The organism is Sphingobium sp. DC-2, from assembly GCF_000722555.1.
Taxonomy (GTDB): domain Bacteria; phylum Pseudomonadota; class Alphaproteobacteria; order Sphingomonadales; family Sphingomonadaceae; genus Sphingobium; species Sphingobium quisquiliarum.
Genome location: NZ_JNAC01000024.1, coordinates 56,835 through 114,505, shown reverse-complemented (window position 1 = coordinate 114,505; position 57,671 = coordinate 56,835). Strand labels below are relative to the sequence as shown.

General features: G+C 65.1%; 49 protein-coding genes, 1 other RNA gene and 1 pseudogene (2 of these 51 cut by a window edge). 19 read left to right on the top strand and 32 right to left on the bottom strand.

Annotated features, from left to right (window positions below):
- Together ET21_RS0103585 and ET21_RS28345 are read left to right on the top strand one after the other, a co-directional pair.
- Positions 1-310 carry the final stretch of a YdcF family protein gene (locus ET21_RS0103585; RefSeq protein ID WP_030538616.1) on the top strand. It extends 857 nt beyond the left edge of the window, so only the last 310 of its 1,167 coding nucleotides appear in the window; its start codon lies beyond the left edge, outside the window; it ends in the stop codon at positions 308-310.
- A gap of 14 nt (positions 311-324) precedes the next feature.
- Positions 325-1,302, top strand: a complete 978-nt coding sequence (locus ET21_RS28345) for a nuclease (RefSeq protein ID WP_237751481.1) — start codon at positions 325-327, stop codon at positions 1,300-1,302.
- Between the two features lie 59 nt (positions 1,303-1,361).
- Here the strand turns inward: ET21_RS28345 and ET21_RS0103575 are convergent.
- Positions 1,362-2,597, bottom strand: a pseudogene (locus ET21_RS0103575) (MFS transporter); the annotation flags it as partial.
- Between the two features lie 738 nt (positions 2,598-3,335).
- On the opposite strand from ET21_RS0103575, the gene ET21_RS0103565 reads away from it, so the two are divergent.
- On the top strand, positions 3,336-4,019 hold the full coding sequence (locus ET21_RS0103565) for a response regulator transcription factor (RefSeq protein ID WP_237751480.1): 684 nt from the start codon (positions 3,336-3,338) through the stop codon (positions 4,017-4,019).
- Positions 4,016-5,356, top strand: a complete 1,341-nt coding sequence (locus tag ET21_RS0103560; protein ID WP_051767972.1) for a HAMP domain-containing sensor histidine kinase — start codon at positions 4,016-4,018, stop codon at positions 5,354-5,356. Before ET21_RS0103565 ends, ET21_RS0103560 begins: the two co-directional genes overlap by 4 nt.
- Positions 5,357-5,415: 59 nt before the next feature.
- Here ET21_RS0103560 and ET21_RS0103555 read toward each other — a convergent pair whose 3' ends face one another.
- From ET21_RS0103555 to ET21_RS0103540, 4 genes are all read right to left on the bottom strand, one after another.
- Positions 5,416-7,953, bottom strand: coding sequence for a TonB-dependent receptor (locus tag ET21_RS0103555; protein ID WP_030538611.1), 2,538 nt, complete (start codon positions 7,951-7,953; stop codon positions 5,416-5,418).
- A 429-nt stretch (positions 7,954-8,382) separates the two neighbouring features.
- Positions 8,383-9,069: an RES family NAD+ phosphorylase gene (locus tag ET21_RS0103550; protein ID WP_030538610.1), complete on the bottom strand. Its 687-nt coding sequence runs from the start codon at positions 9,067-9,069 to the stop codon at positions 8,383-8,385.
- Between the two features lie 2 nt (positions 9,070-9,071).
- Positions 9,072-9,458: an antitoxin Xre-like helix-turn-helix domain-containing protein gene (locus ET21_RS0103545; protein ID WP_030538609.1), complete on the bottom strand. Its 387-nt coding sequence runs from the start codon at positions 9,456-9,458 to the stop codon at positions 9,072-9,074.
- A gap of 287 nt (positions 9,459-9,745) precedes the next feature.
- The gene (locus ET21_RS0103540; protein ID WP_030538608.1) at positions 9,746-11,239 is read right to left on the bottom strand and encodes a glycerol-3-phosphate dehydrogenase; all 1,494 of its coding nucleotides are present in this window, start codon (positions 11,237-11,239) and stop codon (positions 9,746-9,748) included.
- A gap of 95 nt (positions 11,240-11,334) precedes the next feature.
- Between ET21_RS0103540 and glpK the strand changes: the two genes are divergently transcribed.
- Together glpK and ET21_RS0103530 are read left to right on the top strand one after the other, a co-directional pair.
- Positions 11,335-12,831 carry a glycerol kinase GlpK gene (gene glpK / locus ET21_RS0103535; RefSeq protein WP_030538607.1) on the top strand — a complete coding sequence of 499 codons (1,497 nt, stop codon included), beginning with the start codon at positions 11,335-11,337 and terminating at the stop codon, positions 12,829-12,831.
- Between the two features lie 52 nt (positions 12,832-12,883).
- Positions 12,884-14,206 carry a lipopolysaccharide biosynthesis protein gene (locus ET21_RS0103530; protein WP_081856583.1) on the top strand — a complete coding sequence of 441 codons (1,323 nt, stop codon included), beginning with the start codon at positions 12,884-12,886 and terminating at the stop codon, positions 14,204-14,206.
- Positions 14,207-14,222: 16 nt separating this feature from the next.
- On the opposite strand, the gene ET21_RS0103525 is transcribed toward ET21_RS0103530, so the two are convergent.
- On the bottom strand, positions 14,223-15,338 hold the full coding sequence (locus ET21_RS0103525) for a glycosyltransferase (protein WP_237751479.1): 1,116 nt from the start codon (positions 15,336-15,338) through the stop codon (positions 14,223-14,225).
- Between the two features lie 138 nt (positions 15,339-15,476).
- Between ET21_RS0103525 and ET21_RS0103520 the strand changes: the two genes are divergently transcribed.
- From ET21_RS0103520 to ET21_RS0103505, 4 genes are read left to right on the top strand one after another with little or no spacing between them, the layout of a single operon-like run.
- Complete coding sequence (locus ET21_RS0103520; RefSeq protein WP_150113406.1) at positions 15,477-16,448, top strand: glycosyltransferase family 2 protein; 972 nt, start codon at positions 15,477-15,479, stop codon at positions 16,446-16,448.
- Entirely contained in the window at positions 16,445-18,055 is a 1,611-nt protein-coding gene (locus ET21_RS0103515; protein WP_030538603.1) for a hypothetical protein, read from the top strand. Before ET21_RS0103520 ends, ET21_RS0103515 begins: the two co-directional genes overlap by 4 nt.
- A complete protein-coding gene (locus ET21_RS0103510; protein ID WP_051767968.1) occupies positions 18,055-19,011 on the top strand; it encodes a lysylphosphatidylglycerol synthase transmembrane domain-containing protein in 957 nt (318 codons plus the stop codon). Before ET21_RS0103515 ends, ET21_RS0103510 begins: the two co-directional genes overlap by 1 nt.
- Positions 18,992-20,644 carry a hypothetical protein gene (locus ET21_RS0103505; RefSeq protein ID WP_030538601.1) on the top strand — a complete coding sequence of 551 codons (1,653 nt, stop codon included), beginning with the start codon at positions 18,992-18,994 and terminating at the stop codon, positions 20,642-20,644. The genes ET21_RS0103510 and ET21_RS0103505 overlap by 20 nt, the downstream gene beginning before the upstream one ends.
- Positions 20,645-20,650: 6 nt before the next feature.
- Here ET21_RS0103505 and ET21_RS0103500 read toward each other — a convergent pair whose 3' ends face one another.
- The 16 genes from ET21_RS0103500 to ET21_RS0103425 all read right to left on the bottom strand — a co-directional run bounded on the left by ET21_RS0103500 (position 20,651) and on the right by ET21_RS0103425 (position 36,896).
- On the bottom strand, positions 20,651-21,856 hold the full coding sequence (locus ET21_RS0103500) for a hypothetical protein (RefSeq protein ID WP_051767966.1): 1,206 nt from the start codon (positions 21,854-21,856) through the stop codon (positions 20,651-20,653).
- 60 nt (positions 21,857-21,916) lie between these two features.
- Positions 21,917-23,353, bottom strand: coding sequence for a glycosyltransferase family 39 protein (locus ET21_RS25550; RefSeq protein ID WP_051767964.1), 1,437 nt, complete (start codon positions 23,351-23,353; stop codon positions 21,917-21,919).
- Between the two features lie 38 nt (positions 23,354-23,391).
- Positions 23,392-24,516 carry a glycosyltransferase family 2 protein gene (locus ET21_RS0103490; protein WP_030538598.1) on the bottom strand — a complete coding sequence of 375 codons (1,125 nt, stop codon included), beginning with the start codon at positions 24,514-24,516 and terminating at the stop codon, positions 23,392-23,394.
- A gap of 72 nt (positions 24,517-24,588) precedes the next feature.
- The gene (locus tag ET21_RS0103485; protein ID WP_030538597.1) at positions 24,589-25,338 is read right to left on the bottom strand and encodes an A24 family peptidase; all 750 of its coding nucleotides are present in this window, start codon (positions 25,336-25,338) and stop codon (positions 24,589-24,591) included.
- Positions 25,335-26,057, bottom strand: coding sequence for a type II secretion system protein N (gene gspN, locus ET21_RS0103480; RefSeq protein ID WP_030538596.1), 723 nt, complete (start codon positions 26,055-26,057; stop codon positions 25,335-25,337). Before gspN ends, ET21_RS0103485 begins: the two co-directional genes overlap by 4 nt.
- Complete coding sequence (gene gspM, locus ET21_RS0103475) at positions 26,054-26,542, bottom strand: type II secretion system protein GspM (protein ID WP_030538595.1); 489 nt, start codon at positions 26,540-26,542, stop codon at positions 26,054-26,056. Before gspM ends, gspN begins: the two co-directional genes overlap by 4 nt.
- Positions 26,539-27,651: a type II secretion system protein GspL gene (gene gspL / locus ET21_RS0103470; protein WP_030538594.1), complete on the bottom strand. Its 1,113-nt coding sequence runs from the start codon at positions 27,649-27,651 to the stop codon at positions 26,539-26,541. The genes gspM and gspL overlap by 4 nt, the downstream gene beginning before the upstream one ends.
- The gene (gspK, locus tag ET21_RS0103465; RefSeq protein WP_030538593.1) at positions 27,648-28,637 is read right to left on the bottom strand and encodes a type II secretion system minor pseudopilin GspK; all 990 of its coding nucleotides are present in this window, start codon (positions 28,635-28,637) and stop codon (positions 27,648-27,650) included. The genes gspL and gspK overlap by 4 nt, the downstream gene beginning before the upstream one ends.
- On the bottom strand, positions 28,630-29,391 hold the full coding sequence (gene gspJ, locus ET21_RS0103460) for a type II secretion system minor pseudopilin GspJ (protein WP_081856582.1): 762 nt from the start codon (positions 29,389-29,391) through the stop codon (positions 28,630-28,632). Before gspJ ends, gspK begins: the two co-directional genes overlap by 8 nt.
- Positions 29,391-29,786, bottom strand: a complete 396-nt coding sequence (gspI, locus tag ET21_RS0103455; protein ID WP_021239986.1) for a type II secretion system minor pseudopilin GspI — start codon at positions 29,784-29,786, stop codon at positions 29,391-29,393. Before gspI ends, gspJ begins: the two co-directional genes overlap by 1 nt.
- A gap of 10 nt (positions 29,787-29,796) precedes the next feature.
- Entirely contained in the window at positions 29,797-30,411 is a 615-nt protein-coding gene (locus tag ET21_RS0103450) for a GspH/FimT family pseudopilin (protein WP_081796318.1), read from the bottom strand.
- Between the two features lie 16 nt (positions 30,412-30,427).
- Positions 30,428-30,988 carry a type II secretion system major pseudopilin GspG gene (gene gspG, locus ET21_RS0103445; RefSeq protein WP_030538589.1) on the bottom strand — a complete coding sequence of 187 codons (561 nt, stop codon included), beginning with the start codon at positions 30,986-30,988 and terminating at the stop codon, positions 30,428-30,430.
- A 9-nt stretch (positions 30,989-30,997) separates the two neighbouring features.
- Positions 30,998-32,215, bottom strand: a complete 1,218-nt coding sequence (gene gspF, locus ET21_RS0103440; RefSeq protein ID WP_021239983.1) for a type II secretion system inner membrane protein GspF — start codon at positions 32,213-32,215, stop codon at positions 30,998-31,000.
- Entirely contained in the window at positions 32,208-33,746 is a 1,539-nt protein-coding gene (gene gspE / locus ET21_RS0103435; protein WP_021239982.1) for a type II secretion system ATPase GspE, read from the bottom strand. The genes gspF and gspE overlap by 8 nt, the downstream gene beginning before the upstream one ends.
- A gap of 121 nt (positions 33,747-33,867) precedes the next feature.
- Positions 33,868-36,063: a type II secretion system secretin GspD gene (gspD, locus tag ET21_RS0103430; RefSeq protein ID WP_030538587.1), complete on the bottom strand. Its 2,196-nt coding sequence runs from the start codon at positions 36,061-36,063 to the stop codon at positions 33,868-33,870.
- On the bottom strand, positions 36,060-36,896 hold the full coding sequence (locus tag ET21_RS0103425; protein WP_030538586.1) for a type II secretion system protein N: 837 nt from the start codon (positions 36,894-36,896) through the stop codon (positions 36,060-36,062). The genes gspD and ET21_RS0103425 overlap by 4 nt, the downstream gene beginning before the upstream one ends.
- 177 nt (positions 36,897-37,073) lie before the next feature.
- Between ET21_RS0103425 and ET21_RS0103420 the strand changes: the two genes are divergently transcribed.
- Complete coding sequence (locus ET21_RS0103420) at positions 37,074-37,721, top strand: 2OG-Fe(II) oxygenase (protein WP_021239979.1); 648 nt, start codon at positions 37,074-37,076, stop codon at positions 37,719-37,721.
- 175 nt (positions 37,722-37,896) lie between these two features.
- On the opposite strand, the gene ET21_RS0103415 is transcribed toward ET21_RS0103420, so the two are convergent.
- From ET21_RS0103415 to ET21_RS0103390, 7 genes are all read right to left on the bottom strand, one after another.
- Complete coding sequence (locus ET21_RS0103415; RefSeq protein WP_030538585.1) at positions 37,897-39,339, bottom strand: CHAD domain-containing protein; 1,443 nt, start codon at positions 39,337-39,339, stop codon at positions 37,897-37,899.
- A gap of 128 nt (positions 39,340-39,467) precedes the next feature.
- Positions 39,468-42,158, bottom strand: a complete 2,691-nt coding sequence (locus ET21_RS0103410; RefSeq protein ID WP_030538584.1) for a TonB-dependent receptor — start codon at positions 42,156-42,158, stop codon at positions 39,468-39,470.
- Positions 42,159-42,250: 92 nt separating this feature from the next.
- On the bottom strand, positions 42,251-43,843 hold the full coding sequence (locus tag ET21_RS0103405; protein WP_030538583.1) for a hypothetical protein: 1,593 nt from the start codon (positions 43,841-43,843) through the stop codon (positions 42,251-42,253).
- Positions 43,844-44,101: 258 nt separating this feature from the next.
- A complete protein-coding gene (locus tag ET21_RS0103400) occupies positions 44,102-44,485 on the bottom strand; it encodes a hypothetical protein (protein ID WP_030538582.1) in 384 nt (127 codons plus the stop codon).
- A 293-nt stretch (positions 44,486-44,778) separates the two neighbouring features.
- Positions 44,779-45,122: a transfer-messenger RNA gene (gene ssrA, locus ET21_RS26920) on the bottom strand.
- Between the two features lie 5 nt (positions 45,123-45,127).
- Complete coding sequence (locus tag ET21_RS0103395; RefSeq protein WP_030538581.1) at positions 45,128-45,640, bottom strand: hemerythrin domain-containing protein; 513 nt, start codon at positions 45,638-45,640, stop codon at positions 45,128-45,130.
- A gap of 99 nt (positions 45,641-45,739) precedes the next feature.
- The gene (locus ET21_RS0103390; protein ID WP_030538580.1) at positions 45,740-46,141 is read right to left on the bottom strand and encodes a DUF6766 family protein; all 402 of its coding nucleotides are present in this window, start codon (positions 46,139-46,141) and stop codon (positions 45,740-45,742) included.
- 113 nt (positions 46,142-46,254) lie between these two features.
- On the opposite strand from ET21_RS0103390, the gene ET21_RS0103385 reads away from it, so the two are divergent.
- The 5 genes from ET21_RS0103385 to glp all read left to right on the top strand — a co-directional run bounded on the left by ET21_RS0103385 (position 46,255) and on the right by glp (position 50,476).
- Positions 46,255-46,845 (top strand): aminodeoxychorismate/anthranilate synthase component II, encoded by a 591-nt coding sequence (locus ET21_RS0103385; protein ID WP_030538579.1) that lies wholly within the window; start codon positions 46,255-46,257, stop codon positions 46,843-46,845.
- 205 nt (positions 46,846-47,050) lie between these two features.
- Positions 47,051-48,043, top strand: a complete 993-nt coding sequence (gene trpD / locus ET21_RS0103380; RefSeq protein WP_030538578.1) for an anthranilate phosphoribosyltransferase — start codon at positions 47,051-47,053, stop codon at positions 48,041-48,043.
- A complete protein-coding gene (gene trpC, locus ET21_RS0103375) occupies positions 48,040-48,831 on the top strand; it encodes an indole-3-glycerol phosphate synthase TrpC (protein WP_030538577.1) in 792 nt (263 codons plus the stop codon). Before trpD ends, trpC begins: the two co-directional genes overlap by 4 nt.
- The gene (moaC, locus tag ET21_RS0103370; RefSeq protein ID WP_021239969.1) at positions 48,828-49,298 is read left to right on the top strand and encodes a cyclic pyranopterin monophosphate synthase MoaC; all 471 of its coding nucleotides are present in this window, start codon (positions 48,828-48,830) and stop codon (positions 49,296-49,298) included. Before trpC ends, moaC begins: the two co-directional genes overlap by 4 nt.
- Positions 49,295-50,476, top strand: a complete 1,182-nt coding sequence (gene glp / locus ET21_RS0103365; protein WP_030538576.1) for a gephyrin-like molybdotransferase Glp — start codon at positions 49,295-49,297, stop codon at positions 50,474-50,476. Before moaC ends, glp begins: the two co-directional genes overlap by 4 nt.
- Before the next feature lie 50 nt (positions 50,477-50,526).
- On the opposite strand, the gene ET21_RS28135 is transcribed toward glp, so the two are convergent.
- Positions 50,527-50,685 carry a hypothetical protein gene (locus tag ET21_RS28135; RefSeq protein ID WP_021239967.1) on the bottom strand — a complete coding sequence of 53 codons (159 nt, stop codon included), beginning with the start codon at positions 50,683-50,685 and terminating at the stop codon, positions 50,527-50,529.
- A 152-nt stretch (positions 50,686-50,837) separates the two neighbouring features.
- Between ET21_RS28135 and lexA the strand changes: the two genes are divergently transcribed.
- Positions 50,838-51,506 (top strand): transcriptional repressor LexA, encoded by a 669-nt coding sequence (gene lexA, locus ET21_RS0103355; RefSeq protein WP_021239966.1) that lies wholly within the window; start codon positions 50,838-50,840, stop codon positions 51,504-51,506.
- Here the strand turns inward: lexA and ET21_RS0103350 are convergent.
- Positions 51,497-53,641: a ComEC/Rec2 family competence protein gene (locus ET21_RS0103350; RefSeq protein ID WP_030538575.1), complete on the bottom strand. Its 2,145-nt coding sequence runs from the start codon at positions 53,639-53,641 to the stop codon at positions 51,497-51,499. The genes lexA and ET21_RS0103350 overlap by 10 nt on opposite strands.
- Positions 53,642-53,677: 36 nt before the next feature.
- On the opposite strand from ET21_RS0103350, the gene gltX reads away from it, so the two are divergent.
- Both gltX and ET21_RS0103340 read left to right on the top strand, forming a co-directional pair.
- The gene (gene gltX, locus ET21_RS0103345) at positions 53,678-55,144 is read left to right on the top strand and encodes a glutamate--tRNA ligase (protein WP_030538574.1); all 1,467 of its coding nucleotides are present in this window, start codon (positions 53,678-53,680) and stop codon (positions 55,142-55,144) included.
- 10 nt (positions 55,145-55,154) lie between these two features.
- The gene (locus ET21_RS0103340; RefSeq protein ID WP_030538573.1) at positions 55,155-56,441 is read left to right on the top strand and encodes a citrate synthase; all 1,287 of its coding nucleotides are present in this window, start codon (positions 55,155-55,157) and stop codon (positions 56,439-56,441) included.
- A 54-nt stretch (positions 56,442-56,495) separates the two neighbouring features.
- Here ET21_RS0103340 and ET21_RS0103335 read toward each other — a convergent pair whose 3' ends face one another.
- Positions 56,496-57,671, bottom strand: partial view of a sensor histidine kinase KdpD gene (locus ET21_RS0103335; RefSeq protein ID WP_030538572.1) — the 3' portion only. The gene runs 207 nt beyond the window's last position; only the last 1,176 of its 1,383 coding nucleotides appear in the window; the start codon falls outside the window, past its right edge; it ends in the stop codon at positions 56,496-56,498.

The window sequence follows — 57,671 nt, the reverse complement described above, 5'->3', positions numbered from 1 at the left end:
GATCCAACGTTATGGCATGCCCGCTGATGCGATTGTGCTGGAGCCCTATGCTCGCCACACGACAACCAATTTGCGCAACGCGGCCCGGCTGCTGATCGCCATGGGGGCCTCCCTGGACGATGATGCCTTGATCGTCTGCAATCCGCAGCAGAGCGCCATGATCGAAAGCGTGCAGTTCATGAAGCGCAACGCCGATGAGCTGGGCTATCAGCCTGGCCGGATCGGCCGCCGCTTTTCGCCCACCGAGCTCGCCATCCGGCCCAACCGCCAATCTGCGCGAATAGACCCGCGCGACCCGCTCGACCCCTGACAAGGAGCCCGCTTATGCGTATATTCGCTTTAGCCGCCGTCCTGGCACTGTTGCCCAACGCCGCACATGCCTGGGGCGGCACCGCCCACAGCGTGATCGACCGCGCCGCGATCGAGGCCATTCCCGATGACGGCCCGATATTCCTGCGGAAACATGTCGATTATATCGCGGCATCCGCTTCCCTGCCCGATAGCTGGCGCGGGGACGCAGAAAATTTCTCGAAGATCGAGGAAGATCCCAATCATGGCTGGTTTCGCGAGCAATTCGCTTTCCTGAACCCCATTCCCCGTTCGCGCTACGAATTCGTCATCGCGCTCTATAAGCGTTACGAGACGATCAAGGACCACGATCCTGCGACCGCCGCGCGCACCAATGTCCGATGGACCGGCACTTTGCCCTTTGCCGCGATCGAGGCCTATGATCGATTGGTCGTTTGCATGCGTCAGGTGCGCAAGGCGCAGGCCGAAGGTGGCGACGCTTCCATCCCCGAGCAGCATTGCGCCTTCGACACCATCCGTCTGGGCCATTATATCGGTGATGGCGCGCAGCCCATGCACGACTCCATCCACTCGGACGGCTGGCGAGGTGACAATCCCAAGGGCTTCACGACCGACCGCAGCGTCCATGGCCGGTTTGAAAGCCGGTTCGTCGACGGCATGCGATTGACGGTGGCGGACATCGCCCCGCGCATAGGCGCGCCGGGCCGTCGCAGCGGAGACATGTTCGATGCGGTCCTCGCCTTTCTTGACGAAGCGGGAGACAAGGTGGAGGCGGTCTATACGCTGGAAAAGCGCAACGGTTTTGCCGACTATGCGGACAAGGATGTCCGAGCGATGGTCTATGAGCGGACGGCGGCGGGCGCTGCCATGCTGCGTGACATGCTCTGCCGCGCCTGGGCCGAAAGCGCTGCCCCGCCAGCGAAGGTCACGCCCTCGCCGCTCGATTTCACCAACCCCCGCTTCAATCCCGAAACCGGATCGGCCCCCGACTGACGGCGCCGGTCCAGTGCCCTGAGCAGGCGGCCATGGCGGCTATGGCCAAGGTCGAAACGCCGCATCAGCACGATAGCGGCCAGGCTGCCGATCAGTGGAATGGCCAGTCCCAGCGCGGCCATGCCTGCCTTGACGGTAGTCGCCTGCGCATGGCCTGGGACATAGCCCAGGCAACCGAGCGTCCAGCCGATCAGGCTGGTAGAGGCAGCGCCACTGGCCTTCACCACGACAAGGTAGAAGGCAAACAGGCCGGTTTCAAACCGCCTGCCATGCCGCCACTCCACGACATCGACGGCATCCGCCAGCAATCCCCATGGCAGCATGAACACGCTGGCAAGGCCGATGCCGATAATCCCGGCGCAGGCGATCAGCGCAAGAGGCCATGAAAGGCAGAGGGAGAAGGCAATCAAACCCGCCGCGCTGACGCCATGCCCCATGGCGAGCAGCGCGCTCTTGCTGAACCGGCCCGTCATGGCGGTCCATAGGATGACCCCCGCAAATTGCCCGGCGGTCAGTGCCAGCAACGATGGCGCGACAAGGTCCGGACGATGGACGACATAGCTGCCGATATAGAGCAGCATCCGCCCAAAGGCCGGGGCCGCAAAGCCGGTCAGCACGCCCAGAAGACCCATGCCGATCACCATGTGGTCACGCAGTGGCACGCCGATGCCGTCCTGCGCCGCGATTTGCTGCCCTGACCGGGAGGAGCCGCTGCCGCACGTCCATGCGCACAGGATCATGGTCAGGGCGAAGAGGCCGCCTGCAACCGCACCGGTCAGCGCGAGCTGGCCGAACGCCTCGTCGCTCCCGGTCCGCTGCACGAGCGGCGTCAGTATGATTGCGACGGCGAGCGCGCTGGCAGTGCTGAACAGCAATCGGTAGCCAGATACGCGTCCCCGGGCGCGGCTATCACTGGTGACTTCAGTCATCAGCGCGTTATGAGGCACATCGATCACCGCATAGGCGCCCCGGAACACCAGCAGCGCGGCGGCCAGCATCCATGGTTGCCGTGCGCCCAAAGCCGGCATCGCATAAAGAAGGGTGAAGGCCAGCGCGCAGGGCGCCGCTGCGGCCGCCACCATCCAGCGATAGCCTTTGCCCGCATGGCGCAGCCGAATGACCAGCCGCGCCGCCACCAGATCGAAGATCAGGTCGCCGCACAGTGCCGCAAGCATCAGCCATCCGGCTGTCGTACCGCCCAGGCCAAGCACGTCGGTCAAGAGGAACAGGATCGTCAGGTCAGCCCCACCGAAAACCAGCGCCTTGCCGAAATTGCCGGAAGCATAGGCCAACATACGGCCTTCCGCCCGTTTCTCGATCACCTTACGTCCCATATATCTTTGCAACCGCATGGGCTGTTGCGGGCAGGGCAGCGCCTAGAAGCCTATTCTTTCATTCGTGCGACAAAGGTTGCGCTTCGTTCAGGAGTGTCGCGCCGTCGCGGCTTTGTTCTCACTCAGCCTTGGGCCTGCTTGCCAAGCTTTGGATCGCTTCAGCCGGTTCAGCAAGGCCGAAAGGTTTGTTGAGCCGGGACAAGTCAGCAACTGGTTTAGATGCTCCAGTATAAACTGAGATCAGAAGCACGGCATCATGGGGCGCATGTCCTGGGCAAGTTGCGCCAGCTCAGCGCCATCCATTCTGGGCATCTTATAGTCGGTGACGACCATCTCCATGCCTGACCGCTCGCCAATATCCTCAAAGCCTCGGCACTGCCATCAGCCTCTCAAACGCTGTGGCATGTTGTGCGAAACATTTCGGCGGTTCCGGCTCGAACGAGTTCCTCATCGTCGACGACCGGGATCAACAGTTGGTTTGGCGGCTACATCTATGGCGAGCCGCGCAATGTCCGCGCCACTTTGAGTTACGGCTTCTACCAGCCGTGCGGGTTGGTCAGGGCAGGATTGAACTGCCCGGATCATTTTCTGCACTGATGCAGGCGCGATATATCGATGAAGTTCCCATCCTGTCATTAATATGAAATCTAACTGTCACATCCTCTCCCGACGTGAAGCCTCTACTGTCGGAATCGAACTTTGTCCCTGAACCTTCTGATCGTCGAGGATGATGAAGATCTTGCGGAGCAGCTTGGCGAACAGTTGAAGCTGTTCGGTCATCAGTCCACCATCGTGGGAGACGGCCGCCGCGCAAATCATATGATCGCAGCCAGACATTTCGACGCAGTCATTCTGGATCGCATTTTGCCTATGGTCGACGGCGTGACCCTGCTCAAAAGCTTGCGCGAACATAATATCCTGACGCCAGTCATCATGATGACGGCGCTTGGGCAATCGCGGCAGAAGATCGAGGGGCTGGAAAGCGGCGCGGACGACTATGTCGTAAAGCCCGTCGATCCCGCGGAACTCAACGCGCGGCTCCAGGCCCTGGTACGGGCGAGGGGATGGACGGACAAGGGGGCCGACGAAACATTGCGCGTCGGCGACCTGGTGGTCAGCCCCGCCCGCCACAGCGCATGGCGCGACGGCAAGGCGCTGCGGCTACAGAAGACCGAATTCAAAGTGCTCATCGAACTGGTCCGCAATGCCGGCATGCCTGTCACCCGAGCCATGTTGCTGGAGCGGGTTTGGAATTATGATTTCGAACCTGCCACCAATCTGGTCGACGCCCATATCCGCCGTCTGCGAATAAAATTGATGGAATTCGGAGGCGATGATCCCATCGTGACCATTCGGGGACTTGGCTATATGATCCGGGGGTGATTTCCTTCCAATCCCTGCGGGCGCTGACGCTCGCCTTCCTGATCTTTTTCCTTTCCGCCACGCTGGCTACGGCCGTCGGCACTTATTTCGCGACGATGCGGACCATCGATCATATGGTGGTACAACGCATATCCGGCATGAGCGAGGTCATCGCGCCTGACAGGGAAAAAGTGTCCGCTCGCGGGATCAGCCGCCGCATCATGGCTGCGGCGCATGATCGCGACACCGCCGACCTTGGCTTCATACTGCTGGAAAGGGGACGGCAAATTGCGGGCAATGTCCGCGTGTCCCGGCCCCTGCCCCTTGGCCTGTCGAACGTCGACCTGGCTGACAAGATCAAGGGGCTTTCCCATGGCCGGGTGCTGGTCCGGGACCTGGGAGACGGGCTGCGGCTGGCGGTGATCGCCGAAACCGAGCCGTTCGACAATTACAACGCGGCGCGCAAGCGCATCTATATACTGGGTTTTGGCTCCATCATCCTGGTCGCGCTGGCGGCGGCGACGACATTCACGCTGATCATCCGGCAGCGCATAATAGAGATGCGCCGCACCGTAGACGCAATTTTCGAAGGCGATCTGTCGCAGCGCGTTCCCGGCGCCGGTTCGCGGACGGCCTTTGGTAAGCAGGCGCAGGCGTTCAACCGCATGCTCGACCGCATTAACAATCTGATGGACGAGGTGCGCAATGTCACCAATGGCGTGGCGCATGAATTACGGACTCCGCTCGCGCGCTTGCGCAATCACTTGACCCTGATCGGTCATGATCCACGCGCAGCGCCGCTGCGCGACAGGATCGGCGAAGCCCAGGCGCAGGCGGACGGATTGTTGAGCCTTTTTTCGGCACTGCTGCGCATTGCCGAGATTGACAGCGGTGCCCGGCGTGAGAATTTCGCGGCGGTCGATCTTGCCGCTCTGACGGCCGAATGTGCCGAAGCGCTGGAAGCCGTGCTGGAGGAAAGCGGACACCGGATCAGGCTTTCGTTGCAGCCGGTGATCCTCAATGGCGATCCCCAGCTGCTCTCGCAAATGATCATCAACCTCGTTGAAAATGCAGTGCGCCACACACCAGCGGGGTCGGAAATCCGCCTCAGCCTGACGGCTGGCGCCTCATCGGATCGGGCGACGCTGATCGTGGCCGACAACGGTCCGGGCATTGCGCCAGCGGACAGGCAGAGAGCGCTGGATCGCTTCGGCCGCTTGTCCGGGGAAGGGGAAATCAAGGGGCATGGCTTTGGCCTGCCTTTGGTCGCATCGATCGTGCGGTTGCATGGCGGATCGATCGAGCTTGGTGATGCGCAGCCCGGCCTGAAGGTGATCGTTTCACTGCCGATCGCATGAAAAAATGGCGCGCCGCAAAGGAGCAGCGCGCCACAGCATTCTTGACAAGTTTTGAGGGATCAGAACTTCACGCTGGCTTCGATGCCGTAGGTGCGCGGCGCGTTGAAGTTGCCATAGTCGCCCAGCACGTTGGCGATGCTGCCAGTGGTGGTGCTGGTGGTCGGCGCGGCGGGCAGGCTGTTCGACGGATCGCGGCGGAAGACATGCTGCTCGTTGAACAGGTTGCGACCCCAGAGGCTGAGCGTCAGGCTGCGGCCGACGCCGGTGCCGATGTCTGCCAGAGAGATGCGGCCGTTGAAGATCAGCGAGCTGTCATTCTTCGTCGCGAACTGATCGAAGGCCTGGGTCGCCTGCGAATAGTTTCCGTCAAAGTGGAACTTCAGCGTCGTGTCCTGGCCGCCGATCGGCAGGGCATAGTCGATCGACCCGCTGGCGGCGTTACGCGGCGTGAACACGATGTAGAAGTTCTGATAGACGCCCGTTGCGGAGATGAACACCGGCGGAATCTTCGTGTAGGTGTAGGCATAGGATGCGTTCAGCGTCAGGCCTTCGATCGGGTTCATCGTCAGGTCCGCCTCGATCCCGCGAATCTTGGTGGTGCCGGGCGCATTGATGGTGACCAGGTTGTTGAAGCTGCTGGTGCCCACGAACTGGATCGAACTGATATCGACCTGGCTGTCCTTGCGGTCCATGATGTAGCCAGCAAGGTTTAAACGGGCGCGGCCGTTCCAGAAGTCCGACTTCAGCCCGACTTCGTAGGACTTCACATCTTCAGGATCGAACGCTTGGTAGTTGGACGTGCGCGAACTGGCGCCACCGGCGCGGTAGCCGGTCGCGTACTTCGCATAGACATGCAGGTCGTTGCTGACGTCATAGGCGATCGTCGCCATCGGATTGAAGCGGTTCCAGGCCGCATCCAGCGGTTCATAGCCGACACTGGCGGCGGGCGGGTTGGGGTCATAGTTCACGTTGCGCGAGAAGTGCAGGACGCCCTTCTTCTTGTCGTGCGTGTAGCGGCCGCCGACCGTGATGTGCAGCGCGCCGGTCGCGTTCCAGGTCAGCTGACCATAAGCGGCGTAACTCTTAGACCAGACTTCCGAGGCGCGGTCGATCGAGCAGCCGTCGACCGCCTTCCCCGCAAAGAGCGGCGTGGACGCGGTGCAGAAGGGGATGGTGACATAATTATAGCCGGTGATTGCGCCAGCAGCGTTGCGGATGGCGACCGCGCCCATCGAACTGGGCGTGGCGGCGTCGTCGCTGACATGCTCGTTGAAGTAGAACAGGCCAGCGACATAGTCGATCGAACCGGCCGTGCCGACGGCCTGTAGTTCCTGGCTGAATTGGCGCTGGCGCAGGTCAGCAAGGCTATAGCGGCTGAAGGCGCAGGGCGCGGCCGTGGTGCAGCCAGCAGCGGTGCTGCCGAGGGGCGGGTTGACCAGCGGCGGACGATGAGCGCCGCCCGAATTGTCCCACTGCGTGGCGTCAACGCCGCGCCAGGCGGTGATGGAGCGCAATTCCAGCTCGTCGCCCAGATTCCACTTCAGCGTGTTGGTGAAGCCGTGGGTCTTATCGACGCTGACCTGCTGCGGCACGCCGATGTCGGCTTCGCCCATACGGGTGTCGCCGTTGACGACCACGCCGGGCAGCAGGGGCTTGACAGGTCCGCCGGTCAGGTTGGTGTAGGCCGTGCCGGGCAGGGTGCAGGCGGGCTGCGATGCCTGGGCGCCGTTGGCACAATTGTTGGGATTATAGTTCAGCAGCTGGCTGTAGAAGGGCGTATTCTCGTCCTTCGCTACGTCATAGGCGAAGTCATTGGTGATGGTGCTGGTCGGCTGCCAGCGCACGGCGGCGCGCAGGCCTTTACGGTTATAATAATTCCAGCCCGCCTGGCCCGCGAGCGGGTTCTCCGTAGTCGCGTCCTGATGCTGGATCACGCCGTCCAGCTTGACGGAAAAGCCCGCGACCTTGGGCAGATCGAGGTGGACGTCGGCAGTGCGGCTGCCATAATTGCCCGCGCCTGCCTCGACGCGGCCGCCCCATTCGCCGGTCGGGGCCTTGCTGATGATGCTGAGCGCGCCGCCTTCGGTGTTGCGGCCGAACAGCGTGCCCTGCGGACCTTTAAGCACTTCGACGCGCTCGATGTCGAACAGCGCGGCGTTCAGGCCGTGCTGGCGGCCCATATAGACGCCGTCGACATAGATGCCCACGCCCTGTTCGCGGGCGGGCTGGTTGGCGTCGAGTGGAACGATGCCGCGAATGCCGATGGTGAGCGCGGACTGGCGCGCTTCGAAGGTCGCGACGCGCAGCGAAGGAACCGCGCCGTCGGCGAAGTCATACATGCTCTGCACATGCCGGTCTTCAAGCGCCTGGGTATCGACCACCGCCATGGAGATGGGCGTTTCCTGCAAATCAGTTTCGCGCTTGGTGGCAGTGACAACGATGGCGGCCATGCCCTCGCTGTCAGCCGCGTCGGCGGCGGCAGGAGCCTCCGCAGCGGCACCATCGGTTGCTGCGCTTGCGAGCGCAGGCGCGGAAACCGACGCCAGCAGCAGAGCGCCCATGGACGCGTGGAGCAGGGTGGTGGAAGAGCGACTCATGATTTAACCCCTTTGGAAATCCATGAATGGATGTTTTGCGGGGCTGGCCACTAAGCACGTATCGCAACGATTTTGTGACAACAACTGTCACAGTTACAATAACGTTTCTTTCATTTTGGCGTCATTTTCCATAAAAATTTCGCCAATATAAGAAAATCTCCATATTTTATAATAAATAGTAATAATCAATGAAGTACGTAACTGTAAATGTATACATGATTATCAGTGTTATTATTAAGATCGGGACTCATTGATTGAGCCAGAAGATGTTTGTTGCTGCGATGCAGAGGCGGACATGAAGGTTTACGTGCAACGATCTTAGTGGGTGTGGATGCTGCGCCAATCCTTGAGCCCGCACTTGCCAACGCCCTACCCCATCGCCAAGACATAGATCGCGCAACCGCCCGGATGCCTGGTCGCACACAGATCCTAATCGAGGCTTTTCTTCTCATAGACGGTGGCGATGGCGCGACCATCCCAGACGTAACAGAGATGACGCTCCTGGCGGCAGTTCGACAGGAGCCGAGGCCGGAAGACGGCTGCGCACTCCCCTTCCCCACTCTCATCCCGCACGCTCATATAGACGATGCCGTCTGATCCCGCATAGCGCAAGGAACGCCCCAGTTCCTGAGACATCGCATAGCTGGTAGGGTGATAATATGCGCGATCGCTGTCTCGCATCGCGCGGATGTCATGGAGGTCAGCTTCGAGGTCAACGGCATAGACACGCATATCGATCTCCTGCGCCGGCTCCTCCGTTGCTTCGAGAAACCGCGTGCGATGATGCACGGTTTCGGCGATCGCCGTCTCGACAGTGAGGCTGGCGTAGAAGACGCCGTAGCTGCCGTCGGTGAAACGATCGCCTACCGGATTGACATGGGTGAAAGCGGCCATGATCGGCGAGGTTCCCGGCCCCGCCACACGGTCCTCGGCCGGCACCAGCGCCAGCTCTCCGACTTCCTCCCGCAGCCGATCATTGGTCATCGCCTCGATTCGGAACACCGCCTCCAGGTCGGCCGGATCGGCGACTGCCTCGAACAGTCCGATCGGCGGGAAACGGCTCGGAATAATCCGGTAGCAGGGCTGCCACCGGACGGCGAAAACGGGAATGTCCACGATCAGCCGCGCTGCGCATCGATATATTGGCGCACCACGTAGAGATCGGCGACATTGCCCGAGGTCATCCGGTCTAGTGCTGAGCGCCCGGCGAAGATTGGCGCCTTATTGGGTTTGCGCACCCATTCGTCGGCCGTTTTGGGCAACAGGATGTGCAAGCCCTTGTAGATGCCCATGATGTAGGAAATGCGCTCGAGCGCATCCTTGGAGAGGGCAGCGATGGCGCCGCGTTTCCATGCCTGTAGGGTGGAACGGCTGTCGAGGCCGAGGAGCCGCATCTGCTCCTGTTCCTTCAATCCCCATGCCTCAGCTATGCGGAAGAAAGTCCGCAGCGCGGGGCCGGTCAGATCCTTACGATCCGTTGCCTTGGCGGCCGATGCGACAGCCATAATGCCTTGCTCCTTCCAAGGCATTATGTTCATATACTGATCAATAATCAAGTTTATGCGCAAAATATAATCGTCACAGGCGAATCTCACCTGACAGGGGAAGCGCTTTCAAAAAGATGCGTCAATCAGATATCACGGCTGCTTTTACCGTGAGGCCATCGCCCTACACTCCAGGGCACATTTCGTCGCACAATAAGGGTATAGGAGGGTGACACACGGAAAGCCGTTTACTGTAAAACAACGACTTAATTCCCCCCATAAGGGTCACCATAGCCGGGCAAATCGGCTCACTTGCCACCCTTAGCCGCCAAATAAGCCTCCACCCGCTCTGCGGTCCCCTGCGGCACGTGCAGCCCGAGCTTCGAACGGCGATAAAGCACGTCCTGCGCGGAACGGGCCCATTCCGTGGATGCGAGATAATCCAGTTCAGCGGTGGTGAGCCCGCCGCCCAGATCCTCGCCCAGCGCATCCAGGCTCTGCGCATCCTTGAGGAGGCGCGTGACGCGGGTGCCGTAGGCGCGCGCGAGCCGCAGCAGGAGCGTGGGCGGCAGACCGGGATGGCTGGCGAGGAGCGCATCGGCGAAGCGGGCGAAGTCTCCGCCCGGCATGTCTCCTCCCGGCAGCGCCACGCCCGCCGTCCAGGCAGGCCCCGCCTCCGGGAAGAAGGGCGCCAGCCGCTTCATCGCCTGCTCCGCCAATCGGCGGTAGGTGGTGATCTTGCCGCCGAACACGCTCAGCACCGGAGCGCTGCCGCCATCGGCATCGACATCGAGCACATAGTCGCGCGTTACCGCTGAGGCATTACCGCTGCTGTCGTCATAAAGCGGCCGGATGCCCGCATAGCTCCAGACCAGATCGGCTTCGCTCAACTGCTGACTGAAATAGCGGTTTGCGCCGTCCAGAAGATAGCGCACCTCGCCGCTGCTGATCGCAGCCGGGCCAGCGGGTCCGTCCCACGCCTCCTCGGTCGTGCCGATCAGCGTGAAGCGGCCTTCATAGGGAATGGCGAACATGATCCGCCGGTCGGCATTTTGCAGCAGAAACGCATGCTCGCCGTCATAGAGGCGCGGCACGACGATATGGCTGCCCTTCACCAGACGGACGCGGCGAGAAGTGTGCGCTCCGGCAATCCGTCCGATTACCTCCGAGACCCACGGCCCCGCTGCATTGACCAGCGCACGAGCGCGCACCTCGCGCCGTCCGCCGTCACCCTCCAGAACCGCCGCCCACGCAGCCCCCTCGCGCCGCGCGGCGGCGAAGCTTGTGTGCGTCAGCACCCGCGCGCCCCGTTCGGCGGCGTCGAGCGCATTCAGCACGACAAGGCGGCTGTCCTCTACCCAGCAGTCCGAATAGACGAACCCGCGCCCCGTCCTGTCGGCCAGCGCATCCCCCAGGGGCGAGCGATCGAGCGCGATCGTGCGGGTGGCGGGCAGCCTCTTCCTCCCGCCGATATGGTCATACAGGAACAGCCCCGCGCGCAGCATCCATGCCGGGCGGGGCGAATGCGTCTGCGGGATGACGAAGCGCAGCGGCCAGATGATGTGCGGCGCCATGCCCCAGAGCCGCTCGCGCTCCGCCAGCGCTTCGCGCACCAGCCGCACCTCGCCATATTCCAGATAGCGCAGCCCGCCATGGATCAGCTTGGTCGATGCCGATGAGGTGTGGGACGCAAGGTCGTGCTGTTCGACCAGCATCACCTTCAATCCCCGCCCGGCGGCATCGCGGGCTATGCCAGCGCCATTGATCCCGCCGCCGATGATCAGGAGATCGCAGCTCTCCACCCTAACCTGCCCCTCCCCTGCGCATTGCCGGGCTTTACGCGAAAAGCAAAGCAGCCGAAAGTAGCCGCCTTGCGCAACGGAGCAGGGAGAGGCGCGTGCCAGAAAGGCATATATTGGCGATCGATCAGGGGACGACATCGACGCGCAGCATCCTGTTCGACGCTGCTGCGCGCCGCGTCAGCGTGGCGCAGTCGGAATTCCCCCAGCATTATCCCGCCGCCGGCTGGGTGGAGCATGATGCCGAGCAGATCTGGCGCGACACACTGTCCACCGCGCGGGAGGCCATAGAGCGCGCGGCCGTGCCATTGGACGGCATCGCCGCCATCGGCATCGCCAACCAGCGCGAAACGGCCGTGATCTGGGACCGCCGGACGGGTCAGCCGATCCATCGCGCGATCGTGTGGCAGGACCGGCGGACGAGCGAAACCTGCGCCCGGCTGAAAGCGGACGGAGCGGAGGATGAGGTGCGGGCGCGCACCGGCCTGCTGCTCGACCCCTATTTTTCCGGCACGAAGATCGCATGGATACTCGACCATGTCGCGGGCGCGCGGGCCAGCGCCGAACGGGGCGACCTCGCCTTCGGCACCATCGACAGCTTCCTGCTCTGGCGGCTGACGGGCGGCGCGGTGCATGCCACCGACGTCACCAATGCATCGCGCACGCTGCTCTGGAACATCAGGGAGCAATGCTGGGATGAGGAGATGTGCCGCCTGCTCCGCGTGCCTTCCGCCATCCTGCCCGCCGTGCATGACAATGCGCATCTTTACGGCGCCACCACGCCGGACCTGTTCGGCCGCGCCATCCCGATCACCGGCATTGCGGGCGATCAGCAGGCGGCGCTGTTCGGGCAGGCCTGCTTTTCGCCCGGCACGGTCAAGTCGACCTATGGCACGGGCTGCTTCGCGCTGCTGAACACGGGGACGCAGGCCATTGCCTCGCGCCACCGGCTGCTCACCACCCCCGCCTATCGGCTGGATGGCCGCACCAGCTTCGCCTTGGAAGGGTCGATCTTCGTCGCGGGAGCAGCGGTGAAGTGGCTGCGTGACGGCATCGGCGTCATCACCCATGCCGGCCAGACCAACGACATGGCGACGCAGGTGGCCGACAGCCATGGCGTCTATATGGTGCCCGCCTTCGTGGGCCTGGGCGCGCCCCATTGGGACCCGGACGCGCGCGGCGCGATTTACGGCCTGACGCTGGGCGCGACCCAGGCGCACCTCGCCCGCGCCGCGCTGGAGGCGGTCGGCTATCAGACCATGGACCTGATCGACGCCATGCTGGCGGACTCAGGCGTTCGCCCCGCCGTCATGCGCGTCGATGGCGGCATGGCGGCGAATGACTGGCTGTGCGGCTTCCTCGCCGACCTGCTGAAACTGCCGGTCGAGCGCCCGGCGGAGCTGGAGACGACAGCGCGCGGCGCGGCATTCCTGGCCGGGCTCGCCACCGGCATCTGGTCCGGCCTTGCAGAGATAGAGGCGCTCTGGTCCAGCGGCCGCCGTTTCGAACCGTCGATGCCGCCCGAACGCCGCGCGCCGCTGGTGGCGGGGTGGCGCGACGCGCTGCGCCGGACCATGCTGCCCAAGGCACCCTGAGTCCCTCTCCGATTCCGCTTGGCTTTGCCGTCCTGTTCGGAGAATAGGCGGGATGGCCAGAACATTGAACAGGATGCCGGGCAAGGGACCGTTCGCGAACATCGCGCGGAACACCGGCTGGCTGCTGGGCAGCAAGGGCCTGGGCGCGGTGCTCAGCCTCTTCTATCTCGCCATCACCACGCGGACGCTGGGTCCCGAAGGCTTCGGCGTGTTCAGCCTGGTGATCGCCGTCGCCCAGTTCATCGCGCGCGTCATCACCTTCGATAGCTGGCAGGCGGTGGTGAAATATGGGCAGGCGCCCCTGCGCGACAATCGCGCCGACATGCTCGGCCTGCTGATCGGCTCCACCCTCACCATCGACGCGATCAGCGCGGCGGCGGGGCTGGGCGTCGCCGCGCTGCTGGCGTTCGGGCTCGGCCCCGTGCTCGGCTGGCAGCATGACATCGCCTGGCTGGGCTTTGGCTATGCGGCGGTGGTTCTGCTCGCGCTGCGGTCGACCGCTGTCGGAGTGCTGCGCCTGCTGGACAGGTTCGCCGCCGCCGCCCTTGCTGAAAGCATGATGCCGGTGGTGCGCATGATCGGCGCCGTGGCGGCATGGTGGCTGATGCCGACGCCGCTGGGGTTCCTGATGGCCTGGGCGACGTCCGAAATCGTCGTGTCCAGCACCTACTGGATTCTCGCCTACCGCCATGGCCGCCATCATGTCGCGCGCGTCAGGCCCGTCTCGCCAGCGCAGGCGCAGCGGCATTTCCCCGGCATCGTCCCCTTCCTGATGGCCAGCAACATCAATCTCAGCCTCGTGACGGTGATCAACAGCCTGCCGATCTTCATCCTGGGCATGTTCGTCGGCGCGGCGGAGGCGGGCTATTACCGCCTGGCCGCGCAGCTCGGCAATGCAATGACGACCTTTTCCCAGCTCATGTCACGCGCCATCTTTTCCGAAACCACGCGCAGCCATGTGCGCGAGGGCGGAACGGCGGACCGCCATGCCCAGCTTCGCCAGCTGCTGCGCAAGATCAGCGCCTTCACCATTTTCAGCGCCTCGGTCATCGTGCTGGCGCTGTTCATCCTTGGCAAATGGTTGCTGGTGACGATGTCGGGTCCGGCCTATCTGCCCGCCTACACGCTCCTCCTGCTGCTGGGCGGCGCTGCGGCGATCGAGATGGCGGGCGTCAGCTTCGACCCGCTGCTGATGACCATCGACCGTCAGCGGCTGACCGTCATGGTCCGCATTGTCGAGGTCGTCATCCTTGCGGTGGCGCTCGCCATCCTGCTCCCCTCCATGGGCGCGGTGGGCACGGCGACGTCAGTGCTGATCGCCACGCTGGCCGGTTTCCTGCTGCGCGCGGCGGCGGTGCGTTACCATCTACGATGACGCACCGGCCGGGCAGTCAGCCCGCAAGCTCCGCAAACATGCGATGATGCGCGGCCAGCGCTTCATCCACCGCATAGGGGCGCACGGCCCGCCGTGACCGCTCAGGGTCGGCAGGCCGGGACAAGGTCCACTCGACCGCCCCGGCGAAGGCAGCGGCATCGCCAACCGGCACCATCGGATGCTGCCCTGCATCGGCGATGATGCCGGTCAGATTGGGCGTGCAATCGGTGATGACGAGCTGGCACCCGCAAGCCAGCGCCTCGATCGCCGTGGCAGTCAGCCCTTCCCAGCGGGACGACTGCAACAGAATGTCGGAACCGGCATAGAGCGCCGCCAGCTCGGCCGGATCGCCCACGAAGCCCAGAAACTCGACCCGATCGGCAATGCCCAGATCCCTGCATTGCTGCTGCAATTCCGCCAGCAGCGGCCCTTGCCCGGCGATTCGCAGCCGCCAGTCCCGCCTGTCCAGCCGGGCGAGCGCCGCCAGCATCGTGCGATGGTCCTTCTGCGGGACCAGACGCCCGACCGCCAGCAATTCGCGCCGCTCCCCCGGCCGCGCCGCGCGCCGCGTCTCCCCGGCTTCCCACAACAGAGGCGTCACGGTCGGCCGGGGCAGCAGCGCCACCTTCCGCCGGATCGCCCCGCATCCGCCAGCCAGCAGATCGGCGTCGGCTTGTCCCATGACCACCGTCCTGCAACTGATCCACGCCGTCAGCTGGAACCTCTTGCGCCGCAGCCATGCGAGCGGCCCTCGCGTGCCGGGACGCACGATCGGATTGGAAATCCGTCCTACGGCCCGCGTCCCCGTGCCGATTGCTGCGGCGGCCACCAGCAAATTGCTCTGATTGCCCGGCGAAAACAGGATGTCCGGCCGGTACCGCCGCAGCATCCGCCGCAGGACCGGCAACTGCGTCACCATCGACAGGCCGCGCGCTCCATCCGCCGCCGCCACGCGCCGGATCACCACGCCCGGCGCGATCAGCGGCGCGAGCGGCCCTTCCGTTCGCGCCATCCACAACTCGCTTCGGACGCCGCCGGCCGTGAGATAATTGGCCAGCAATATAGCGACCCGGTCCAGCCCCCCGTCGCTGGGTTCGTACAGGTAGATGGCGACGGAAAGGTCTGAACTCAAAATCCGCTGCTTTCGGTGAACGGAGGGCAGGCTCGGCGGGGATCACTGAGCGGCGATTGACAAACAGGGCAAATGCGGCTTCGGGCGATATTCAATCCCGCCAGCGGGTTCAATCGGCAAAAGCACGAGCGAAATGCGATGAAGTTGATAATTCAGATTCCCTGCCTGAACGAGGAGGAATCGCTCCCCACGGCTCTTGCCGCCCTGCCCCGGCATATTCCGGGCGTGGACAAGGTGGAATGGCTGATCATCAATGACGGCAGCACCGACCGCACGGTGGAGGTGGCGCGGGAGCTTGGCGTCGATCACATCGTCGATCTGCCGATCAACCGGGGCCTCGCCTATGCCTTCATGGCGGGGCTGAAACGCTGCCTGGCGGAGGGCGCGGACATCATCGTCAATACCGACGCCGACAATCAGTATAATGCCGACGACATCCCCGCGCTGATCCAGCCCATCCTGCAACGGCGCGCGGAAATGGTGATCGGCGACCGGCCCATTTCCACCATCGCGCATTTTTCCTGGGTCAAGCGCAAGCTCCAGCATCTGGGCACCAGCGTGGTGCGCTGGGTTTCGAAGGCCGATATTCACGACGCGCCCAGCGGCTTTCGCGCCATTTCCCGCACCGCCGCGCTGGAGATCAATATCTTCGACGGGTACACCTATACGCTGGAATCGATCATCCAGGCGGGGCTTTCCAACATCCCCATCACGTCGGTGCCGATCCGCGTGAACGGCGAAACCCGGCCGTCGCGCCTGCTGCGGTCGATGCACAATTATATCCTGCGGTCGATCCGCTCCATCCTGCGCAGCTTCTTCATCTACAAGCCGTGGATGACCTTCTTCTATCTCAGCCTCGCGCCGCTGCTGATCGGCGGCGGGCTGGTGATCCGCTGGATGATATTGTTCGCGGGCGGGACGGAGCGGGCGCATGTGCCCAGCCTGGTCGCGGCGGCGGGGCTGCTGCTGCTCGCGGGTCTTATGTGGATCGCCGGGCTGCTGGGCGAGCAATTGCTGATCAACCGGCGCATGCTGCACGACCTGCAATTGCGCCTGCGCGACACCCGCACCGCCAGCTTCGACGTGATGAAGGACGGCAGCGCCCTATGACGGCGTCTCCGCGCGACCTGATGGCCCGGCATGCACTGGGCGAGATCCCGAAGATCCTGACGCTGCTCGACCGCACGCCGGTCAGCCGCACCTATGGATGCTTCGACCGGATCTACTGGCATTACCGGATGATCGATTTCCCGTGCGGGATGAGCCAGGAATTCGTCTATCCGCTGGCGCTCGCATGGTCGCTCGACATTGAAGGCAACCCCTATCACCGCACGCCCGCGATCCGGGATTTCGTGGAGGCGGGCATCCGCTTCGCCGCCCGCTCCGCCCATCCTGACGGATCGTGCGACGATTATTATCCGTTCGAGCGGGCGGCGGGCGCGGCGGCCTTCTCCCTGCTCGCCTGCCTTGAGGCGGCTTCGATCATCGGGATAGAGGATGACCCGGAAATCCGCGACTTCTTCCGGCGGCGCGCGAAGTGGCTGGCGCACCATCAGGAATCCGGCCGCCTGTCCAATCATGAGGCGCTGATCGTCGCCAACCTCATCCGCATGTCCGCGCTGGAAGGGCCGGAGTGGGAAGAACCGCTGCGCGCGCGCGCCGCCCGGCTGCTGTCCTGGCAGGATGAGGAAGGCTGGTTCGACGAATATGGCGGAGCCGATCCGGGCTATCTCAGCCTCACCATCGGCCTGCTCGCCGAAAGCGACCGCCGCCGCCCCGACCTTGGCCTGCGTCCCGCCTGCGAGCGCGCCATCCGCTTCTTCGCTCATTTCGTCCATCCCGACGGCACGGTGGGCGGCTCCTACACCAGCCGGGGCACGCAGAATTTCTTCCCCCACGGCTTCGAGATCGCGGGCGAATGGATGCCTCAGGCGCTGGAGATCAGCGAGCGGGCGGCGTCCCTGTTCGCGGCGGGCGGGCCGCCCTGCTATTCCGACGACCATATCATCGGCCATCATCTGTGGAGCTGGCTGCTCTGCTGGGCGGAATGGCGCGACGACCGGCCGTCATCGCCCTCCCCCGTCCCCTCCGCCTACTTCCCGCGCGCCGGAATGCTGGTTGACCGCAAGGCGGACCAGACGCTCTATTGCGGTCTGCGCCAGGGCGGCGCCTTTCAGCTTTTCTCCGGCACCCGCCTGACCCTCGCCGACAGCGGCGTGTCGATCCAGACGCATGACGGCAAGACGGCCGTGCAGCATCTGGCGGGCGATTACGACATTGCCCAAGCGCCGGAAGGCCTCTCCGTCATCGGCAAGATGGCCTGGGCGAAAGCGACGTTGCTGACGCCGCTCAAGTCGGTCATCCTGCGCTGCATCATGATCAGCCTCGGCCGCTTCTTCCCCGATCTCGTCCGGCGGCTGCTCCAGAAGATATTGGTGACAGGACGAAAGGACGCGCCCTTCCGCTTCCATCGCGCGGTCCGCTGGGACGGCACGGGCTGGACCGTGCGCGACGAGATATTCGCCGATGGCGGCTGGGGCAACGTCGCGCGGATCGGGATCGCGGGGTTCCAGACATCATCCACCACCATCATGGCGCGCGTCTGGCAGGCGAACCATATCCAGCCCTGGCAGGACCTGACCGCCGCCATCGCCCGGCTCGGCGACAGCGACCCGCTGATCATCGAACGGCGGCTGCCGGGGCAAGGCGCGGCCTGATGCGCAAGCTGATCAGCATCGCTATCAGCCTTGGCATATTGGTCATCATCTGGCGCAGCGTCGATGCGGCGCGGGTGCTGGCGGTATTCCGCGATTCCGACCGCCTGTGGCTCGCCGCCAGCCTGCTCGCCGCCATCCCGCTGACCATCGCGACGGCGATCCGCTTCGCGATGCTCAGCCGTTCCCCCATTCCCTTCGGCGCGTCCTTGCGCCTGATCCTGTCGGCCTCGACGCTGAACGCCGTCCTGCCGTCAAAGATGGGAGACATCGCCAAAAGCTGGGTGCTGGCGCAGAAATACGGCTTCCCCGCAGGCCGCGCCGTCTCGCTCGTCGTGTTCGAAAAGATGATGGACATGGCGGCGCTGCTGCTTTGGGGCATGTTCGCGCTGTTCTGGACGGCCGGGACGGACTGGCTGCTATGGCTGTTCGCGCTGGCGGTCGGCGGCCTCTTCTTCCTGCTCGCGCTGATGATGGCTCCCTTCGCCCTTGCCCGCAAGCCGCTCGACTGGATCATCGCCCGCCTTCCCCGCAAGATTTCGGCAAAGCTCGCGGGCTTCATGGACGAATGGGTCGTCATGACCGACTGGTTCTGGTCGCGCCGGTCGCGGGCCGTGGCCACCATGCTCTTTTCCATCGCCCTGTGGGGCGCGCATCTCTGCCAATTCTGGCTGTTCACCAAGGCGGTGCATGCCAATGTTCCCCTGATCGACAATCTGGCCTTTGCAACCCTGTCGATCCTCGCTGGCCTCGTGCCGCTGACCATGGCGGGCATCGGCAGCAGGGACGCGGCGATCATTCAGCTCTATCAGGGCTTCCTCTCCCCGGCGGCGGGCGCGGCGGTGGGGGTGCTCGCGACATCCCGCTACGTCCTTCCCGCCATCGCGGGCGCGCCCTTCATGCGCGACTATTGGCATCGCCGGAAGCAGGGAGCCGCCGTTGCCGACACGCCGCATTGACGCCGGACGGGCGCTGTTCGCAGCCCTTATCCTGCTGACATTGGTGCGCTATGGTCTGGGGGCCTTCGCCTCCGGCCCATGGACGATGGCCGATGACGCGCGCCAGTTCCTCAGCTGGGGCGCGCGGATCGGCAACCCGGCGGCCATGCCCCACGATCTGCTCGCCGATTATTGGCAGCAGGCCGCGCCGCCCCTCTATCGCGCGATCCTCTTCGGCGCTCATCTGCTGGGCATCGGCCCGGTGCAGATCGCCAGCCTGCTCGCCTTTCCCCTGATCATCGTCAGCGCCGTGCTGGCGTGGCGGCTGGCCGGGTGCTTCATGCCGGACCAGGGACGCAGGCTGATCGCCGCGCTCTGCGTCATGGCGGCGATCCTGCACAATGACTCGATCTTTTCCGGCACGCCGCGCGCCTTCGCCTCACCCCTCATCCTGATGATGATGCTGGGCATGGCGCGCCGCCGCCATGGCCTGACTCTCGCTGGCCTGCTCCTGTCCAGCCTCATCTATCCCGCCCCGGCGATCACCTGCCTCGGCGTCTTCGCGCTGCATCTTCTGGGCTGGCCGCCGGTGCTGCGGTGGCGCTCGCTCGCGACGCTGACGGCCGCCGCGATGGTCGTGGGCGGAACCGGTCTGTTCTTCAAGGCCGGGCTGTCCGTCTGGGGTCCGACGCTCACCCTGGAAGAGGCGCGCCATGTCTACAGCCTCGCCAGCTTCGACGGCCGCAGCAGCATCACCGGACGCGACGGAGACATTGCCTGGCTCTGTTCCGCGCGCATCGGCTTCCTGCCAGCGATCGTCAATTGTCAGGGCAATACGGACCCGCGCCTTCTCCTCAACCTGTTGCTCGGCGTGCTGCCGATGATCGGCCTGTGCCTCGCCAGAAGGCGCGCCCATGGCGGGGACGGCCCCGATCGCGACGCCGCTTGGCGGCTGCTGCCCTACAGCCTGTTGTCATCGCTGATCTGCTACACCCTTGCCGCTGTCACCGCCTTCACCTTCCACCTGCCCGCCCGCTACAGCCAGCCGGTGCTGCTGGTCATGGGCAGCCTCGCCCTCGGCCTGCTGATCGGCACCATCTGGACCCGCGCTACGGGCCGCCTCGCCCGCGCGCGTCCCATCCTCCGCACGGCGGCGATCGGCCTTGCCCTGCTGATCGGCATCGCGGCCTTCGCCACGCCCAAGATGCGGCTGGTGCGCCCGGCTCATCCCGATCTCCTGGCCTTCGTCGCCAGCACGCCGCCCGGCACCCGCATCGCCGGGGTGGAGGACGACCTTGCCGTCATTCCCGCACGCACCGGGCGGACGGTGCTCGCCACCCCGGAACATGACATCCCCTATCACCGCCGCTATCATCGCGAGCATCAGGCGCTGCTGCGCGCGTCGGTCGCGATGGGCCAGATGAGCGCGCCCGCTTTGGCATCGGAGGTGCGCAGGCTCGGCGTCGATCTGCTGATCTTCGACCGGCATTTCCTCCAGACCGGCGTCCTGCCGGAAAGCTACGGCGCCGCCCTGCCGCCACCCCACCGGATCGGCCCTTCGCTAGCGGGGCTCGCCATGCTCCGGGCAAGGTCCTGCCGTGTGGTCGAAACCGGACAATGGGTGGCGATCTTCACATCCTGCCTGAAAAGCTGACGAAGATCAGGACGGGAAACGCCCCTCCTCCATCCAGGACAGGATCGCCAGCGCGCCCCGCTCTGAAGAGGATTGCGCCGATGCCGACATGGTATAGTCGAAGATCCTCTGCTGCTGCGCGCGATAATGCTCCCCCCTCTCGCAAAAGCCGGGCAGCAGCGGGAAAAGCGCGTCCGCGGATGGGACGACATCTCCCGCGGTCCACGACAGATAGGGCAACGCCCCGCCGTCCTGCCGCCAGTGCGTATCGATGAAGAAGGCCGGGCGCGGACGGCAGAGAAATTCGTAAATCTGGCTGCTGACGTCGCCGATATAGGCGTCGCTCCCCAGCGTATAGCTCATGTCGGTCAGGCGCTGGCTGTCCACGTCGACATGGATATTGGGCAATCCCTGCCAGCGCGGGTCGAGGTCAGGCCGCCGCTTCATCACCCGATATTCCGGCGAAATGTGCAGCTTCTTGCGGAACAGCATGATGTGCGGCGCGAAGATCAGGTTGAAATTCCGTCCCGGCCCGAATGCAAACCAGTTGATGATGGCATGCCCGTGCCGATACCAGCTCGACAGATAGGGGTCGAAATGGGGATTGTAGAGGAAGACCGGCCGGTCATCATCGAAGAAGGACGGCCGCGCATCCGTATCGATCAGGTCGAATTTGGGATAGCCGATGATAGCGATCGTCTCCGGCGACGCGAGGCCGTGGCCCAGCATCTCGTCGGCGACCTTCTGCCCCGACACCAGCATCGCGTCGAAATTCGCCATGTCCGGGTGATAGGTGACCGACCGGTCGCCTGCGCCATGGGGAACGAAGATGATCTGGGGCCCGCCATCCTTCCACTCGCGCTTGAGGCGCAGGCATGTCCGCTCCGGGCTGACGATCAGCGCGGCGTTGCGCAGTTCGGCGGCATGCCGTTTCAGCCGCGCCAGCCGCTCGGTCGGCGCGATCCGGTTGATCAGCCGCAGGACCGGCCCGGCGCGCCGCAGCCCCATGTCGAACCAGATGATCCGCGCCGCCGCCTCTTCGCCGACAATGTCCCGCACCCCCTGCGCGATTGCCCGCGTGCCAAAGGCGCAGACCAGCGGAAAAGCCGCCCGCTTGCCCGCAAGCGCGCGCAGGATGCCCGCCGTATGCGCAAGCTGATGCGTCGCGTCATGGTTGAACAGGAAGACGATCGCTCCTGCGGGGATGGAATGACCGTGCGGCTGCCTCTGCATGCGGGCGTCCCATAAAGAGGACTGCCCCGGCCGTCAAAAAAGGCCGGATGCCGGGAGGCCTTATTCGCGACGATTGATCGCGAAGACCAGAAGCTCGCTTTTGCCCAGCCTGGCTGGCGCGACCAGATGATAGTGACGTTGCAGAGCCGTCCACAATATCCGCCGCGTCACCATGTTGCTGCTGCTCGGCTTTGCCTTGGCGCTGGCGACGATCACCGCCGGCCGCCGCGCCAGCATCTCGTTCAACGCGCCGGAAACCGGCACGCCCAAGGCGTTGGCTTCCTTCAGGTGATTGAAGTGGCTGGGGAAGACGAACCGCGTGGCGAAACATGCCCCGGTCATGGAATAAAGGGCGGGCGGCCCTTCAAAGACATGCAGGCATCCGCCATGCAATTGCGCACGGACGATCGATGCGATGCGCTCCGCCTGCTGCCGGTTTCCTTCCTTCCTGACTTCGCTATAGGCCTTGATGCCGCCTGAAATGCCGCTGGTCAGCAACAGCAAAATGGCCAGAGGCGTCACCTTGTTGAACTTCGTCAGGACAGGAGCCGCCAGCACGGCGAGCGGCAGAAGAAGAGGCAGGGTATAATGATCGTAATAGCTTCCGAAGATCAGATAACCCGCCGTTGCGACGATCAACCACAGGCGGACGAAGAGTAGATCGGCCTTCCTCTGGCCCTCGAATTCGCGGGCCTTCCTCGTAACGATCACTGCCGCGATCCAGAAGGGCGCCAGCAACGCGGTATGTATGGCCAGACGCCGCCACGCTTCCCAGAGGGGTTCTTGCCGCCCGAAGATCGACAGGAAATTGGCCTGTATGAATGCGTCGGCCTGCCCCAGGAAAACATAGTAAGCGAGCGCCACCACCGTGGGCAGCAAGGCGCATGCCACCCACGCGATCGTGGCCAGCGCCAGAAAGGGCAGGCTTTTCCGTTCGCGCCAGCATTGCCACATCAGCGCCAGCCCAATGAATATCCCTTCGAAAAGGACCGGATATTTGATCTGGATGGCGCAGCCGGTCAGCAGCATGATGACCATGCCGTTGCGCAGCAGGTTCGCAGGCTGGCAGGCGGCCAGCACGCGCATCGTTCCCAGCACCGCCATGGCGACGAACAGGTTATAGAAAACCGGTGACTGTCCCCCGGCGCCGCCGAACGTCAGCAGGTACAGGAGGTAGGAAACACCGGCGATGACCGCGCCGCCCGGCTCCGCAACGCGCAAGGCGATCCGGTAGATGACCAGGGCCGTTGCTGCGGCGGTTAGGCAGGCCGCGATCTGATAGGCGTAGACGCCCGATCCTCCCAGCGCCATCGCCCAATAGATGATGAACAGCCCGACTGGCTTGCGGTCCCATATGTCGACATAAGGCAGCAGCCCCTCATGCATGCGCTGCCCGACGAGCAGGTAAAATTGCTCGTCTATGTCGATGACCGGATTGCCGAAACTGTACCAGCGGGACGCCAGAGCGACCAGGACGAAAAGCGCGATGGGCCACAACCACTCGCCAGGCCAGCCCCTAGCCCTATGTTCAGCCGTCACTTCCGGCGCCAGGTGAAGAAGGAAGATGCCACATAGTTCCAGACCGCACCGATGACCGCGCCCGCGATCCCCGCCACCCACCAGCGCTCATGCCCCAGGTACAGGAAGGACGCGACACCCACATTGGCGATCGCGCCAATCCCGCACACTGCATAAAAACTCAGCAGTCCACGGACCATGCTCCATCCCCGCAGGCGGCGGTCACGATAGGTAAGCGCATTGTTCAGGCTGAAATTGGATGCGATCGACACCGCAACCGCAACCGCCTGGGCCACCATGAACGACGTGCCAAGCGCCAGCATCGACCGCAGCAGCAACAGATGAACGACAAGGCCCGATCCGCCGACCGCCAGGAACAGGAAAAGGCGCGCGGGCACGAACCGCCCGATCTTCTTTTCCAGCAGCAGAAGCATGAAATCGACGGAAACATTGACGTCCAGCTTGCTCTCGCCAGCCGTCCGGCACCGGAAATGATAAGGAATTTCGGAAATCTTCAACTTGCGGGGGCTCGACATCAATATGTCCAGAAGGATCTTGAACCCGATCAGGCTGAGCCGGGGCATCAGCTCAACCACCAGGTCCCGCCGCACGCAAAGGAAGCCGCTCATCGGATCGCTGACGGGATTCTTATTGACGCGCGCGGCGATGCTGGTGGCGAAGCGGCTGATCAGAGCCCGGCTCTGGGCCCAGCTGCCGCACGACCCGTCCTGCGCATATCGCGTGCCCAGGGCCACGTCTGAACCATCGTCGATGGACTGCAACAAAGCGGGCAGGATGGCTTCGTCATGCTGCATGTCCGCATCCATGACCGCGACCACGGGGGCGGCGGTAGCCATCATTCCCTCGACCGCCGCCGACGACAACCCTCTCCGCCCGAAGCGCCGGATCAGCCGCACGTTCGGATGCAGCGCCATCAGCTCATAGATCGCCTCCGGCGTGCCATCGCGCGAATCATCATCGACGAAGATCACTTCCCACCCGCGCTCCGGCATGACCGCCTGAAGCTTCGCGAACAGCGGCTTCACATTGTCGCGTTCTTCGAAGGTCGGGATGATCACGCCATATTGCGGAGGAACCCATAGCTGCTCCGCAGAAGGATAGGATAGTTGAAGATTGTGCATGTTTGCCGCCGCTAACCCGGTCGCTTCCCCTATGCGTTGCGTTCACCCAACACAATCTTTCTTTGCGAGCCGCTAATGGAGTACCCCTGACACCCACCACCCCGGTATCGCCGCAACGGCCAGGCAGGTGCCAAGCGGAATGCGCGTCATCCGGTCGATCGCCCCGCCGCGCGCCATGCTGGCCAGCACCGCCATCAGCCCCAGCGTGGACGCCATCAGCAGGATGAAGGGCAGCGCCTGCCAGCCGAACCATGCGCCCAGCGCGCCCAGCAGCTTGGCATCGCCCAGGCCCAGCCCTTCCCGGCCGCGCGCCAGGCGGTACAGCAGGGCGAGAGCAAGCAGGCAGAGATACCCGGCCGCCGCCCCGATCACCCGGTCGATCAAGGGCGGCGCAGTCACCCACAGCCCGATCGTCAGCCCCATGAAGGCGAGCGGCAGGGTCAGCGCGTCGGGCAGCCAGAAATGCCGCCAGTCCAGCACCGCCAGCACCAGCAGAAGCCACCCCAGCAACGCCCATCCCGCGCCGTCCAGCCCCGGCGCGAAGCCAAGCGCCAGCGCGCCGATGATGGCGCACCCCGCCTCGACCCGGCCATGCAGCGGATCGATCCGCACGCCGCAGCTTCGGCACCGCCCCCGCTGCATGAGCGCGCTCACCATCGGCACGAGATCGGCGGCGCTCAGCACCCGCCCGCACCCGTCGCAGGCGGACCGGCCCCGCATCACGCTCCTGCCTTCCGGCCAGCGCAGGATCAGCGTGGCGAGGAAGCTGCCGGCGATCGCCCCGGCTATCCCGCCCATCGCGGCGGCAATCGGATCGATCACAACGTGCCTTCGACCTTCAGCACACGCGCGCCGCCAATGCCGGCAAAGCCCACATTGCCCAGCGCTTCGGCCAGCGTCGCGTCGGCCGTGTCCACCCGCATTTCGGCCACATAGCGGCCCGACCGCCAGATGCGCAGGGTCAGCTTTTCCATGCCCGACTGGCTCGCCAGCGGCATCAGCAGCGCGCCGCCGTCGCAACTGATCGTGCCCGACAGTCCCTGGCTCAGGTTCAGGCCGGGGAATTGCCCGGCCATCTGCGCCCGCACCCGTCCTTCGGCATGGCCGCACTGGTCGCCGGTAAAATAGGCGCTCACATCCTCCATCGCCAGGCTGCCGACCGGCAGGGGCGCGAATGTCCGCCCCAGCGGCACCGCGCCGGTAACATCATCCACCCCTGCCCGGCCAAAGCCGACCGTCAGCGCGCCGCGCAGGTCATCGGCCGCGCCGCTGCGCCTTTCTATGTCGAACCGCGCACGCGCCATCAGCAGCGATACGGGCGAAAGCGCCGCCCGCACCGACCCCATCGGCATCGTCCCAAGCATCAGCTGGTCGATCCGCGCGCCCCATATGGTGCCGCGCACGTCGCGCGCGGTAACGCCCACTTTCTCCAGCCCCGCAAGGCCGATCGCGATCCGCATCGGCATGAACAGGATGAAGCCGAAGGCGAACAGCGCGATCAGCGCCAGCCGCGCGCGGCGGGACAGGCGAAGGCCCATCATTGCCCCGCTCCCCGCACCAGCACCGCCTGCACCGACAGGCTGCCCGCCGTGACGGAAGGCCGGGCGGTGATCGTGTCCACCCGAATGCCCTGCGCCTCCAGCGCCGCCAGCCAGGAAAAGAGCGCGACCGGCCGCACCGAAGCCATGGCGATGTCGATCCTGTTCGCCCCCTGCGCCTGCGCGCGTTCCAGCGTCAGCCCCGCTTCGCCCGCCGACTGGCCGATGAGCTGGTCGATGCTGCCCGCCGAAGCAGCGGTAGCGCCGGTGCGAGGAAGCGATTTCAACAGCTTAACCTTCGCCCGGATGCTCGCGTTCCGGTCGGTCGCCTCCGCCAGCGCGGCGCGCGCCGACCGCTGCGCCGACTGGAGCGGCCACATCACCCCCAGCCACAGGATCACGATCGCCAGCAGCGCGAACATGATGCCCAGCATCCATTGTTCGCGCGGCGACCTTTCGCCCCACAGCGCCTTCATCCGCTCCATCATGATCGCACCGTAATGTCCGCCAGCGTCCGCCCGCCAGGGTCCTGGGACGGGGTGGCCGTTATCGTGAAGCCCGCTGTCTGCAATGCCAGCAGCACCCGGTTGATCTCATCGGCCTTCGCCGCCGCCAGCGTCGCGCGGATCATCCCGTCAGCATCGCGCGACAGCGCCGTCAGCGACACGCCCGGCTCCGCCTGGATCGCGGACAAAAGCCCAGCGACCGGCGCGGTGAAGGCATAGGCCCCCGCGCCCCGCTCGGCCAGCTTGCGGTCCATCTCCGCCTCGGCCTGCGCAAGGTCGTCCGTCCCCGGCACCACCTGCCGGGCGAGCGCCAGGCTCTCGGCGTCGACGCGGCTCGCCGTCATATGCTCCCGCGCGACACTGACCAGCGCGATCAACAGGCTGGCGAGCAGGATCAGCCCGCTCCAAAGAAGGATGCGGCCCAGCGCCTGCTTGTCGACCGGCCGCCGCACCCGCTTGGCGAAGTCGCCCTGCCGCATGTCGATCGGCGGATCGGCCAGCGCAGCGATCGCGGCCGCCGTCACCTGCGCGGCGGGCACGTCATGCACGGGCGCGTCCCCGGTCAGTTCCGGCATCGCCACATCGGCGGGCAAGGCGATGTCAACGCCCCGCAGCACCGGATCGCCGCCCGCCACGCCACGGCTGAACCCTTCGGCGGGTTCCGGCAGCAGCAGCGGCGCGGGCACGATGATGTCGGGGTCCAGCCCATGATGCTGCGCCCAGAGCAGCCAGTGCTGCATGTCGCTGCGCGCCGCCACCGCAATGATATGCGGGCGGGCCGGATCTTCATTCCGGTCCGCAACCGCGAACAGCTGGTCGGCAGGCACGATCCCGCTCGCCAGCGCCGCCAGCCGTGCCGCCGCCCGGCCCTGCCGTGGCGGCAGTTCAGGATAGCTGGCCCAATGCAGCGTCACCAGCGCGGCGGGCGCGACCAGCATGACGACCGTGCCAGCCGGAAGGGCGGTCAGCCCGCACTCCGCCAGCCAGTTCGCGCCGGTCCCGCTCTGCACGGCAACGCCATCGGCGACCCGCGTCCACAGCGGATCGCCCTGTTCGGGCAGCGATACGATCAGCCCGTCGCGCACGGTCATGCGCCGGTCCCCCAGCTACGGCGGATCAACCTAGCGGGGCTTTCCCGCGCGTCGATCAGCGCCTGCTCGACCACCTCTGTTCCCCCGGCGTCCACCGTCACTTCCACCCCGAAAAATCCTGTCGTCAATTTGACCTGTTGCCCGGCTTCTTCCAGCGGCGTGATCCCCTGGCTCGCCAGCCCCGCCCAGAATTGGTGCGTGCTGCCGTAGCCATCGGCGGGCCGCCGCGCCAGCAGTTCGCGCGCCTGGGCGACGCTGATCTGCCCTTGAAGCAGCATGGCGAACAAAGGCGCCTGCGACGGCAGCAGCGTGTTGATGTTGATCGGCGAAAGATCCGCCGTCGGCAACGCGCACACCCACGGCCGGACAATGGCGTAGATGGCGGGCGTCACGCCAGCCACGGCCCGCAGCTCGCTGAGGTCCACCATGAATCGGTTGGCCGCGCGATAGGGACGCGCCGCCTGCGCATAGACTTCATCCTCCGCGCCGCCCGGCTGGGGCACGCTGTCCGTGTCGATCCAGTCGCCCAGCGACGCCGCCGCGACCTGCGCCTGCCGCGCATCGACGCCCAGCGCTTGCAGCAGCGCCTGAAATTGCGAGATGCCGATCGGCCGCACCGTCAGCTTCGCCTCGCTCTCGCCCGCCACCACGCTGTTGAGGTTGAAGCAGTTGCCCGCATCGGTCACCCGCGCGGTCGCCATGCCGCCGGGCACCGGAATGGACTGCGCCGTGCCCATCCAGTTCCCCGCCAGCGTCGTCTTGCCCGGACTGGCGGCGACCAGATCGCCGATCCTCAGCCGCGCCATCTCCGTCCCCGCCTCGGCAAAGGCGCGCGCCTGATCGACCGATCCGCCATTGCCGGTCATCCGCGTCGCCAGCGCCAGCCGCTCCAGCGCGGTCGATGCGACCACCGCCATCACCGCGACCAGCAGCAGCACGGTCAGCAGCGCCGCGCCCCGTTCATTGGCCCTGGGGACGTCAGCCAATGGCCGCCTCCCCTTCCACCACCGGCTTTTCCACAGGCCCCGGCCCGACCAGGAAACGCAGGGTGACGGGCGGCTGCCCGGTGCGCGCGATCGTCATCTCCACCGCGCGCGGCATCAGGTCGGGCTGGATGGGCGTCCATTCGCCGTGCCATTCCCCTTGCCCATCGCGGAAGCGCAGCGTCACGTCATCGACATGGTCCAGCAGCGCGGCGGGCTCGTCGCCAGCCGCGCCATCGACCTGCGCATAGGTGCGCCGCTCCAGCCGCCCCTGCCGCACCCAATATTCGACCTTCTGGATCGAAGGGCGCGGCAGGTCGCCCAGATTGTCCCACCCCCCGCGCACGAACTGCATGACCGGCATCTCCTCGCCCTGCCGGTGCGACCAGAATGCGGGCGCGAGCGTACCGCTTTCCGTGCGGCTGATGCGCGGCACCGCCTGGCCAAGGTCCGCGGCCAGCGCCCCGCTGGCGCGCTGCACCGCCGCCATGTCGTCCAGCCGCGTCTTGATCTGCGCCTGCGCCGAAACGCTGTTGCCCAGCAGCAGCACGCCCGCAGCCGCCAGCATCGCGAAGATCATCAGCGCGACCAGCAGTTCGATCAGCGTGAAGCCGTGTTCGGCGGAAAGCCCCGAAAGCGTGAAGCCGTGTTCGGCGGAACGCCCCGAAAGCCTGAAGCCGCGCTCGTCGGCGCCCGAGCGCGTCCCCTCGAAGGCGGGGACCCAGGACGACGAGCCACGACTTGGAAGGCGATCCATCACTGCACCACCCGCACAAAGCTCAGCACCACGGGCGAAGCACCGGGCTGGCCATCCACGGTCAGGTCGACCTGCAACAGCCTTTTGTCGTCCATCGCCTTGACCTCGCGGCTCCAGCGCCAGCGGCGGCCGCCATTCTCCACCTCGCCCTCTTCCTTGCCCAGCGAGGGCGGGGCGGGATCGGTCTGCACCTCCACCATCAGGTTGCGCGCGACGATCTGCCCCAGCGCCTTGCTGTCCAGGTCCGCCGCCGTGCGCAGCGTCACCCCCTGCAACCGCACCAGCGCCAGCGCGGCAAGGCTGAACACCGCCAGCGCGACCAGCATCTCCAGCAGGGTAAAGCCCTGCTCTTTCTTCCCCCATCTTCCCGCGCAGGCAGGAGCAGGATGCTTCATGAGGCTGAACTTAACCACCCACGGCCACCTTCCCGGCCATGTCGACGGTCACCGCGACACGCTCCGCTTCCCGCGCCAGCGTGACCTTCATGGGATCGGTCGGCAGCCCCGTTCCATCGAATCCGATCTGCTGCCGCCCGTCCTTCCCCACCAGCGCGCGCGTTCCCGCCTTCCAGTTGGATGTGACGAAGGGCTTGTCTTCGACCGGCACCCACTGCGCCCCTTCACGCCTTTGAAAGCCATAGCCCGACGCCGAAACCCAAACGCCCATGGGACGCGAGGTCACGACCGCTTCGTCGCGCGCGGCGGCAACGCGCGCGGCAAAGCGGTCGGCATCCTCGATCACCCGCCCGCGCGGATCGGGAATGGCCAGCACGACCGCAGCCGAAATGAAGCCGATGATCGTCAGCACGACCATCAGTTCGACCAGCGTGAAGCCGTGTTCGGCGGAACGGCGCGAAGGCGTGAAGCCGTGTTCGGCAGAACGGCGCGAAAGCGTGAAGCCGTGTTCGGCGGAACGCCCCGAAAGCCTGAAGCCGCGCTCGCCGGCACCCGAGCGTGTCCCCGCGAAGGCGGGGACCCAGAGGCTCGCTCCCCGCTCCACCCCCGCCCGGCCCTGCGCCATCGGAAGGAGCCCCGCCTCAAAGCTCGCTGGAGAAGATGTCGGCATTCTCATTCTCGCCGCCCGGCTGGCCGTCCGCGCCCAGCGAACTGATGTCGAACGCGCCCTTCCGTCCGGGCACGGTATAATTATAGGCCCGGCCCCACGGGTCGTTGGGCAGCTTCTTGATATAGCCGCCCCGGCGATAGCGCTGCGGCTGCGCCAGCGAAGCGGGCGGGCTGATCAGCGCCTGCAACCCGTCGGTCTGCGCGGGGTAGCTGAGGTTGTCGAGCCGGTACTGCTCCAGCGCCTGCTCGATCGTCGCGATGTCCGCCTTCGCCTTTTCCACCCGCGCCGTATCCGTCGCCGGAATGACGTTGATCGCCACGATCGTCGCCAGCAGGCCGATAATCACGATGACCACCATCAATTCGACTAGGGTGAAGCCTTCTTCGCCGCGCCCACCTCCGTTCGTCCTGAGCCTGTCGAAGCCTGTCCTGAGCGCCTGCCTTTGGCAGGCAGTCGAAGGGGGCACGTCTTTCTTCCCAAGGAAGTGGAGGACTTCGACAAGCTCGGCCCGAACGGTCTTGAAATCTCGCATATTCACTCCTCAGGCCCCCGTAAGGCTCTGCAATTGCAGGATGGGCAGCAGGATAGACAGGATGATGACGGCCACAATGCCGCCCATCAATATGATGATCACCGGCTCCAGCATGGCCAGCGCGGCGGAGGTGAAGCTGTCGAACTCCCGCTCCAGATAGTCGGCCGCGCGCTCCAGCATCGTGTCCAGCCGCCCTGCGCTCTCCCCGCTCGCCGCCAGATAGACCAGCAGCGGCGGAAAGACGCCCGCCCGCCGCAGCGCCGCCGACAGGCTGCCGCCGCCGCGAATGGCCTCGACAATCTCCTCCGACGCCTGCCGCAGCACCCGGTTGTGCACCGTCTGCGTGGTGAGCAGCAGCCCCTCCATCAGCGGCAGGCGGCTCGCCACCATGGTGGACAGCGTCCGCGCCATCCGGGCCGCATGCAAGTCGCGGATCAGGCGGCCCAGCAGCGGCAGGCGCAACAGCGTCGCGTCGAACCGATAGCGAAAGCCCTCGATCTTGAGCGCCCGCCAGAATCCCAGCGCGGCAACCCCGGTCAGGATCGCTAGCAGCCACCAATAATTGGCCAGAAATGCTGACAGCCCCATCACCATCCGCGTCAGCAGCGGCAGGTCCTGCCCCACCGTATCGAACTGTTCCACCACCTTGGGCACGACGAAGATCATCAGCGCGGCGACGACGCACACGGCGAACACCGCCAGCACGCTGGGATAGGCGATGGCGGTCAGCACCTTGGACCGGATCACCGCCTGCCGCTCCATCAGGTTCGACAGGCGCTCCATGATCGTGGGCAGGCTGCCCGAACTTTCGCCCGCCGAAATCATCGCGCGATAAAGCGGCGGGAAGCTTTTCGGCTCCGCGCCCAGCGCATCGGCCAGCCTGCGGCCCTCCAGCACGCCGGAATGCACCTTGCCGACGATCGCCTGCACATGCGCCTGCTCGCTCTGCCGCCCGATCGTGCGCAGCGCCTCCTCCAGCGGGCTGACCTGGATCAGCGTGGCGAGTTGCCGGGTGAACAGCGTCAGTTCCTTCGCCGAAAGCCGCGGCGCGCGCAGCGACAGCCCGGCCCGCTTGCGCGCCACCTCCGCCGCGCCTGCCTCCAGCTGCACCACGAACAGCTTGCGCGCATCCAGCCGCGCGCGGGCATCCTCGATCGTCCCGGCCTTGACCGACCCCTTGCGCTCCTTCCCCGCAGGATCAATCGCGATATAATCATATTCAGCCATCGCCGATGGTTTCCACCTCGGCCGCATCGCGCCGCGACACGCGGATGGCTTCCTCCGCCGTGGTCTGCCCGTCGCGCACCAGCGCGCGGGCTGCGGACCCAAGGTTGGGCGCATTCAGGAAGGCGTGGCGGGCGATCAGCGATTCATCGCCGCCATCGTTGATCAGGCGGCGGATCGTGTCGTCCACGCGGATCGCCTCGAACACGCCGATCCGGCCCTTGTAACCCGTGCCGTTGCACTGGTCGCATCCGCGCGCGCGGTAGATGATCGTGCCCGGATCGAAGCCCAGCAGCGCGCTCGCCGACTTGTCCGCCTGCACCGGCTCCCGGCAATTCTGGCACAGCCGCCGCACCAGCCGCTGGGCAATCACCGCGCGCAGGGTGGAAGCGAGCAGGAAGGGTTCGACCCGCATGTCGCGCATCCGCGTGATCGCGCCCACCGCGTCGTTGGTATGGACGGTGGACAGCACCAGATGGCCCGTCAGCGACGCCTGAACGGCGATCTCCGCCGTTTCCCGGTCGCGGATTTCGCCGACCATCACCACGTCCGGGTCCTGGCGCAGGATCGCGCGCAGCCCCGCCGCGAAGGTCAGGCCGACCTTGGCATTCACCTGTGTCTGGCCCACCCCCTCGATCGCATATTCGACCGGGTCCTCGACCGTCAGTATGTTGCGCGACCCGTCATTCAGCGTGCGCAGGCCTGCATAGAGCGTCGTCGTCTTGCCCGATCCGGTCGGCCCTGTGACCAGGATGATGCCGTTGGGCTCCTGCAACCCCTCGCGGAAGATCCGGTCCGCCGCGCCCGCCATGCCCAGCAGGTCCAGGTTCATGCCCGCATTCTCCTTGTCGAGAATGCGCAGCACAACGCGCTCGCCCGCCCGGCTCGGCAAGGTGGATACGCGCACGTCCAGCAGCTTGCCGCCCAGCGTCAGGCCGATGCGTCCGTCCTGCGGCACGCGCCGCTCGGCAATGTCCAGCCGCGCCATCACCTTGATGCGGCTGACCACCACCGGCGCGACGTGCGGCGGCATGCGCAGCGTCTCGCGCAGCACGCCGTCGACGCGCATCCGCACGATCAGGCCCGTCTCATAGGGTTCGATGTGGATGTCCGACACGCCCTGCCGCGCCGCTTCGGCGATGATGCCGTTGATCAGGCGGATGGCGGGCGCATCATCGGCGCTGTCCAGCAGGTCGTCGGCGGTGGGAATGTCGGCGGCCAATATGTCCAGCTCGTCCGCGCCCACGTCCAGCGACCCCGCCATGGCGGCGGCGCTCCCTTCCATCGCATAATGGTCGGACAGGTGCCGGTCGAACTTCTGCGCATCGACGAACGTCACGTCGAAGCTGCGCGCCAGGTGCCGCCGCACCTCCAGCAGCACGCGCGGATCGCTCCCCTCGCGCACGGCGATGGTCAGCCGGTCGCCCTCCGAAGGCAGCATGACCACCCCATGCTTGCGCGCGAAGACATAGGGGATATCGACCGCGCGGGGGGCGGCGTGCGGCGGAACATCTCCTGTCAGCGGCTCACTCACGCCAGCCTCCGTTCGGGCTGAGCGAAGCCGAAGCCCTGTGCTGCGCGGAGCGAAAGCCCCTTCCCCGTGGCCGGGAGAGCCCTTCGACTTCGCTCCGGGCGAACGGCAAGAAGCGATCGCATCACCGCCTCCCCCCGCTCGCCGGAACCTCGACAGGCCGCACAACGCCGCTCGACTGCCGCATCGTGGGTTCGATCACCTGCCCCGGCGCGGCCGCGCCGGGCTGCACCACCGCATCGCCCGGCTGCATCGGCGCGGGCGGCGTCGCGCCCATATAGTCGCGCACCAGTTCATCGATGCTCGGTTCGGCTTCGGGATTGCGCGCCAGTTGCATGTCGCGGACATAGCCATAGCGCTGCTGCGTCAGCCTTTGCGCATCCTCCTTCGACCGCAGGATCGTCGGTCGGATGAAGACCATCAGGTTGGTCTTGGTCCGGCTCTTGCTGCGCGACTTGAACAGCTCGCCTATGCCCGGAATGTCGGACAGCAGCGGAATGCGCTCGATCGTCTTGCGCTCATTATCGTCCAGCAGGCCGCCCAGCGCCAGTATCTCGCCATCGTCCACCGTCACCATCGTCTCGATTTCGCGCTTGTTGATGATGAGGTCGCTGTTGTTGTTGCTGACGGGGCCAGCCACGCTCGACACTTCCTGATGCAGGAACAGCTTGATCGCGCCGCCCGTGTTGATCTGGGGCTTCACCTCCAGCTTGATGCCGACATCCTGCCGCTGGACGGTGCGGAACTGATTGTCGAAATTCTGGCTCAGCGCCTCGCCGGTGGTGATCGGCACCTGCTGCCCGACCAGGATCGACGCCTTCTGATTGTCCATCGTCATGACGGACGGGGTGGACAGGATGTTGCTGTCCGTATCCGACTTCACCGCATTGATGATCGCGCCGAAGATGCCATTGCTGCCCAGCCGCGTCGCCACGCCGCCAAAGCCGCCGGTCGCGTTCATCAGGCTGTCGACCGCCGCCTGCTGCAAGGTGTTGGCAAGGTCGCCATTCTGCCGCGTCGTCGTTTCCGTGCGCGTGCCATCCGGCGCCACCACGACCGTCTTCTGCTCACCCAGTTGATTGGCGCCGACCGCCCCCGCCAGCGTCAGCAGATTGGGCTGCGCATTGGAATAGTTGGTCGCGGCAAAGCCCGTCTTGGTGCTGCCGATCAGGAATTGCACGCCCAGCTTCTTGGCGGCGGCGTCGCTGATCTCGACGATGATGGCCTCCACCAGCACCTGCTCGCGCCGCGTGTCGATCTGGCGGATCGTTTCGCCCAGCATCCGCTGCACGTCGCTGTTCGCCGCGACGATGATGGCGTTCGCGCCTTCATAGCGGGTCACGATCGCAGGGCCGCGCGTCGAAATGCCGTTGCCGCCCGATCCGCCGCCGGAAACCGCCACGGCAGGCGCGGCAGCAGGCGGCGGCGCTCCGCTGCCCTCTGCGGGCGTCGATGCCGTCACCGGCTGGCTGGTGGATTGCCCGACCAGTTGTTGCAGCACGGGCAGCAGCTTTTCCGCATCGGCATGTTCCAGCCAGTAGACGCGGATCTCCGTCCCGCTCGCCGCCTGCCGGTCAAGGTCGCGCGCCATCTGCGCCAGCCGCGCGACGGTTCCGGCGTCGCCCCGGATCGCCACCGCATTGCTGCTGTCGATCGGCACGATGGTCGCCGCCCGCGCCGCGCCCTCACCGCTGCCGCTCTGCACCAGCGCCTGGAGCGATGTCGCGATCTCCCGCGCACCGGCATTGCGCAACAGCACCGTCTGCGTCGCCGCCGTGTCGCGGTCGATCCGCGCGATCACCTGCCGGATGCGGCCGATATTGTCCGCATAGTCCGCCACCACCACGCTGTTGCCCGCGCGGTTGGCCGTCACCGACCCGTCCTTGCTCACCAGCGGGCGCAGCGTTTCCAGCGCGCTCGCCGCATCGATGGAGCGCAGGCGGAAGACTTCGGTCACGAACTGGTTGCGGTTGCTCGCTCGCCCGACCGCGCTCGGCTGACCCGCCGCGCCGTCGGCGGGCTGGATGCGGTAGGCCCCGCCCGGCGCTGGCACGGCGACCAGGCCGTTGGCGCGCAGGGTGGACAGGAAAATCTCGAAATATTCCGATCGTGACAGCGGCCGGTCCGTCACCACCGACACCTTCCCCTGCACGCGATTGTCGATGATGAAGGTGCGCCCCGTCACCCGCGCCGCATCCTGGATGAAGGCCCGTATGTCGGCGTCGCGCACGTTCAGCGTCTGCTGCGCCATCAGGGGCGAAGCGATCGGCGCAGCCAGCGCCAGGGCGGCGGCGGCGGAAAGAAGCAGTTTTCTGGTCATTGGCCTTGCAAGGTCAGGTTGATCGTGGCGAGGCCAGCGCCCCGTTCGACCATGAGGGAAACGCGCGCGCCCGGCATGATCTTGCCTTGCAGCGCCTGAAGATCGCTGGCCGAACCCACCGGCTGCCCATCGACCTGGGTGATGACGTCGCCGGGCTGGAATCCGGCATTCTGGAATGCCGGCCCTTTGGCGGACAGGATCAGCCCTGTCACGCGGCCATTTTGCAGCCGGGGGGTAAAGCCGATGTCACGCTTCAAGCCGTCCGCCGTGGGATTGTCGATCCCCGCCACCCCCGCAGGAGAGGCTCCGCCTTCGGCCGGTCCGGCTGGCGCTGGCGCATCAGGCGGCGGCTGCGACTGGTCCAGGAACACCTGCTCCTCCGCCCCGCCCCGGTCGATCGTGATATTGTCGAACGCCACGCCTTTCAGCACCACGCCGGGCATGATCTCATCGCCCACCGCATAGCTGTTCTGCACGCCGTCCGGCCCGGCGACGATGGCGGAACCAAGGCCCGACCCTTCGTTCAGGCGGATGCCATAGACCGTCAGCGCCAGCGAGGTGACGACGCCTCCGCCCGCCGCCTGCGCCGGAACGCCGCGATTGAACGGATCGAAACTGGAAAACAGCGCCTGCCGCGCCTGAACGCTCGGAAACTCCGCCTGCCGCCCGGCCCAGGGGCCAAAGCTGCCCACCGGCGTCAACACCGCCCAGATCAGCCGGACGCATTGCAGGACGAGGATGGCGAGCAGCAGCTTTTCCGCCACCGCCAGCCAGTTGATGGGTTTCAGGCGACTGCCCCAACCCCCAATATTGTCGGCGAATGGCACCCGCATGAACCCGCTCGTCCCCCTTGCTGCACGCGCCTGCTAGAAAACTGTTTTGACCGTCGAATGACAGTTATGTGACTGTAATATTACAGCAGGCAAAGCGGAAGCGACGATGCTTGCTTTTCCCGCGCCGGGCGATAGCGTGACGCCGCTTTCAAGGTTCTCCCGGCGAAAAAGCTTTCCATGTTGTCCGATCAAACGCCCGTCGCGCCTGACGCCGATCCCGCCTGGATCGCGGCGCATCCCCGTGTTCAGCGCGTGCCCAGCCGCGATCTCACATTATTCATTCAGCGCCAGTTCCTGTCGCCGGACGAATGCGCCGCCCTGATCGGCCGGATAGAGGACAGGCGCCGCCCCTCCACCATCGCCGACGCCAATGGCGATAATGCTTTCCGCACCAGCGAGACCTGCGACCTCGACATGGCCGATCCCTTCGTGGCGCAGATCGACGCCCGCCTCGCCGCCTTTGCCGGAATCGACCCCGCCTATGGCGAACCGATTCAGGGCCAGCGCTACGGCGTGGGTCAGGAATTCAAGGCGCATACCGATTTCTTCGATCCGGCCGGGGCCGACTATCCCCGCTATTGTTCGGTGGCGGGCAACCGCACCTGGACGCTGATGGTCTATCTCAACCAGCCCGCGGCAGGCGGCGCGACCCGCTTCGTCAGGATCGGCAAGACGGTGCAGCCCGAAACCGGAAAGCTGCTCGCCTGGAACAACCGCACCGATGCCGGGCGATGCAACGACGCCAGCATGCACCACGGCATGAAAGTGCGCAGCGGCGTCAAGCACATCATCACCAAATGGTATCGCGAACGCCCCTGGGCATGAGGATGCGAAGCGCCCCTTGAGGGCCATGACACCTCTACTCGCAGCACCTCAGATTTCAGTCGCCGTAAGTTTGTCGAGCCGCAGGACGGCTTCAGCCAACGGCACACCTTCCTTGAATAAATGAGAAAGGCTTCGACAAGCTCAGGGCGAACGGAAGTAGCTTAAATCCCGGCGCTCAACTCCAAAAAGGCCGCGCATCGGCCAGCTTGTCATGCGCCTTCGCCGCCGCCTTGATCAGCTTCTTCTTGTCCTTGCCCGCAGGCTCCACCGCCTGCTCCCCGGCCTCCACGCCATGCTTCGCCAGCAACCCCGCCATGCTGGCCATGTCGTTCAACGCGCCCAGCCTGTCCTGCAACGCCTCCAGCGCCTTGATGAAATCGGCATGCCGCTTGCGATCCTTCCTGCTTTCGCTGAACAGGCTGGCGAAAAATTCCGACGCGTAGCGCAGCTTCTTCGCCTTCTTGCGCACGGCATGGCGATGCTCGTCGTCCAGTTCCGCCATGTCGCGGCCATGCTTCACCACCCAGCGGTAGAAATGCCGCAACCGCTCCGCCGCGAACGCCTTCGCCGATTCCCCGCCGCCTGACGGCGCGGCATTCAGCGTCAGCCATTCGGCAAAGTCGATCATCAGGCCCCGCACCCGGCGGGACTCCAGCATTTTCAATATATCGGCATGCGCCTGCTGCCGCGCGGCTTCGATCCGGTCGTGCAAGGGACCGGGAGCGATGCTGTCGATCAGCACGTCCAGGTCGCGCGCCTCGCCCAGTTCCCGCGCCAGCCAGCGAAGCTCGTCCTGAAAGCGGACGGCATTCTGGTCCGGCAGGATCGGCTTGAACAGCGTCAGCGCCGCCCGCAGCCGCCGCACCGCGACCCGCGCCTGATGCAGCGCCTGCGGATCATAATGGTCCAGCAGCAGATTCTCGTTCAGCCGGTAATGCCGCAGGCAGGCGCGGGCGATGGTCCTGAACGCCTCTTGCGGACTGCTGCCGGGCTTCAATGTCACCGGCTCGGCCTTGAACGAAGCGGGGGCGGCTCCCAGCAGGCGATAGCCGCGCTCCGACTTCGCCTCGATGCCCAGCCGCACCGGCGCGGCCGCTTCGATGCGGCGGGCCAGCGCGAACAGGGCGGACGCCTCCCCTTCCTTCAATTCCAGTTCGATCTCGCAGACCGGCGCTTCGCGATCGCCAGCGCGGACCACGCCCTTGTCCAGCACCATTTCGGCGCGCGCGCCCTGCTCCTCCACCATCCATGTCCGGCGCTCCACATCGACATGGAAGGCGGGCGCGATCAGGTCCGCCGCATCGCCCAGGGCCGATGGCAACGGCGTGCGCGTGTCGATCACCGGCTGGTCGTCCTTTACCGGCATTTCCCATTCGCCCCGCGCGAACAGGCCGCCGCCGCTTTCCCCATGATCGGCCTTCACCGTCTGGATGCGCTTGCCGCCCGACCGGCGGATGCGCAGGCTGTAGCCCAGGGCGCGCAAGGCGCTGCCGGGCGTGTCGAAATAGATGGCGTTCAGTTCCGCCCTGTCCCCTTCGCCGGGGATCAGCGCCGATCGCTCGAAAGCCTCCACGGCGTCGCGGGGCAATTCCAGCTTCAGCTCGACTTCCTCGTTCACGCCCTCGCCTCCGCTTTGTCCGCCATTCCTAGTATAGACGGGGCCAGCGCCTGAACATCCGTAAAATACGAAACGGCCGGTCCGTGCTGGACGGACCGGCCGTTCGCCTGGCCACGCCGGACGTCAGGTCAGAAGGCGACCGTCATCGACGCCGCGATCGTCGTTCCGATCTTGTAGCGGTTGTAGAACACCTTGTTCCCGCCCGCTTCCTGGAACTCCTGATATTTGCGGCCGGTGATGTTCCGCGCCTCGAACTTGAACTCGCTGTTGATGCCGCCGGGCAGCAGGACCGCCTGCCGCGCGACGAAATCCAGCGTCAGGCCGGGCTTTTCCTTGATGTCGGGCTGAAGGTTGGGGCCGCGGCTGGTCACGCGCGGGCTGGCATAGGTCAGCAGCAGCGTCTGCTGCGACAGCTTGTCCATGTCCTCCAGCCCGATCTGGAAGTTCACCAGATGGTCCGACTGGCCGGTCAGCGGCGCGCCGTCGACGAAATAGTCGGACGCCGCAGGCAGAGGACCCGTCGTGTAGCTGTAGGGGATGGTCGTGTCGCCGTCGCTCACCTTCAGTTCGGACTGGGTGTAGGTATAGTTGCCGATCAGCACGATCCGGCGGCTCTGGAAGAAGGGCGAATCCGACCAGCGATCGAGCGGCAGATATTTCTGCGCCTCGAACTCCACGCCATATAGCTGCGCCTCTGGAGCGTTGGCGAAGCTGGTCGTCACCGCATAGGTATCGGTGATGGTGGTGAAGGTTTCGATCGGGTTCTTGATCTTCTTGTAGAAGGCCGCGGCCGTCAGCCTTTCCTCACGCCCCATATACCATTCGGCGCGCAGGTCTGCGTTCCACAGCTCGCTGTCCCGCAAATAGGGGTTGCCGCGATAGAAGCGGTTGGATTCCGTATCCAGATAGGGCTGCGCGATCAGTTCGCGGAACTGCGGGCGGGCGATGGTCTTCGATCCGCTCAGGCGGAACTGCAACCCCTTCGCCGCTTCCACCGTCACCGTGACGGCGGGCAGCCAGTAATCCTTGCGGATCTGGTTGAACGGCGTCACGCCCGTATTGTAGACGTCCACGCCCGTCACCGACTGGCGGCCCTTTTCGTAGCGGACACCCGCGTCGAAGGACAGGCCCGGCAGCACCGACGCCTTCACCTGCGCATAGCCCGCATGGGTCCGCAGTGCCGCGTCATAGACTGGATAGTTGCCCGAAAATTCCAGCAGGCTGATGTCGAACAGCTGGATCGACGCGTCCGACAGCAGATAGTCGGGGCGCAGCTGCTGCACCGGGATCGGCAGGTTCGTGGCGTCGAAATGCAGCTCGTAACGCGAAGAGGTCCGCTTCGTGTCGCTGAACGCATAACCCACGCTCGCCGTCAGGTCGGGCGAGAATTTGTAGCTCAGGTCCACGCCCGCCGACCACAGGTCCTCGTTCAGGTCGCTGAACGTGACGGACGCGTCGCCGCGCTGACGGTTGAGCGCATTGACGAAGCGGTCGCCCACCGGATCGGTCGCCAGGTCGCGGTTGGTGCGGACATATTCGAACTCGCGCTCATAGGGCGCTTCCCGCTGCGAATTGGCATAGCCGCCGCGCACGTCCAGGCTGACCGCCTCGCCCAGCTTGAACTCGCCCACGAACTGGGTGTCGATCAGCTGCCGCTCATACCAGCCGGTCTGCTGGTTGAGATAGTCCGCGCCCTGGATCTGGCCGTCATTCTGGCCGATCGCCAGCGCGCTGCGCTTCAGCGTGTCGCGAATGTAAAGGTTGGTCCAGCGCATCTTCTGGTCGCCAAGCTCAAGGCCAAAGCCCAGCAGGCCGTTCACCGTCACCTCATTTTCGGTGCTGACCTGATTATAGTTCCGGCCAGCGCCCGCAGCGACATCAAGCGACGCCTGTTGCAGATTTTCGCGCGTCCGCCACTTGTTGCTGTAAGACGCGGTGGCCAGCACGCCGAAGCGGCCATCGCTGCCTACGTCGAACGCCGTGCCGCCGTTCAGCGATGCGGAAAAGTTGAACGGCAGGCTGTTGGTCCGCTGCACCACCGATGTATTGCTGTTCTGGAACTGCATGGCGATGGCGCGCAGGTCCGCGCGCGGCATGTTGGAGAAAGGCGTGCCGCTGCCGATCGCGCCCGCCAGCAGGCCGGGCACGTCGCGCGTGCCGTCGTCAAAGCCGGTCCAGTCCGACTTGCTGCCATAATGGGTGTAGCCAAGCTGCCCCGAAGTCTCGGTATTGGCGGAGCTGCCAAGGCCGATTTCCAGATAGCTTTCGACCGGGATCGCCTTGGTCGTCAGGTTGATGACGCCGCCGCCGAACTCGCCGGGAAAGTTCGCCGAATAGCTTTTCTGCACCAGCGTCGAAGCGATCACGCTGGTCGGAAAGATGTCGAGCGGAACGACGCGCTTGAGCGGTTCAGGGCTAGGCAGGGGCGACCCGTTCAGCAATGCGGACGAGTAGCGGTCGCCAAGGCCGCGCACATAGACATAGCCGCCCGAAACGACCGAAAGGCCCGTCACGCGCTGGAGCGATCCGGCGATGTCGCCTTCGCCCGTGCGCTTGATGTCGGCGGCGGACAGGACGTTCACGACCTGCGGCGCAGCCTGCGACACGTTGCTGGTGCGGCGGCCCGTGACGACGATGTCTGAGCCGGGGATCGACACGTCTACATTGCCGCTCTGCGCGTCGGCCTCTTCGGAAGCGCTGGGCACGCCGGAGGTCGGGGCGGAGTCGGCTGGAGCAGTTGCGGTCTGCGCCATCGCCGCCGGAGCGGACAGCGCGGTGGAAATCAGGAGCAGGCGCGCCAGGCTGAGCGGCTTCGACATGCTAAGGGTCCCCCTTGGGATGAAATTCTTCGCAAAGAGGGCGGAGAAGCGCCGGTAAACGCTCCCCCGCCCCTGTTGAGGTCAGGTCAGGATCAGGTGGTCGGGATGTCCGTGCAGTTGCCGCTGGCGCTGCCGAAGCTCGCCGTGACAGAGTTGCAGGTCCAACCGGCATACCAGGTGTCGGTGCTGTCCTTGACCGCGCCCACATAGTTGGTCGTGGTGAAGGCCGGGTCGATCGTCTTGGGATCGGTCGCGGTCAGGGCCGTTTCCGTCGCGCCGTTGATGAACAGGCTGCTCAGCGACGGGGTGTAGCTGATCGTGCTGTTCGGACCGGCTTCGAAGATCGACTGGACGACAGCGGCGGTCACGCTGTTATTGCCCTTGTAAGGCGTCGCGGGCAGGCACTGCATCGCCACGGAGATGTAGCGCGGCTTGCCTGCGTCTTGCAGCGCCGTGTCGGCATCGCGAACCGTCGTCGCGCTGTCGATGCGCAGGCAGGTCTGCGTCGGGCTGACGATCAGGCCGTTGACCAGCGTCAGGTCGGCGCCGCCGCGCAGCAGCATGGCGGAACCGTTGGAACCCGTGGTCGACCGGTTAATGTAGGTGAAGTTGGCGACCTTCAGATACTGGCGCGGCAGCACGTCTTCGCCGTTGTTGGACGCCGAACCGCCGTTGGAGTCGGTTTCAAGGAAGCTATCGCCGATGTTGTTGCCGTCGCGCTGGGCGCTCAGCAGATACTGCACTGTGCCACGGAAACCGACGTCGGTATCCAGATTGTCATCTTCATTGCCGGTCAGCACCAGATAACGCGGGTGGACGCTGCCGCCGAAGATTTCGATGCCGTCGTCAGAGCTGTTGTGGACCTGGATATGATCAAGCTGCGTGCCGGTGCCCACGCCGGAGGGGGTCAGGCCCTGTAGTTCGCTCGAACCCGACAGGACAAAGCCGGAATAGCGGATCTGGACATAGCTCATACGGCCAGAACTATCGGCATCGTTCGCACCGCCATACAAGGCGTTGCTCGCACCTTCCGTGTCACGTTCGCAAGCGGTGGTGCCCGCAGCGGCAGCAGGAGCCAAGCAGTCCGTGATCTTCGCGCGGCCCAGCAGGACGACGCCGCCCCACTGACCGGAAGACTGGTCGGTGACCGAACCCGTGACGTTTTCACGGCTGGTGAAGATGATCGGCTGCGTCGCGGTGCCGACAGCGTTGATCTTGTTGCCGCGGTTGACGGCCAGGAAGGTGTTACCCGTACCGGCGAAGATCACAACGCCCGGATCGATCGTCAGGGTGACGACGGTGTTGGTGCTCGCAGCACCTTGGTCGGTGCCGACATCCACGCGGCCCGGCATCGAATAGATGACGCCGGGAACCTTGGCGATCGCGGTCGAGCTGTTGAAGCGCGCCGGGAAGCCGCAGTTGCGCCACGTGCTGGTGCCGTTGGAAATGGTGCCCAGGTCGGTCAACTGGTCAGCGCCCGCGATAGTAGGGCAGTTCGCCGCCGGAGTTACCACGCCCGGAGTCGGGGTCGGCGTAGGCGTGCCGGGCGTCGGGGTCGGCGTGGGCGCCGGAATGACGATCGCGCCTTCGCCGGGCGAGGCAATGTCGTCGGCTCCGCAGGCGCTCAGCGCCGCGCAGGCGACGCCCGCCATCAGGATGGTTTGAATATGGTTGATCTTGGCCATGTCGTCTCCGCTTCCGGCTTTTTCCGGTCAGTTGCAGTGCGGAGCGCAAGGGGAACTCGAATCGGACAACGCCCCCTGTCGCCCTCAGGAGCCGCAGCTAGGCGTGGCAGATGACAGGCACGTTTTGCTTCCGTGACGGAATGAAGACATGAAAATGACAGTTTGAAGACTCTTCTTTCATTCCGATGAAATGGACGCGCGCGAAAAGGGCGCTGTCCGCCGGACAGCGCCCCTGTAAAGACTTCCGCCGGGAAATGCTCAGCGCATGGCGTAGCTTGCTTCCAGCCTGCCCAGCGCGCGGCGGGCGATGTCGCGCGACGACGCTTCCTCGCCATTGGCCAGCGACAGCGTCATGTCCGGGGCGAAGCGCGCCGAACGGTACGCCTCCTGCGCGTCATGCATGCGGCCCAGCCCCGCATAGGCGTTGCCCAGGTTGATGAGCCGCGCCGGATCATTGGCTTCGTCCGGGCGCGGAGCCGCGAGGCGCTTCGCCGCGCTTTCATAATTGCGGGACATGATCGATGCTGCGGCAAGGCCACCGTCCTGCACGCCGACGACCACCACCTCGTCGGCCGCGGCCGATGCCGCAACCGGCGCCATGGATACGGCCGCGAAGCCCAGGACCGCCATCAGCTTGATCATCTCATCTCTCCCGAAAAAAACTTCCCAATATAGCCGCAATTATTTCACTTAGATGACATCTGGGCAAGATAGCGAGAGACCCGCAAAAAGCATTTTCTTTGGAATAATATCAAACACTTAATAATTTTTCTTCAAACTGTCATAAAAGTGTAATTGAGTTGGTCCGCCAATTCACTCCGAGTCGCGGACGCATGCCGATAGGACCAGCGCGCCATCGGCCGGTTACCGCGATCATGATCTTTTTTAGGGAAAGGGTCCGGAGGGTTCTGTTGCCCGGCCCCTCCGGCGGCCGCTGAATTCCCTTCTGTTGCCCGGTGGGTTCAACCGCGTTCTTTTTGAGTAATGTCAGGCCGTGAGGCCATCAATTACGCAGCAAGAGCAAGAGCCTCGTTATCGTTGGCACTTGTGAGTTTTGAACCTTTTTACGGCGTACTCAGGCCGGGTGAAGGCATCGCTTTTCAACACACGTCGATCCTAGTTCGGCCCCGTCATACACCCCGCCAGGCGGGGCATGTGGTGGAGCCGCCGGGTACTGCCCCCGGGTCCGCTGCGCCTATTGCACGACACGATTTATCACCATAGCCGGGCGAACCCGGCACCAGCGCATATGGGATAATGCGCCGGCTTTTTCAACCTCCGCGCTCAGGCCGCGACCAGATGGACGGCCCTGGGCTTGGCGACGGGCAGCCCGCTTGCCTTGGCCTGCGCCATCAGCTCCTGCTTGCGCGCCATCATCCGGTCGCGCAGCTCGACCAGGTCGACATCCGTCTTGCGGCACTGGGCGAACATGCCGTCGGACTGTCGTTCCTCTTCCTTGACGTGATGCTTGATCTCCTCGGACAGCACCGTGACCTTGGCGTCATAGAAATCGTCCTCGGGCGATCCGGCCTCGATATCGTTCACCAGCACCTTTGCCCCGTCATGCTCGACATAGGCTTCGTCCAGCGTGTCGTCCTCTATCTTGCCGCGGAAGGCCGGATAGAAAATCTCCTCCTCGATCATCGTGTGGATCTTCAATTCGGTGCAGATCTGATGGGCGATGTCCTGCTTGCGGCTCGCATTCTTCGCCTTCTCGAACTGCTCGAACAGATCCTCCACCTTGCGGTGGTCCGCTTTCAGCAGCGCAATCGCATCCGTAAATTCGGCCTTGGCCATTTCCGTCCTCCTCATGAACAGTGGACATGAAGCGGCTGAAGGGGCGCTCGGTTCCCGCGCCTTGAACGTTGCCGCTTCATTTCACCTGTGCGCTCCCGCTCACTCATGCCCCACATCATGGGCATGCGGCTTGGCATGGCCGCCCACGCGCAGATAGCGCCGGTCGATTTCGTCGATCAGCCCCTCGGCCTGCTTGCCGCCGGTCATCTTCAGCAGCTCGTCGATCTTGGCTTCCAGCCGGTCGTCATTCTCCTTCGACGCCGGGGAGCCGACATAGAGGAAATAGGCAAGGCCAACGACCTGCCAGATCAGCTGCAAGAATTCCGACTGCCAGTTTTCGAACGTGTCGCGCAACATTTCCACGGCATAGGCGGTCGCTTCGGGCGCCTGCCCGTGCGAATGCGCATTATCCACATAGGCCCACCAGCCGAACAGCCAATGTCCCGCGATCGACACAAGAAAGAACAGGGCCGTTATCCAGCCATATGCATAGCGTTTCATGCCATCCTCACTGATCGTTTCGGGTGGAGAACGCCTGCGCGCGCGGCAGGTTCAAAGCTGCCCCGCCGATTCCGATTGGCCCGGAGCGCGGGGCGCATTATAGCCTTGGCCCCATGATCCTCGTCATCGACAATTACGACAGCTTCACCTGGAACCTCGTCCACTATCTGATGGAGCTGGGCGCGCAGGTGGAAGTGGTGCGCAACGACGCCATCTCGGCAGGCCAGGCGCTTTCCAGCGGGGCCAGCGCCTTCCTGCTGTCGCCCGGCCCCTGCACGCCCAATGAGGCCGGGGTCAGCCTGGATCTGGTCGCCGCCTGCGCGGACGCGGGCGCGCCCCTGCTCGGCGTATGCCTGGGCCATCAGGCGATCGGCCAGCATTTCGGCGGCCGGGTGGTGCGCGGCGGGCTGATGCATGGAAAGACGTCGCCGGTCGTCCATGACGGCACCGGCCTGTTCGAAGGGCTGCCCTCCCCCTTCACCGCGACCCGCTACCACTCGCTGATCGTGGAAGATATTCCCGCCTGCCTGCGCGTGAACGCCACCAGCGAAGATGGATCGGTCATGGGCTTCCGCCACGAAAGCCTGCCCATCCATTCGGTCCAGTTCCATCCCGAAAGCATCGCGACGGAATATGGGCACGACATGCTGGCCAACTTCCTGCGCATCGCGGGCCTTCCCGTGCGGGAACGCGCCCCCGCCTGAATTTTTCGCTGTCCTACAGCCGCGCCGCCGCGCTATCGTCAGGGGCTTTCGGCGCGGCTCTTTGACCCTGTAGGAAATTTCGCGAAAATCGGCGGTTTTCCGCGCCCTTGTCGTGTCACCTATGTCACCCCTGCAACGGACGCGCGAACCAGTTTCGACATCCCGCCCTCGACTCCGGCGCGGCGGCATGATTAAGGCACCAGCGATGACCCGCCTGCCCGATCCCGCCGCGCCGCTGAGCGCTGAAGAGGCCGCCCGCGCCTTCGACCTGCTGTTCGACGGCGACCTTGCGGAAGCGGACATCGCCGGCTTCCTCGTCACCATGGCGCGGCGCGGCGAAAGCGCGGTGGAAATCGCCGCCGCCGCCCGCGCGATGCGCGCCCGCATGCTGTCGATCAGCGCGCCCGAAGGGGCGATCGACGTGTGCGGCACCGGCGGCGACGGGCATCATACGCTGAACGTGTCGACCGCCGTCAGCCTGGTGGTCGCCGCCGCTGGCGTTCCGGTCGCCAAGCATGGCAATCGCGCCGCCTCGTCAAAGGCAGGCGCGGCCGACACTCTGGAAGCGCTCGGCCTTGATCTCGACCGCGCGGCGCAGACCGCCGAAGCCACTTTGGCCGACCTTGGCATCTGCTTCCTGTTCGCGCAAAATTATCACCCGGCGCTCAAACGGCTCGGCCCCATCCGCAAGGCGATCGGCGAACGCACCATCTTCAACCTGATGGGTCCGCTCGCCAACCCCGCCAGGGTCCGCCGCCAGCTCGTCGGCATCGCCCGCCCCGCTTATGTGCCCATCTATGCCGAAGCCCTGGCCGATCTGGGCGTCGACCGCGCCATGATCATCTCCGGCGACGAAGGGCTGGACGAGCTTTCGCTGGCGGGCGGCAACGACATGGCGGAGGTGAAGGGCCACAGCCTCGTCGCGATGCACCGCTTGAGCGCCGCCGAACTTGGCCTGTCCACCCATCCCGTGGACGCGATCCGGGGCGGCGACCCGGCCTATAACGCCGCCGCGCTGCGGAAACTGCTGCAAGGGGAAGCGGGGCCCTATCGCGACGCCGTGCTGTTGAACGCCGCCGCCGCCCTTGTCGTGGCGGACGCCGTGCCCGGCTTCCGCGAAGGGGTGGAGGAAGCCGCCGAAACGATCGACCGCGGGCTTGCCAACGCCCTGCTCAATTGCTGGATTGCCTATCAATGACGAACAAGCTGATCGAGATCTGCGATGCGAAGCGGGAGGAGGTCGCCCGGCGCAAGGCGGCAACCAGCGTCGCCAGCCTGCAAGACCGCGCCGCCGGACAGACGCCGCCGCGCGGCTTCCGCAAAGCGCTGGACGACGCCTCGCGCACCGGCTTCGGCCTCATCGCGGAAGTGAAGAAGGCCAGCCCGTCCAAGGGCCTCATCCGCGCCGATTTCGATCCCCCCGCCCATGCCCGCGCCTACGCCGCCGGTGGCGCCGCCTGCCTCTCAGTCCTTACCGACGAGCCTTATTTTCAGGGGCATGACGATTATCTGATCGCCGCGCGCGCCGCCTGCGCCCTGCCGGTGCTGCGCAAGGACTTCATGGTGGACCCGTGGCAGGTGCTGGAAAGCAGGGCGCTGGGCGCGGACGCCATCCTCATCATCGCCGCCGCGCTGGATGACGGGCAGATGGCGGAAATAGAGGATGCCGCGCTCGGCCTCGGCATGGACGCGCTGGTGGAGGTGCATGACGCGCAGGAGCTGGAGCGCGCCATGAAGCTGCGCTCCCGCCTCATCGGCGTCAACAATCGCGACCTGCGCGATTTCAGCGTCGATTTCGCCCGCACCTATGAACTGGTCGGCCAGGCGCCCGAAGGCTGCACTTTCGTCGCGGAAAGCGGGCTAGGCAGCCATGCCGATCTGGCTGCGATGGCGGACCACGGCGTGCGCTGCTTCCTGGTCGGCGAATCGCTGATGCGGCAGGCCGATGTCGAGGCGGCGACCCGCGCGCTGCTCACCGGCGCATGAACGGCCTTACCCATCTGGACGAAGACGGATCGGCCCGGATGGTCGATGTTTCGGCGAAGCCCGTCACCGCGCGCGAAGCAGTCGCCACCGGCCGCATCACCATGAAGGAAGATGCCGCGTCAGCCATCGCCCAGGGCCTCGTCAAGAAGGGCGACGTCCTGGCCGTCGCCCGCGTGGCCGGGATCATGGCAGCCAAGCGCACCGCGGACCTCATTCCGCTCTGCCATCCGATCCCCCTGACATCCGTTGTCATCGACTTCCAACTGGAGGCGCAGGGCGTCATCGTGAAGGCGACCGCAAGGACGGCAGGCCAGACCGGGGTGGAAATGGAAGCGCTCACGGCGGCCTCCACCGCCTTGCTGACCATTTACGACATGGCCAAGGCGATCGACAAGGCGATGGTCATAGATGGCGTCCGGCTGCTCGCCAAGACCGGCGGCAAGTCCGGCGACTGGCGCGCGCCATGACCCTGCTGCCGGTCGCGGAGGCTCAAGCCCGCCTGCTCACGCTGGCCCGGCAGCTTCCCGCCGAACGCCTGCCGATCGCCCAGTGCGCGGGCCGCTGGCTCGCCGAAGATGTCTTAGCGCTGCGCAGCCAGCCCTGGGCTGACCTTTCGGCCATGGACGGCTACGCCATCCGCGCCGCCGAATGGCCCGGCCCCTGGTGGATCGCGGGCGAAAGCACGGCAGGCGGCGCTGTTCCCGCTCCCCTCGCGCCAGGCGAATGCTGCCGCATCTTCACCGGCGCTCCGCTTCCCGAAGGTGCAGACACCGTCCTCATACAGGAGGATGCGGCAGTTGAACATGGCGCGCTCAGCCCGGCATGCGCGCCCCTTGCCAAGGGCCGCAATGTGCGCCCGGCCGCTTCCGACTTTCAGGCCGGGCAGCGCCTGCTGGGCGCTGGCGCTGGTTTAGGGGCTGCTCAGATCGCGCTCGCGGTGCTGGGCGGCCATGGCGCGCTCTCCGTCGGCGGCAGGCCCCGCATCGCACTGCTGTCGACCGGCAATGAACTGGTCCCGCCCGGCGCGCCGGTCCCGCCGGGCAGCCTGCCTTCGTCCAACGCTCCCATGCTCGCCGCCATGCTGGGCGGGCTTGCTTGCGACGTCACCGACCTCGGCATCGTCCCCGACAATCTCGACGCGATGACCGGAGCGCTGGAGCAAGCCGCCAAGGCCGACATCATCGTCTCCACCGGCGGCGCATCGGTCGGCGATCACGACCTCGTCCGCCCCGCCTTCGCCAAGGCTGGCGGAAGCCTCGACTTCTGGAAAATCCGCATGCGTCCCGGCAAGCCGCTGATGGCGGGCCATTTGGGCGACGCCGTGTTCCTGGGACTGCCGGGCAATCCCGTTTCGGCCTTCGTCACGGCTTATCTATTCCTGCTGCCACTGGTCAGGCATATGGCGGGCGCCGCTGCCCCCTTCCCACCCGCATCGACGGCAACCCTCGCCGCGCCACTCCCCGCCACGGGAGAGCGCGACGATTATCTGCGCGCCTGTCGCAGCGGCAATGGCGTGGTTTCCGTGACGTCGCAGGACAGCGCCGCCACCTGCGCCCTCGCACAGGCCGACTGCCTGATCGTCCGGCCCGCGCGCTCACCTGCGGCGGACGCCGGGGAGACCGTGACCATCCTGCCGCTCACGTGAAAAAAAAGGGGCCGCATATGCGACCCCTTCTTCATAGGCCAGCTATAGGCTCAGCGCTGTTGCTTGCCCTGGCCGCCCTTGTCCTTGCCACGCTCCTGGCCCATCTGGCCCTGGCGGTTCTCTTGCTGCTGCTGACGGCCGCCTTGGCTCGAACGGTCGCCGCCTTGCTGGCGGCGCTGATCACCGCCCTGATTGTTCTGGTTCGCCATCTCACTCTCCTATTCACGCCTTGTAAAAAGGCTGCCATGAAACGGCTGGCGCACCGCTCCGTTCCGTTTGTTACGGTGAGCGGTTAACCGCTTGACTTGCCACTTTCCGTTTCCTATGCGTTCTCCATCCGTTCCATGGAGGACAAGCAGGCATGCTGACGCCGAAGCAACAGGAATTGCTGAGCTTCATACAAAACCGGCTGGAGGAAGGCGGGGTATCCCCCTCTTTCGAGGAGATGAAGGAAGCGCTCGATCTGCGATCGAAATCCGGCATCCACAGGCTGATCAACGCGCTTGAGGAACGGGGCTTCATCCGCCGCCTGCCGAACCGCGCCCGCGCGCTTGAGGTGCTGAAACTTCCCGAGGCAATGCACCGAGCGCCCAAGGCAGCGCCTGCCAAGCCGCAACTGACCGCCAAAGCGCCGATTGCCGCCAATGACGTCATCGACATCCCGCTCCACGGCCGGATCGCGGCAGGCGTGCCGATCGAAGCGCTTGAAGGGCAGAATATGCTCTCCGTGCCAGCTGCCCTGCTGGGCGCTGGCGACCATTATGCGCTGGAGGTTTCCGGTGACTCCATGGTGGAAGCGGGCATATTGGATGGCGACTATGCCCTGATCCAGCGCACCGAAGTCGCGCGCGAGGGGCAGATCGTTGTGGCGCTGATCGATGAGAGCGAGGCGACGCTTAAATATTTCCATCGCGACGGGTCAAGGGTTCGGCTCGATCCCGCCAACGCAGCCTATAAGCCTCAGGTCTATGATCCGCGGCAGGTGCGTATCCAGGGCAAGCTGGCGGGGCTGCTACGGCGCTACAACTGATTGCCGGAACGGGCCTTCCGGTTCCTGACCGCAGGGACGATCCATGGATGGGCATCACTCGCTATTTTCGTCCCGCTTATCCTGCCCTGGTTCAGGTCGATAGCCAGCCCGCCTGTCCGCCAGAGCAAGCGCCGGTCCGCTTTCAGCCAGCGCGGGCGGCACCAGGGCGGCAGGCGGCGGTCGGAAACAACAATGTCCGCGCTGGCGCAGTCATCTTGCAGCGCAGCCTTATCGATCAGCATATCACTGCGCGTCAGCAGCAATCGCCATGCGCGGCCGTTCACAGCCAGCCGAACCGCGCAGAGATCATCGGAGCAGCGTGCTTCGGGCAAGTCCGCCAGCGCGCTCATCTCGCCGTCGAAGCCAGCGCTTTCCGCTATCATGTCGCGGACATAGTCTCCTGCACCCGCCCGCAACAATGCCATGCCTCCTGTCAACGCGCGTACCGCGACATGGCGGCCATCGCTGGTGACCAATATGTCGGGCGGCGATGCCATGGACATGACGGCCACTCCAGCCGCTATGGGAATGAGCCCTGCCCAGCGCCACCAGCTGCGCCACAAAAGGCACCATAATCCACCCAGTATCACCGCAGCGAAAACCCCTATGGGCAGGGTCGGCGTCATCATCACGGCCCAGGGACTTACCGACACACCATGGGCAATGACCAGCAGCAGATCGAGCGATCGTGCCGTGAGCCACCAGAAGGGAGCGCCTAGCCCCCCGATGTCGAGCAGCAACGCCATCGCCTCCAGCGGCATCACCACGAAAGTCGTCAGCGGGATCGCCAGCAGATTGGCGAAAGCGCCCAGCATCCCCGCCTTGTGAAAATGCAATAGCGCGATCGGCGCGAGCACCAGCTCAACGGCAAAGCCGGTCAGCAGCATGGCGCCCAGGCTTCGCCCCACTCGCCGCGACCAATGTTCGTCGCGTGCAGCGGCAAAGGCGCGGAAGCCGGGATGCTCGCTCAATGCGACCAGCGCGATCACAGCCGCGAAGCTCATCTGGAAGCTCGGTCCCACCAGAGCCTCCGGCCAGAATATCAGCACCACCACAGCGCCCGCCGCGACCAGCCGCAACGTGATGGCATCCCGCCCAAGCGCCAGCCCGCCCAGCACCAGCAAGGCGGCCACGCACGACCGTACCGTAGGCACTTCCGCCCCGGTCAAAAGCGTGTAACCGATACCAGCCAGCGCGCCGCCCGCAGCCGCGATCAGCATCAGGGGCCAATCAAGCGCGACACGGCGGCTCAGCGCCATGACGCGCATCAACAGGAAGATCACAGCCCCGATCAACGCGGTAACATGCAGGCCACTGATGGACAGAAGATGCGCAAGCCCGCTCCTGCGCATCGCCTCGGCATCCTCCTCCGCGATCGCCCCCTGATCCCCGGTCGCAAGCGCAGCAGCGATACCAGCGCCCGGCCCGTCCACACGCTCTGCGATGTGGGCGAAGAGGCGCGCGCGAAGTGGCGGCGCACTGGTGGAAGGCCGGAGCACCTTCACCGGCTTCAGCGCCCGTCCCGTAGCGCCGATGCCCTGAAAATAGGCGCGCCGGGCAAAATCATATCCACCCGGCAGGCTGGGCGGCGCAGGCGGCATCAGCCGCGCGCGAAAGCGGACGATAGCCCCCTCCCCCAATCCTTCGGGCACATCCTTTTGCGCTATGTTCACCCGGATCCGCCGCGGCAATGTGGGCGCATCGATGGGGCGGACCAACATGCGACTCATCTGCTGAGCCGGAATCGCGCTGACGCTTCGAACCTCGCCAGTCACCTCCATGAAGACGGCACGCGGCAGCGGTGGCGTGCCCCAGGCCATCGCTTTTCCCCAGACCAGCACGCATCCCGCGCATGCCAATATTCCGCCCAGCACGATGGCCTGCCGCGCGCGTCCACCCGCTGGCAACAGCATGCCACCGGTCGCCATGGCCAGCGAAAAACAGCAGAAACCAAGCCATTCCAACCGGTTGGGCAAAAGGAACCAGGCAACGATGCCCATGCCGATGGCGACCGGGACCCATAGCGCAAGCTGCTCGCGCTCCTCCTCCAGCGCTCCCTCCACGATGGCGAAAAGCCTCTCGCCCACCTGCCGGATGTTCCCGCCAACGGAGGTTTGTCGTGGCTCAAAAGCCATGCTAGGGGGCGTCGCGTTCATGAATGAGCAAGGCGCATGTCAGGGAATTTCGCGGTGAGTGCAACGGGTTTGAACAAGCAGGTCGTGACCCGTTTCGCGCCGTCTCCCACGGGCTTCCTGCATATCGGCGGCGCGCGCACCGCCCTCTTCAACTGGTTGTTCGCCCGGCATCATGGCGGCAAGTTCCTGCTGCGCATCGAAGATACGGATCGCGCCCGCTCGACCGAAGAGGCCGTGGCCGCGATTTTCGATGGTCTGGAATGGCTTGGCCTGACGGGCGACGAACCCGCTATATTCCAGTTCGAACGGTCGGCCCGCCATGCAGAGGTCGCGAACCAGCTATTGGCGCAGGGTGACGCCTATCGCTGTTATGCAACGCCGGAAGAACTGGCGGAACTGCGCGAACAGCAGCGCGCCGCCAGGCAGCCGATGCGCTACGATGGCCGCTGGCGTGACCGCGACCCTGCGGAAGCGCCCGCGGGAGCCCCCTATGTCATTCGGTTGAAAGCTCCGCGCGAAGGCGAAACCGTGATCGAGGACGCGGTCCAGGGCCGCGTCGTCGTGCAGAATGCGGAACTGGACGACATGATCCTGCTCCGTTCCGACGGCACGCCCACTTATATGCTGGCTGTCGTGGTCGATGACCATGACATGGGCGTGACCCACGTGATCCGGGGCGATGATCATCTCAACAATGCCTTCCGCCAGCTTGGCATCATCAAGGCCATGGGCTGGGAAGAGCCGGTTTACGCCCATATCCCGCTGATCCATGGATCGGACGGAGCGAAGCTGTCGAAACGGCATGGCGCGCTGGGCGTGGATGCCTATCGCGACGAAATGGGCATGCTGCCGGAAGCCGTGCTCAACTATCTGCTGCGGCTGGGCTGGGGCCATGGGGATGAGGAGATCATCTCCCGTGAGCGCGCCATCGAACTGTTCGACATTTCCGGCGTCGGCCGTTCGCCCTCGCGCTTCGATATCAAGAAGCTGGAAAATCTGAACGCCCATTATCTGCGTGAGGCGGACGACGCGCGTCTGGCGGCGCTGACGGCGCCCCACATAGCGGCACGGCTGGGCCTCGCCCAATTGCCGGCAAATGCCGCTGAATTGCTGGCCCAAGCCATGCCGTCCCTCAAGCCCCGTGCAAAGACGCTTAACGAAATTGCCGAGGGAGCAGAGTTCCTGTTCAAAAATTGCCCGCTGGATTTTGACGACAAGGCTCTCGCTCTGCTAGACGAATCGGCGCGCGAGCTGCTGGGCAAGACAGCCGACGCTCTTGGCTCCGTCCAGACCTGGACGGTCGAAGCGATCGAAGAGGCGACACGCCGCGTGGCAGAGGAAGCCGGCTTGGGACTGGGCAAGGTCGCCCAGCCTCTGCGTGCGGCGCTGACCGGTCGCACGGTTTCGCCGGGCATTTTTGATGTCCTTTTCCTGCTGGGAAAAGTGGAGAGCTTGAAACGGCTGAACGATGCCGGGCACGCATCGGCCAGCCGTGGCAATTGAGGAGAACATGATGTCGGAAAACAATGCCACCTTGACCGTTGGAGGCGATGCCAAGGAATATGGCATCTTGAGTGGCACGGTCGGGCCCAAGGTCATTGACGTTCGCAAGCTGTACGCCAATACGGGCATGTTCACCTATGATCCGGGCTTCACATCGACGGCGAGCTGCGATTCGGGGTTGACCTATATCGACGGTGACGCCGGCATCCTGCTGCATCGCGGCTATCCGATCGACCAGCTCGCCGAACAGTCAAGCTTCATGGAAGTCAGCTACCTGCTGCTGAACGGCGAACTGCCGTCCAAGGCCGAGCTGGAAGACTTCACCCGCACCATCACGCGCCACACCATGGTGCATGAGCAGCTGACCACCTTCTACCGCGGTTTCCGCCGGGATGCGCACCCGATGGCGATCATGTGCGGCGTAGTCGGCGCGCTGTCGGCTTTCTACCATGATTCGACCGACATCAATGACCCGGAGCAGCGCAAGATCGCGAGCCACCGCCTGATCGCCAAGATGCCGACCATCGCGGCGATGGCATATAAATATTCGGTGGGCCAGCCCTTCGTCTATCCGCGCAACGACCTCAGCTACACCGCTAATTTCCTGCGCATGACCTTCTCGGTCCCGGCGGAGGAATATGAACCCGATCCGGTGATCGTGGACGCGATGGACAAGATCTTCATCCTCCATGCCGATCATGAGCAGAATGCGTCGACCTCGACCGTCCGGCTGGCCGGTTCGTCGGGCGCCAACCCCTTCGCCTGCATCGCGGCGGGGATCGCCTGCCTGTGGGGCCCGGCGCATGGCGGCGCGAATGAAGCCGCGCTCAACATGCTGCGCGAGATCGGCACCGTCGATCGTATCCCGGAATATATCGCCCGCGCGAAGAACAAGGACGATCCGTTCCGCCTGATGGGCTTTGGCCACCGCGTCTACAAAAATTACGACCCGCGCGCGACGGTCATGCAGAAGACGGCGAAGGACGTGCTGGAAAAGCTGGGCGTCAACGATCCGGTCTTCGACGTTGCCAAGGAACTGGAGCAGATCGCCCTCAACGATCCCTATTTCATCGAAAAGAAGCTCTACCCGAATGTCGACTTCTATTCGGGCGTGATCCTGTCGGCCATCGGCTTCCCGACCGAGATGTTCACGGTGCTCTTTGCTCTCGCCCGCACCGTCGGCTGGGTTGCGCAGTGGAACGAAATGATCTCTGACCCAGCGCAGAAGATCGGCCGTCCGCGCCAGCTCTACACCGGCCCGGCACAGCGGGACTATGTGCCTGTCAGCCAGCGGTGAACGGCGCAGGACTGATGGAAAGGAAAACGGCGCCTTCGGGCGCCGTTTTTGCGTTCAGCTACTTATGGGAAGGAAGAGAGTGAAGCGGGCTCCTCCGCCGGGCGCTTCATCGACTTCGATATCGCCGCCCATCGCTCGCGCCAGCCTTCGCGAGATATAAAGGCCAAGGCCGCTGCCGCCTGGATCGCTGCGCCCCAGCCGCTCAAACTTGTTGAAGATGCGTTCGCGGCTGTCCTGCGGCACGCCAGTGCCCTGGTCCAGCACGGCGATCCATGCGCGCCCGTCCTGCACGCCCGTTTCGATGTGCACTTCCGACCCATCCGGGCTGTATCGGACCGCGTTGCCGACCAGGTTCATCAGTATCTGCAAGGCGCGGCGGAATTCTCCCGTGGCGACCGCTGACTGGTCAGGACCCGGAGGCACCAGCCGGATCTGCCGGTCAAGCGCCTTGACGACAAACAGCCCGGAGGCTCGCCTGCCGATATCGGCCAGGTCCACATCCTCCGTCGCGACAGTGAAATCCAGCCGGTCGATCGCTTGCAGGTCCGCAAGGTCGTCAATCAACGCCATCAGGTGCCGCCCGGCCGCCGCAATGTCGCTGGCATAACCGGCATAATCCGGGCGCAAGGGCCCATCGACCTGAGCACTGATCGAATCGGCATTGGCGATGATCCGGCCAAGCGGCTGGCGCAGCGACCGGTCGAGCCTCCGCCCGAATTCCGCCGGATAGATGATGACGCCGGGCGCGGGCGGCACATGCGGCGAAAGGATGGCGCGATCCACGGGGAAAGCCTTCCCCCTATATCCCAGCAGCTGCCCGGAAATGTCGAACATGGGAAAGCCCGACAGGCTGAACCGCCGGTCCGGTTCCGCCACCAGCGTGGCGATCTGATCGCGGAACGCCCGCCGCTGCGCGAAACCACGCAGGATGGCAAGGTCGCCTTCTTCCCCCGGTTGAAGCTGGAAATAGCTGGTGAAGCGGCTGCCCGGCGCGGGCTGAGTCTCAGGAAGAACGCTCTCCTGCCCCGCCCCTTCCAGCACCATCTGAAATCGCAACTGCGTATCGATCTGCCACGTCCACCCTTCCGCGACGGCGGCGATATCCGCCTCTCGCCGCACATTATCGACCGGCATGATCGCTGCCGGGCGCTCGCTCCATTCGATGACGGCGATCTGCACGCCGTCCGCCTCCGGCTTGGCGCGCACCCACATATCGATGTCGCCGCGTTC

Bases quoted from the DNA above. Each gene is read 5' to 3' on its own strand.
- gspF (WP_021239983.1), bottom strand. From the start codon at position 32,215: ATGGCTGAATATGATTATATCGCGATTGATCCTGCGGGGAAGGAGCGC.
- gspI (WP_021239986.1), bottom strand. From the start codon at position 29,786: ATGAAGCATCCTGCTCCTGCCTGCGCGGGAAGATGGGGGAAGAAAGAG.
- gspJ (WP_081856582.1), bottom strand. From the start codon at position 29,391: ATGGATCGCCTTCCAAGTCGTGGCTCGTCGTCCTGGGTCCCCGCCTTC.
- gltX (WP_030538574.1), top strand. From the start codon at position 53,678: ATGTCAGGGAATTTCGCGGTGAGTGCAACGGGTTTGAACAAGCAGGTC.
- gspM (WP_030538595.1), bottom strand. From the start codon at position 26,542: ATGATGGAGCGGATGAAGGCGCTGTGGGGCGAAAGGTCGCCGCGCGAA.
- ET21_RS0103425 (WP_030538586.1), bottom strand. From the start codon at position 36,896: ATGCGGGTGCCATTCGCCGACAATATTGGGGGTTGGGGCAGTCGCCTG.
- ET21_RS0103410 (WP_030538584.1), bottom strand. From the start codon at position 42,158: ATGTCGAAGCCGCTCAGCCTGGCGCGCCTGCTCCTGATTTCCACCGCG.
- gspL (WP_030538594.1), bottom strand. From the start codon at position 27,651: ATGACCGTGCGCGACGGGCTGATCGTATCGCTGCCCGAACAGGGCGAT.
- ET21_RS0103395 (WP_030538581.1), bottom strand. From the start codon at position 45,640: ATGGCCAAGGCCGAATTTACGGATGCGATTGCGCTGCTGAAAGCGGAC.
- ET21_RS0103555 (WP_030538611.1), bottom strand. From the start codon at position 7,953: ATGAGTCGCTCTTCCACCACCCTGCTCCACGCGTCCATGGGCGCTCTG.
- trpD (WP_030538578.1), top strand. From the start codon at position 47,051: ATGACCCGCCTGCCCGATCCCGCCGCGCCGCTGAGCGCTGAAGAGGCC.
- gspN (WP_030538596.1), bottom strand. From the start codon at position 26,057: ATGATGGGCCTTCGCCTGTCCCGCCGCGCGCGGCTGGCGCTGATCGCG.
- glp (WP_030538576.1), top strand. From the start codon at position 49,295: ATGACCCTGCTGCCGGTCGCGGAGGCTCAAGCCCGCCTGCTCACGCTG.
- ET21_RS28345 (WP_237751481.1), top strand. From the start codon at position 325: ATGCGTATATTCGCTTTAGCCGCCGTCCTGGCACTGTTGCCCAACGCC.
- trpC (WP_030538577.1), top strand. From the start codon at position 48,040: ATGACGAACAAGCTGATCGAGATCTGCGATGCGAAGCGGGAGGAGGTC.
- gspD (WP_030538587.1), bottom strand. From the start codon at position 36,063: ATGACCAGAAAACTGCTTCTTTCCGCCGCCGCCGCCCTGGCGCTGGCT.
- ET21_RS0103340 (WP_030538573.1), top strand. From the start codon at position 55,155: ATGTCGGAAAACAATGCCACCTTGACCGTTGGAGGCGATGCCAAGGAA.
- moaC (WP_021239969.1), top strand. From the start codon at position 48,828: ATGAACGGCCTTACCCATCTGGACGAAGACGGATCGGCCCGGATGGTC.
- ET21_RS0103405 (WP_030538583.1), bottom strand. From the start codon at position 43,843: ATGGCCAAGATCAACCATATTCAAACCATCCTGATGGCGGGCGTCGCC.
- ET21_RS0103520 (WP_150113406.1), top strand. From the start codon at position 15,477: ATGAAGTTGATAATTCAGATTCCCTGCCTGAACGAGGAGGAATCGCTC.
- ET21_RS0103515 (WP_030538603.1), top strand. From the start codon at position 16,445: ATGACGGCGTCTCCGCGCGACCTGATGGCCCGGCATGCACTGGGCGAG.
- ET21_RS0103510 (WP_051767968.1), top strand. From the start codon at position 18,055: ATGCGCAAGCTGATCAGCATCGCTATCAGCCTTGGCATATTGGTCATC.
- ET21_RS0103420 (WP_021239979.1), top strand. From the start codon at position 37,074: ATGTTGTCCGATCAAACGCCCGTCGCGCCTGACGCCGATCCCGCCTGG.
- ET21_RS0103385 (WP_030538579.1), top strand. From the start codon at position 46,255: ATGATCCTCGTCATCGACAATTACGACAGCTTCACCTGGAACCTCGTC.
- gspG (WP_030538589.1), bottom strand. From the start codon at position 30,988: ATGCGAGATTTCAAGACCGTTCGGGCCGAGCTTGTCGAAGTCCTCCAC.
- ET21_RS0103490 (WP_030538598.1), bottom strand. From the start codon at position 24,516: ATGCACAATCTTCAACTATCCTATCCTTCTGCGGAGCAGCTATGGGTT.
- ET21_RS0103350 (WP_030538575.1), bottom strand. From the start codon at position 53,641: ATGGCTTTTGAGCCACGACAAACCTCCGTTGGCGGGAACATCCGGCAG.
- ET21_RS0103390 (WP_030538580.1), bottom strand. From the start codon at position 46,141: ATGAAACGCTATGCATATGGCTGGATAACGGCCCTGTTCTTTCTTGTG.
- ET21_RS0103500 (WP_051767966.1), bottom strand. From the start codon at position 21,856: ATGCAGAGGCAGCCGCACGGTCATTCCATCCCCGCAGGAGCGATCGTC.
- lexA (WP_021239966.1), top strand. From the start codon at position 50,838: ATGCTGACGCCGAAGCAACAGGAATTGCTGAGCTTCATACAAAACCGG.
- ET21_RS0103450 (WP_081796318.1), bottom strand. From the start codon at position 30,411: ATGGCGCAGGGCCGGGCGGGGGTGGAGCGGGGAGCGAGCCTCTGGGTC.
- ET21_RS0103545 (WP_030538609.1), bottom strand. From the start codon at position 9,458: ATGGCTGTCGCATCGGCCGCCAAGGCAACGGATCGTAAGGATCTGACC.
- ET21_RS0103530 (WP_081856583.1), top strand. From the start codon at position 12,884: ATGGCCAGAACATTGAACAGGATGCCGGGCAAGGGACCGTTCGCGAAC.
- ET21_RS0103400 (WP_030538582.1), bottom strand. From the start codon at position 44,485: ATGATCAAGCTGATGGCGGTCCTGGGCTTCGCGGCCGTATCCATGGCG.
- ET21_RS28135 (WP_021239967.1), bottom strand. From the start codon at position 50,685: ATGGCGAACCAGAACAATCAGGGCGGTGATCAGCGCCGCCAGCAAGGC.